Source organism: Rufibacter soli (genome assembly GCF_054781795.1).
In genome coordinates, this window is the sequence record NZ_BAAGTS010000002.1 from 173,014 (window position 1) to 230,684 (window position 57,671).

General features: G+C 49.0%; 41 protein-coding genes and 1 other annotated feature (2 of these 42 only partly in view). Of the genes, 27 read left to right on the forward strand and 14 right to left on the reverse strand.

The annotated features are described in order from the left end of the window. From ACYVJQ_RS02665 to ACYVJQ_RS02710, 10 genes are all read left to right on the forward strand, one after another. Positions 1–1,416 carry the 3' portion of a RagB/SusD family nutrient uptake outer membrane protein gene (locus tag ACYVJQ_RS02665; RefSeq protein ID WP_460891527.1) on the forward strand. 180 nt of this gene lie to the left of the window's left edge, so the window shows 1,416 of its 1,596 coding nt (coding positions 181–1,596); its start codon lies beyond the left edge, outside the window; the stop codon is at positions 1,414–1,416. 642 nt (positions 1,417–2,058) lie between these two features. Then, on the forward strand, positions 2,059–5,319 hold the full coding sequence (locus ACYVJQ_RS02670) for a SusC/RagA family TonB-linked outer membrane protein (protein WP_460891528.1): 3,261 nt from the start codon (positions 2,059–2,061) through the stop codon (positions 5,317–5,319). An 11-nt stretch (positions 5,320–5,330) separates the two neighbouring features. After that, positions 5,331–6,920: a RagB/SusD family nutrient uptake outer membrane protein gene (locus tag ACYVJQ_RS02675; RefSeq protein ID WP_460891529.1), complete on the forward strand. Its 1,590-nt coding sequence runs from the start codon at positions 5,331–5,333 to the stop codon at positions 6,918–6,920. Between the two features lie 23 nt (positions 6,921–6,943). Continuing rightward, positions 6,944–7,033: a sequence feature (Phe leader region), on the reverse strand. A gap of 717 nt (positions 7,034–7,750) precedes the next feature. Beyond that, positions 7,751–10,762 carry a SusC/RagA family TonB-linked outer membrane protein gene (locus tag ACYVJQ_RS02680; protein ID WP_460891530.1) on the forward strand — a complete coding sequence of 1,004 codons (3,012 nt, stop codon included), beginning with the start codon at positions 7,751–7,753 and terminating at the stop codon, positions 10,760–10,762. 13 nt (positions 10,763–10,775) lie between these two features. Further along, positions 10,776–12,281, forward strand: a complete 1,506-nt coding sequence (locus tag ACYVJQ_RS02685) for a RagB/SusD family nutrient uptake outer membrane protein (protein WP_460891531.1) — start codon at positions 10,776–10,778, stop codon at positions 12,279–12,281. Between the two features lie 13 nt (positions 12,282–12,294). Then, positions 12,295–12,867 carry a hypothetical protein gene (locus ACYVJQ_RS02690; RefSeq protein ID WP_460891532.1) on the forward strand — a complete coding sequence of 191 codons (573 nt, stop codon included), beginning with the start codon at positions 12,295–12,297 and terminating at the stop codon, positions 12,865–12,867. 368 nt (positions 12,868–13,235) lie between these two features. Continuing rightward, a complete protein-coding gene (locus ACYVJQ_RS02695) occupies positions 13,236–16,265 on the forward strand; it encodes a SusC/RagA family TonB-linked outer membrane protein (RefSeq protein WP_460891533.1) in 3,030 nt (1,009 codons plus the stop codon). Positions 16,266–16,275: 10 nt separating this feature from the next. Next, positions 16,276–17,793 (forward strand): RagB/SusD family nutrient uptake outer membrane protein, encoded by a 1,518-nt coding sequence (locus ACYVJQ_RS02700; RefSeq protein WP_460891534.1) that lies wholly within the window; start codon positions 16,276–16,278, stop codon positions 17,791–17,793. A gap of 17 nt (positions 17,794–17,810) precedes the next feature. After that, positions 17,811–18,332, forward strand: coding sequence for a DUF4843 domain-containing protein (locus tag ACYVJQ_RS02705; protein ID WP_460891535.1), 522 nt, complete (start codon positions 17,811–17,813; stop codon positions 18,330–18,332). Positions 18,333–18,600: 268 nt separating this feature from the next. Beyond that, positions 18,601–20,898 carry a S9 family peptidase gene (locus ACYVJQ_RS02710; RefSeq protein WP_460891536.1) on the forward strand — a complete coding sequence of 766 codons (2,298 nt, stop codon included), beginning with the start codon at positions 18,601–18,603 and terminating at the stop codon, positions 20,896–20,898. Between the two features lie 184 nt (positions 20,899–21,082). On the opposite strand, the gene ACYVJQ_RS02715 is transcribed toward ACYVJQ_RS02710, so the two are convergent. After that, complete coding sequence (locus tag ACYVJQ_RS02715) at positions 21,083–21,913, reverse strand: phosphatase PAP2 family protein (RefSeq protein ID WP_460891537.1); 831 nt, start codon at positions 21,911–21,913, stop codon at positions 21,083–21,085. Between the two features lie 10 nt (positions 21,914–21,923). Next, positions 21,924–22,745 (reverse strand): phosphatase PAP2 family protein, encoded by an 822-nt coding sequence (locus tag ACYVJQ_RS02720; protein WP_460891538.1) that lies wholly within the window; start codon positions 22,743–22,745, stop codon positions 21,924–21,926. Positions 22,746–23,043: 298 nt separating this feature from the next. Between ACYVJQ_RS02720 and metK the strand changes: the two genes are divergently transcribed. After that, on the forward strand, positions 23,044–24,348 hold the full coding sequence (metK, locus tag ACYVJQ_RS02725) for a methionine adenosyltransferase (protein ID WP_460891539.1): 1,305 nt from the start codon (positions 23,044–23,046) through the stop codon (positions 24,346–24,348). A 72-nt stretch (positions 24,349–24,420) separates the two neighbouring features. On the opposite strand, the gene hpf is transcribed toward metK, so the two are convergent. From hpf to ACYVJQ_RS02745, 4 genes are all read right to left on the reverse strand, one after another. Beyond that, complete coding sequence (gene hpf, locus ACYVJQ_RS02730; RefSeq protein WP_460891540.1) at positions 24,421–24,720, reverse strand: ribosome hibernation-promoting factor, HPF/YfiA family; 300 nt, start codon at positions 24,718–24,720, stop codon at positions 24,421–24,423. Between the two features lie 25 nt (positions 24,721–24,745). Next, a complete protein-coding gene (locus tag ACYVJQ_RS02735) occupies positions 24,746–25,624 on the reverse strand; it encodes a tyrosine-type recombinase/integrase (RefSeq protein ID WP_460891541.1) in 879 nt (292 codons plus the stop codon). 75 nt (positions 25,625–25,699) lie between these two features. Then, positions 25,700–25,894 (reverse strand): 30S ribosomal protein S21, encoded by a 195-nt coding sequence (gene rpsU, locus ACYVJQ_RS02740; RefSeq protein ID WP_460893580.1) that lies wholly within the window; start codon positions 25,892–25,894, stop codon positions 25,700–25,702. Between the two features lie 85 nt (positions 25,895–25,979). Continuing rightward, complete coding sequence (locus ACYVJQ_RS02745; RefSeq protein WP_460891542.1) at positions 25,980–27,119, reverse strand: acyl-CoA dehydrogenase; 1,140 nt, start codon at positions 27,117–27,119, stop codon at positions 25,980–25,982. 353 nt (positions 27,120–27,472) lie between these two features. Here ACYVJQ_RS02745 and ACYVJQ_RS02750 point away from each other — a divergent pair, with 353 nt between their 5' ends. From ACYVJQ_RS02750 to ACYVJQ_RS02810, 13 genes are all read left to right on the forward strand, one after another. Beyond that, complete coding sequence (locus ACYVJQ_RS02750; RefSeq protein WP_460891543.1) at positions 27,473–28,213, forward strand: polysaccharide biosynthesis/export family protein; 741 nt, start codon at positions 27,473–27,475, stop codon at positions 28,211–28,213. Between the two features lie 14 nt (positions 28,214–28,227). Beyond that, positions 28,228–30,669 carry a GumC family protein gene (locus ACYVJQ_RS02755; protein WP_460891544.1) on the forward strand — a complete coding sequence of 814 codons (2,442 nt, stop codon included), beginning with the start codon at positions 28,228–28,230 and terminating at the stop codon, positions 30,667–30,669. Between the two features lie 6 nt (positions 30,670–30,675). Then, positions 30,676–31,428: a tyrosine-protein phosphatase gene (locus ACYVJQ_RS02760; RefSeq protein ID WP_460891545.1), complete on the forward strand. Its 753-nt coding sequence runs from the start codon at positions 30,676–30,678 to the stop codon at positions 31,426–31,428. A gap of 10 nt (positions 31,429–31,438) precedes the next feature. Next, positions 31,439–32,413: an NAD-dependent epimerase/dehydratase family protein gene (locus ACYVJQ_RS02765; protein WP_460891546.1), complete on the forward strand. Its 975-nt coding sequence runs from the start codon at positions 31,439–31,441 to the stop codon at positions 32,411–32,413. A 59-nt stretch (positions 32,414–32,472) separates the two neighbouring features. Further along, positions 32,473–33,873: a tetratricopeptide repeat protein gene (locus ACYVJQ_RS02770; protein WP_460891547.1), complete on the forward strand. Its 1,401-nt coding sequence runs from the start codon at positions 32,473–32,475 to the stop codon at positions 33,871–33,873. 10 nt (positions 33,874–33,883) lie between these two features. Then, positions 33,884–34,666 carry a phosphosulfolactate synthase gene (locus tag ACYVJQ_RS02775; protein WP_460891548.1) on the forward strand — a complete coding sequence of 261 codons (783 nt, stop codon included), beginning with the start codon at positions 33,884–33,886 and terminating at the stop codon, positions 34,664–34,666. 18 nt (positions 34,667–34,684) lie between these two features. Then, a complete protein-coding gene (locus ACYVJQ_RS02780) occupies positions 34,685–35,329 on the forward strand; it encodes a DedA family protein (RefSeq protein WP_460891549.1) in 645 nt (214 codons plus the stop codon). A 29-nt stretch (positions 35,330–35,358) separates the two neighbouring features. Next, the gene (locus ACYVJQ_RS02785) at positions 35,359–36,096 is read left to right on the forward strand and encodes a shikimate dehydrogenase family protein (RefSeq protein WP_460891550.1); all 738 of its coding nucleotides are present in this window, start codon (positions 35,359–35,361) and stop codon (positions 36,094–36,096) included. Between the two features lie 199 nt (positions 36,097–36,295). After that, positions 36,296–36,871, forward strand: coding sequence for an RNA polymerase sigma factor (locus ACYVJQ_RS02790; protein WP_460891551.1), 576 nt, complete (start codon positions 36,296–36,298; stop codon positions 36,869–36,871). Beyond that, entirely contained in the window at positions 36,852–38,420 is a 1,569-nt protein-coding gene (locus tag ACYVJQ_RS02795; protein WP_460891552.1) for an outer membrane beta-barrel protein, read from the forward strand. The genes ACYVJQ_RS02790 and ACYVJQ_RS02795 overlap by 20 nt, the downstream gene beginning before the upstream one ends. Positions 38,421–38,522: 102 nt before the next feature. Next, positions 38,523–38,738 (forward strand): hypothetical protein, encoded by a 216-nt coding sequence (locus ACYVJQ_RS02800; protein ID WP_460891553.1) that lies wholly within the window; start codon positions 38,523–38,525, stop codon positions 38,736–38,738. 129 nt (positions 38,739–38,867) lie between these two features. Beyond that, complete coding sequence (uvrB, locus tag ACYVJQ_RS02805; RefSeq protein WP_460891554.1) at positions 38,868–40,901, forward strand: excinuclease ABC subunit UvrB; 2,034 nt, start codon at positions 38,868–38,870, stop codon at positions 40,899–40,901. Positions 40,902–41,125: 224 nt separating this feature from the next. Continuing rightward, a complete protein-coding gene (locus ACYVJQ_RS02810; RefSeq protein WP_460891555.1) occupies positions 41,126–42,118 on the forward strand; it encodes a hypothetical protein in 993 nt (330 codons plus the stop codon). 105 nt (positions 42,119–42,223) lie between these two features. On the opposite strand, the gene ACYVJQ_RS02815 is transcribed toward ACYVJQ_RS02810, so the two are convergent. Genes ACYVJQ_RS02815 through ACYVJQ_RS02825 form a run of 3 tightly spaced genes read right to left on the reverse strand, consistent with a single transcriptional unit; the run spans position 42,224 to position 46,120 of the window. Next, positions 42,224–44,473 (reverse strand): xanthine dehydrogenase family protein molybdopterin-binding subunit, encoded by a 2,250-nt coding sequence (locus tag ACYVJQ_RS02815; protein WP_460891556.1) that lies wholly within the window; start codon positions 44,471–44,473, stop codon positions 42,224–42,226. Positions 44,474–44,486: 13 nt separating this feature from the next. Further along, positions 44,487–45,470, reverse strand: a complete 984-nt coding sequence (locus tag ACYVJQ_RS02820; RefSeq protein ID WP_460891557.1) for an FAD binding domain-containing protein — start codon at positions 45,468–45,470, stop codon at positions 44,487–44,489. Then, entirely contained in the window at positions 45,467–46,120 is a 654-nt protein-coding gene (locus tag ACYVJQ_RS02825; RefSeq protein WP_460891558.1) for a (2Fe-2S)-binding protein, read from the reverse strand. The genes ACYVJQ_RS02820 and ACYVJQ_RS02825 overlap by 4 nt, the downstream gene beginning before the upstream one ends. 172 nt (positions 46,121–46,292) lie before the next feature. Between ACYVJQ_RS02825 and ACYVJQ_RS02830 the strand changes: the two genes are divergently transcribed. Beyond that, positions 46,293–46,868, forward strand: coding sequence for a GNAT family N-acetyltransferase (locus ACYVJQ_RS02830; RefSeq protein WP_460891559.1), 576 nt, complete (start codon positions 46,293–46,295; stop codon positions 46,866–46,868). 97 nt (positions 46,869–46,965) lie between these two features. Here ACYVJQ_RS02830 and ACYVJQ_RS02835 read toward each other — a convergent pair whose 3' ends face one another. Both ACYVJQ_RS02835 and ACYVJQ_RS02840 read right to left on the reverse strand, forming a co-directional pair. Next, a complete protein-coding gene (locus ACYVJQ_RS02835; RefSeq protein ID WP_460891560.1) occupies positions 46,966–49,173 on the reverse strand; it encodes a B12-binding domain-containing radical SAM protein in 2,208 nt (735 codons plus the stop codon). Between the two features lie 570 nt (positions 49,174–49,743). Continuing rightward, a complete protein-coding gene (locus ACYVJQ_RS02840; RefSeq protein ID WP_460891561.1) occupies positions 49,744–51,516 on the reverse strand; it encodes a hypothetical protein in 1,773 nt (590 codons plus the stop codon). A gap of 215 nt (positions 51,517–51,731) precedes the next feature. Between ACYVJQ_RS02840 and ACYVJQ_RS02845 the strand changes: the two genes are divergently transcribed. Continuing rightward, a complete protein-coding gene (locus ACYVJQ_RS02845; protein WP_460891562.1) occupies positions 51,732–52,022 on the forward strand; it encodes a YciI family protein in 291 nt (96 codons plus the stop codon). 219 nt (positions 52,023–52,241) lie between these two features. Next, positions 52,242–54,896 (forward strand): cation-translocating P-type ATPase, encoded by a 2,655-nt coding sequence (locus tag ACYVJQ_RS02850; protein ID WP_460891563.1) that lies wholly within the window; start codon positions 52,242–52,244, stop codon positions 54,894–54,896. A gap of 32 nt (positions 54,897–54,928) precedes the next feature. Here the strand turns inward: ACYVJQ_RS02850 and ACYVJQ_RS02855 are convergent, their stop codons facing one another. The 3 genes from ACYVJQ_RS02855 to ACYVJQ_RS02865 all read right to left on the reverse strand — a co-directional run. Next, complete coding sequence (locus tag ACYVJQ_RS02855; protein WP_460891564.1) at positions 54,929–55,468, reverse strand: hypothetical protein; 540 nt, start codon at positions 55,466–55,468, stop codon at positions 54,929–54,931. Positions 55,469–55,610: 142 nt separating this feature from the next. Beyond that, on the reverse strand, positions 55,611–55,823 hold the full coding sequence (locus ACYVJQ_RS02860; RefSeq protein WP_460891565.1) for a heavy-metal-associated domain-containing protein: 213 nt from the start codon (positions 55,821–55,823) through the stop codon (positions 55,611–55,613). A gap of 74 nt (positions 55,824–55,897) precedes the next feature. Next, positions 55,898–57,671 carry the 3' portion of a heavy metal translocating P-type ATPase gene (locus ACYVJQ_RS02865; protein ID WP_460891566.1) on the reverse strand. The gene runs 464 nt beyond the window's last position, so the window shows 1,774 of its 2,238 coding nt (coding positions 465–2,238); the start codon falls outside the window, past its right edge; its stop codon occupies positions 55,898–55,900.

Genomic DNA, 57,671 nt, shown 5'->3' on the forward strand with positions numbered 1-57,671 from the left:
TATGATGCTGCGCAAAGTGGATTTTACGCTGGTGGAGCCGTAAGGGGGTATCCTTTTGGGGCGGCCAGTATTGCACAGGGTGATGCCAGAGGGGAAGACATGCTGAACATGGAAGCCTTCTATCAGATCACGTATGAGAACCTGTACAATGCGGCTTCGGCCAACAACCAGTACATGTGGGAAACCCTGTACGCGCTCATTAACAAAGCAAACGTGACCATTGAAGGTGTGCAGGCCGCAGCTACGGCCGGCGTTATCACCAAGCAGGTGGCAGATGAGTATGTGGCAGAATGCCTTTTCCTGAGAGCACTGGCACATCATGAACTGGTTACTAACTTTGCGCGGCCCTACAACCATACAGCAGACGCATCGCACCTGGGAGTTCCGGTAAGAACTTTGGCGGTGAACACGCCCGCCCGAGTAGATGAGGCAAAAAGCCAGGGCCGTAATACGGTAAAACAGGTGTATGACCAAATCATAGCAGATTTGAATACGGCAGAAACCTCTTTGCCTGCTACCAGAAGCACTTTCCAGACTACCAGAGCCACCAAAGGCGCAGCTATTGCTTTTAAAACAAGGGTTCTACTGCACAAATTTGACTACGCCGGTGTCATCACCGAAGCAACCAAAATTGTGTCAGGAGATGTAGCACCTTTCACCAGCCCTATTGGAGGTTATAAATTAACCGCTGACCCAACAGGACCATTTGGCGCCAACAACAAAAACAACACAGAGTCTATTTTCTCTATGCTGAACTCAGCCACAGACAACGCAGGAACCAACGGTGCCTTGCCGCAGATGTACGGTTCAGCGCCAAACCGGGCTCTGGTTGCCATTAGCCCCGTTATCTGGAACCAGACTTTCTGGCCAGTAGCTGACAAGAGAAGAACTTTGTTGACAGACGTTAGCTCCAATAATTTCAGGTACACCACTAAATACAACGGTGACAAGGTAACCTGGGCAGATAACACGCCTATCATCAGATACGCTGAGGTGTTATTGAATATGTCTGAGGCCATTGCCCGCACCGCCGGTGTGACCCCTAAAGCCCTGGCGCTGTTAAATGCTGTGAGAGGGAGATCTACCACAGAGCTTATAGTGGCTGTTACACCCCAGCAGTTGATTCAGGCCATTGTAAACGAGCGCAGAATAGAGTTCCTGGCCGAAGGCCTGAGATGGAAAGATATTCATCGCTTAGCTGTAGAAGGATTGTATGTGTACAAAGGCATTCCGGCTAAAGTAACCAAAGGGAACACTCTGCCATCTGACTATGTGGCGGCTAGCGGAACTGTAAGGGCTGGAGCCTTTGCCGTACCGGCGCTGCCTTATGATGATTACAGATTTGTCTGGCCACTGCCAGCCACTGAGACTTCTGCCAACCCAGTGTTAGCTAAACAACAGAATCCGCAGTACTAATGAAGTACTAATGAATTAAAGCATAAAAAAAGCCTGCCAGTGATGGTAGGTTTTTTTTATGCCCTTTTAAAAGGCGGGCAATCTAACTTTCTGTTTCAAGCCTGCTTTTTTAAAAACAGGGCCAAAGTAGCTTTTTAACTAGTTACGGTAAAAATGGGGAAAGTTCTTCTCTTAAAGTTGGTGGCCTTTTCTTAAACGATTACAAACTCTGATGCTGTACTCTATAATAAATAAGATGAAGATGTAAAAGCTGCCGCCATCAAATGGAACACAGGCTTAAGAATAAGAACGAACCGATTTGCTACCAAAGGATAGGGAACACTGCGTGGATGGGATTGAAACAGCTATACTTAAAGAAAAACCAAGCAGGGAGTGAATAAAAATTTAAAATTATTTTACCGCTCAGAAATGCTTTGTAGCCAGAAAAGATGCTTTTAGATTTTAATAAAGGCAGAGAAGTAGAAAGGGTAATACGTTCGGTTTTTATTAACCAAAGCGGGGCTTCTTTGCATAGTTATCAATGGGCATCCAGTAATAGAAGGCTGAGTGATGGGTCTAGGCAAAGCTAGAGTGGCCTAAACAGGGTAGCTTCCGTGGCATTTAAGTGTTAATAATTTGTTAATGTGTTTGTATTACCTAAATTTGGTTATCAAGAATACTCATCTCTATAAACAAACAAACCACATGAAGAAAGCTTTACTTTTCAGTTTCGCTTTGATGTTGACGCTTCTAACCCAGGCGTACGCACAAAACCGAACTGTAACAGGACGAGTGACTGACACTGCCACAGGAGAAGGAATGCCTGGTGTGACAGTGCAACTCAAGGGCAGCACGACTGCTGTTCCCACAGATGCAAACGGTTCCTATTCGATCAATGTCCCCAGCGCGGGCGGTACGTTAGTATTCTCTTTTATTGGATACAGCAACCAGGAAGTGGCCATTGGCAGCCAATCAACAGTAAATATTCGTCTAGCCTCAGACGCAGAAGCCCTCAAGGAAATTGTGGTAGTTGGATATGGTACCACTACTAAGGAGTCTTTTACCGGTACCGCGAAAGTGGTGAGCGGGGAGGCGTTAGATAGAAAGAATGTTTCTAACGTGACCCAAGCGCTAGCCGGTGAAGTTGCAGGTGTGAGAGTGGTGAATACCAGCGGTCAGCCGGGTACGGTGGCCACCGTGCGTATTAGGGGTATAGGCTCTGTTAATGGTAGCCGTGACCCACTTTACGTAGTAGACGGTGTTCCTTTCTCAGGTAGCCTTAACTCCATCAATCCTGCTGATATTGAGTCCACTACAGTGTTGAAAGATGCTGCTGCCACCTCTATCTATGGTTCAAGAGGAGCTAACGGTGTAGTTTTGATTACCACTACTACCGGCCGTGGCAAGAAAGCCTATATTGAGGCTGATGCTAACTTTGGTACTAACCTGGCCTTGTTGCCACGTTACAATACCATCAAATCACCAGAGCAATACATTGGCTTGAGCTGGGAGGCTTTGTACAACAACGGTGTTGGCTTGAACAATGCTAACCCTACTGCTTTTGCCAACGCCAGATTATTCTCTAACAGTGGTATCAGACCAGGTTATAACCTGTGGAATGTGGCTACTGCCGCAGAATTGATTGACCCTAACACCAAAATGGTAAGAGAAGGTGTTACCAGAAAGTACACACCAGAAAGCTGGGAAGATGAAGCTTTCCAAAGCTCTGCCCGTAAAGAAGTGAACCTTAAATTTGGTGGTTCTAACGGTGGTACCAGCTACTATTCTTCCTTCGGTTACTTGGATGACAAAGGATATTCTGTGAATTCTGATTTTGAGCGTCTTTCTGCTCGTTTGAATGTAAGACAGGAAATCAAATCTTGGTTGACTGGTGGTTTGAATTTTAACTACGCCAGAACTGAAACCAACAACAATGGTCAGACATCAGACTCAGGAAGTATTTTCTGGTTTGTAGACAACATGCCTGCCATTTACCCTGTGTATTTAAGAGATAAGAACGGCGCAATTGTGCAGGATCCTGTCTTTGGCGGTAACCAATTTGACTACGGCGTAGTTACGCCACGTGGTTTTGCTGGTTTAACTAACTCTATTGCAGACGCTACTTTTGATACCAACAGAACCAAACGTAATGAACTGAACGGTAACGCTAACTTGGATTTCACTATCCTGAATGGCTTAACCTTAGAGAACAGAATTGGTGCTCAGTATTACAATAGCAGATATCTAAACAGAGGTAACAAATTCTACGGTGGTTCTGCCTCACAAGGGGGTAGCCTTTTCCACCAAGGAACTGAGTTGCAGTCTTATAACCTGTTGAACCTGTTAAGATACAGCAAGACTTTTGGTGACCACAGCTTAGAGGCCTTAGCTGCCCACGAAGCCACCAACTGGAGCCAAAATGTTCTAACTGCTTCTGGTTATGGTTTAGTAGATAACTACGAAGAAGATTTGAGTAATGCGGTTGTTTTCAACCCTTCTAACTCTTACACTAACTCTTATGCCCTGGAAAGCTACTTTGGTCAATTGAATTATGACTTTAATAAGAAGTATTTCCTGTCAGCTACCTTAAGAAGAGATGGAACCTCTAGATTCCGTGAAGACAAATGGGGTACTTTCGGATCAGTAGGTACTGCCTGGGTGATCTCTAACGAGGATTTCATGAGCTCACAGACAATCTTGAGCAACCTGAAACTGAAAGCCAGCTACGGCTTAATTGGTGATCAGGCTGGGGTAGGCTTCTATCCTGGGTTTGACTTGTTCAACATTGATCCTTTGAATGATAGACCAGCCTTCTCCTTTAACTCAAAAGGAAACGCTGACCTGACTTGGGAGACTTCTAAAATGTTCCAGACAGGTATTGAGTTCGGTATTGGCAAGTATTTGACTGGTACTTTTGACTACTATGTTAAAAACACTGACGACCTGATCTTTGACGTAAGAGTAGCCCCTTCACAAGGATATGCTACTATTAAATCAAATGCTGGATCATTGAGAAACAAAGGTTTTGAGTTTGATTTGACAGGACACCTTCTGCAAACCAAAGATTATTACCTGAACCTGAGCCTGAATGGTGAGATGTTTGATAACGAAATCACCAGAATGCCTATCAACCCTGCTACCGGTAGACAAAAAGCGATTGACCCACAATCACCTTATGGTTGGGCAAAAGGACACTCTATCTTTGATTTCTACATGAGAGAGTGGGCTGGAGTAGATCCTAAAGACGGTAAGGCTCAGTGGAACAGGATATACAATGACCTTAACAACAACAATGTAGTTGATGCTGGCGAAGGTATCTTGGATCTTGCTGACTACCTGGACAAAAACCCAGATGTAAAAGAAAGCTCCTTGAAAACAGTTACTACTAAAACCTACACGCTGGCTACGCAGAAATTTGTTGGAAAATCTGCTATTCCAGATGTAAGAGGTGCTATTAACTTGGCTGGTGGTTTCAAAGGCTTTGAACTGAACGTTCAAATGATCTATAGCTTAGGTGGTTATTCTTATGACGGTGCTTATGCCACTTTAATGCATAACGGCCTGATTGGTAGCAATAACTGGCACCAGGACATTACCAAGAGATGGCAAAAAGAAGGTGACATCACTGATGTTCCTCGTTTGAGCCATAACCAAGATGTAAGCGTGAACGCTACTTCTACCCGTTTCTTGACCAAAGCCAATTACCTGGCCTTGAACAACGTGCGGTTGGGCTATACAGTGCCGTCAAACTTCACTAGCAAATTTGGTGTAGGCGGTCTTTCTGTATGGGTGTCTGGTGATAACTTATGGCTTAAAACCGCACGTGAAGGATTCAACCCTTCTGCCGCAGAAACTGGAGCTTCAAGTATGTATCAATACTCTCCATTATCCACTGTTACAGCTGGCTTAAGAGTTAAATTTTAATTTTAATCAACATGAAAAAAGGTTTATATATAATAGCGGCAGCGGCTCTTTCCTTTACGGTGAGCAGTTGCGGAGATGACTTCCTGGAGAAAGAGCCTAATCAGCAGATTTCTCCAGAGCAAATTGCTGAGGCTTCTAAACAAGATCCAACACTGTTGAACTCTTTTGTATCTGGTTTATACTCAACCCAGTACAATACTTTCACAGGTGGTACTACCGGGCATGATGACTTTGGTCAGAAAGGAATGGATATCTTCAGTGATATGCTAGCTTCTGACATGGTGCTGGCTGGTATTAACTATGGCTGGTATTCTACTGTAGCCAGATATCAGGCTCCTACAGACTTTACGCTAAACCCGAACTACGTTCCCTGGAGGTATTATTACAGAATCATTTTCGCGGCCAATACCTTGATTGGTATTTTAGGAGGTGAAGATGCTGTAAAGCCAGGTGATTCTCGTAGTGCTATCATGGGTCAGGCGAAAGCCATGCGTGCGTATGCCTATTTTTACTTAGCCCAATACTACGCACAAAGCGGTTATGGTACGGGTGCAGAGAAAATTTTGCCTATCTACACCATTGGTACCACCCAAGACGTAGCACAGCCAAAATCTACTTCTGCAGAGGTTTACAACCTCATCATCAGCGACCTGACCCAGGCTATTCCTTTACTTCAAAACTTTAACAGAACCGCTAAAAACGAGATCAACAAAGATGTAGCTAAAGGTTTGCTGGCATATGCCTATGCGGCCAGAGGCTCTCAGTCTGATCTTCAGCAGGTAATTACCTTGACTAATGAGGTATTGGCTGCTGGTTTCCGGGTGTTAAATGCGAATGAAGTAGTTGGTCAGGTTGGGCCTACTGGCGCGTTGTTGAATGCTTCAGCAAACCCAGGCTTCAATAGCGTGCAAAGCCCAAGCTGGATTTGGGGTATTGACCTTACAGTAGCAAACGGTCTTGACCTGGTTTCTTATTGGGGCCAAATGGATGTGTTCACCTACAGCTATGCCTGGGCAGGTGACCCTAAAACCATTGACCTTGGGCTTTACAACTCTATTCGTGCAGATGATGTAAGAAAAGGACAGTTTGACCCAATCAACGGCGGTATTGAGTCGTTCTACGCTGCTGATGGCTACGGCCCTGGTGACATGGACTTAATGCCGGTAAACAAATTCTTTGACCCAGCCAGAAAAATTGCTGGTCAACGTGTGGTTACCACAGACTACGTGTACATGCGGGCAGAAGAAATGGTTCTTTTGAACGCAGAAGCCAAAGCTAGATTAGGCCAGGATGTGGCTGCCAGAGATATGCTGAAAACCCTTATGTCAAAGCGAATCTCAGCCGCAACGTACCCTGCGTATGAGCTGACCTTAAACACGCTTTCCGGCCAGGCTTTGATCAATGAGATCTACCTGCAGACTCGTATTGAGCTATGGGGTGAAGGAAAGACTTATCTGGCTATGAAGAGACTGAAGAAAAATGTTACCAGAGGAACAAACCATTTGTTCTTCCCTGGTGAGACCTTTGCTTGGGACTCTGACCAATTGACCTTCAACATTCCTCAGAATGAAGTGATTAACAACCCAGTTCTTAATCAATAATCATTCAGTAGTTGAATTTTATTCTAAAAAGGGCCTCCCAAATGGGAGGCCCTTTTTGCGTTTTAGGCCTGTTTTTTGAAAAACAGGCCTAAAACGCAAAAAGGGTATAAAGGCAGATTCTAACGTTTGGCAAAAATTGGTTTCAGCCGGAAATTATTAGACGAATCATTTTTCGCAGAAGCTGCAGGTAAATCTTTGCTGGATTTATTAGGAAATAGGTAGCTCACCTTGGGTTTATTCCAGCTGCTTATACAAGAGTGAAGGCTCAAGGTGGTTTTACTATATCTATTACAATCAATATTCCTAGCTATCTTTCTAAATAGTATGATTTGAGTTTAGGCTGCAGTGAAATGAGATTTAATAATTTTTGAAGAAACTATTGCCATAAAGGGCCAAAGAGGTGATCCTATTACATTGACTGTGAAAGCTAGGTAAGATGTTTTTCTATTTCTTCTATTCAATAACCAAATGAAAGGGAAAGTGTAATGTGAAATATTAAACAAACATGATATAAGTAGAATATGCAAAGGAAAAAATTCGCCCCAAAGGTCTGTAAAACGTTTCGCCTATTATTTTAATAAAAGAAAAGGTGTCTGGGCAGATTTATAAGAGACTATGGTTGAGTTTTTTATGCAGTTCTATGGGCAATCCTTTTATCAGACCCAACCTAACAATACAATAGCTTATCTAATTCTGGATTTTTGTTCCATTATCACTATTAGTAGGTAGTAAAAATATCTGATTTCTTGTTAATTATTTGTTAATGTCCTGTATTTGATTAAATTTGGTAATCAAGAAAAATCACCTCTACAAACAAAATCCAAAAACAGATGAAGAAAGCTTTACTTTTCAGCTTCGTGCTGATGTTGACACTTGTTGGGCAAGTGTGGGCGCAGACACGAACTGTAACAGGACGAGTGACTGATGCGTCAACAGGCGAGGGAATGCCTGGTGTGACAGTCCAACTCAAAGGAAGCACTACAGCCGCTCCAACGGACGTAAATGGCTCCTATTCGATCAATGTCCCCAACGCGGGCGGTACTTTGGTTTATTCCTTTATTGGGTATACCAACCAGGAAGTGGCTATTGGAAATCAGTCAACCATAAACGTGCGTTTAAGCACAGATGCACGTCAGCTTTCTGAGGTGGTGGTGACAGGTTACGGTGCTGTGCAAGACAAACGAGAAATCACTGGTGCCATTGCCACTGTAAAAGGCGCTGAAATTGAAAATCTGCCTATGCAGACGTTTGATAAAGCATTGCAGGGCCGTGCTGCCGGGGTACAGGTAGTGTCTAACGGTGGTCAGCCAGGTGGTGGTATCACAGTTAACATTAGAGGTACAGCCACTATCAATGGTACAACTCAACCTCTTTATATCATTGATGGGGTTCAGGTTAGCCCTGGCGGATTGTCTGGACAGACTTCTGCTAACGTGCTTTCCTCTATCAACCCATCTGATATTGAGTCTATTGAGATTTTAAAAGACGCTGCCGCTGCTTCTATTTATGGAGCACAGGCCGGGAATGGAGTAGTAATTGTTACTACTAAGCGGGGTAAGGCTGGTGCAACTAAAGTAAAAGTATCTGCACAGTTTGGTGTTTCAGAAGCTTATAACCCTTATGAAATCCTGAATGCAGAAGAGTGGTACACCCTTCGTTCAGAGGCATTGGGTAATCAATACCAAAGAACAGGTACTGCTGGAGGGTATGCCGCTGGCGTAGCTAGAGCCGGAACTCTGTATTATCCAAATGGAGTGCCTGCCAATGGACAGTTTCCTACCTATAACTGGGTTGAAGCCATTCAGCAGAAAGGAAAAGTTCAGGAATACGGGCTTTCTCTAAACGGAGGAGATGAAAAAACCAGATTCTTTGTTTCTGGATCTTTTAACAACACTGAGGGCACTGTGCTTAACTCTTCTTTCAAGAGAGGTACTGTAAGAGCTAACTTAGACCATAAGTTAAATAATAAGTTCTCTGTTGAGTCTACTATTGGTTTAACGGCTTCTCAAGCATTAGGGCCATCTACCAACGCTGGTTTCTTCACCAATGGTGCTTTTACCGGTGGTTTGTTTACTGCGCCAATTAACCCTATCTATAAAGAAGACGGAACGTTCAACACTTCTTTAGTGGGTACTTCTTTGAACATTGTACAAAATATTGTGCGTGAAGACCGCCAGGGGGATATTGTGCAGACGGTGAGTAACATGGCCTTCAATTATGACATCATCCCAGGTCTGCGCGCCAGATTACTGGCAGGTATTGACTTCTCTGACGTGAAAGACCGCAACTATCGCCCAGGGGACATTCCAGTAGGAGCAAGTGTGGGAGGAAGCGCTTTGGAAACTGACAGAAGAAATACCAACTGGACTGGCCAAGCTACTTTAAACTATAACAAGCGTATTGCCGAGGTTCACAATATTGGTGCTTTGGTAGGTTTTGAATATAGAAGCGTTGACCAAACCACCATTAGTGCCGGTGGACAAGGCTTTGCAAGCCCCTTGCTCAAATTAGTTGGTAGCGCTGCTACTCCAACCACAGCCTCTTCTTCTTTTGGAGGGTATAAGCAGGCTGGTTTCTTCGGTAACTTTAAGTACGACTATAAAACTAAATACTTAGCAAGTGTAACTGTTCGCTATGATGGTTCTTCAAGATTTGGTTCAGACAACAAATATGGCTTGTTCTATGGTTTGTCAGGCGGATGGAGAGTTACTGGCGAGGAGTTCATGCAAGGCGTTACCTTCCTGAATGATTTGAAATTGAGAGCTAGTTACGGTGTAGTGGGTGTTCAACCTACTTCAGACTTTGGCGCGCTTGGCTTGTTTGGCGGCGGAGGGCAATATGCCAACGACCCAGGCCTAAGACCTACACAATTGGAAAACCCTAACTTAAAGTGGGAAGAGTCTGCACAGACTAACTTAGGTCTTGATTTCTCTATGTTCCGTAACAGATTCTCTGGAGCAATTGATGTTTTCCGTAAGAAAAACACCAACCTTATTCTGGGCAGACAGTTGCCAACCGATTCAGGTTTCGGAACTATTCTTGAAAACGCAGGCGCCGCTCAATCTGAAGGCATAGAAGTTCAGTTAAACACTGTGAACATTGATAAGGGTGGTTTTACCTGGTCTACCGGGTTCAACATCAGCTTCATGAGAAATGAGCTTTTGGCTTTGAATGAAGGCCGTACAACGTTGAACAGCAACCAGTATGAAGTAGGTAGAGCACTCAACCTTATTTACACCTACAAATGGGCCGGGGTAAACCCAGCAGACGGAAGACCAATGTGGTATGATGTAAATGGAAACATTACCTATTCTCCTAAAACGGCTGATTTGAGAGTTGTTGGTGATCAGAACCCTGCTTACTACGGCGGTTTCTCCAATAATTTTGCCTACAAAGGCTTGTCTTTAGACATGTTGCTCCAGTATCAGTACGGAAACGAATCTTATCTACAGGCAGGGCAGGTTCTTGAGTGGGCTGGATCTGGAACAGATAACCAGGTTAGATCACAGTTACAGAGATGGACTACTCCTGGCCAGGTAACTAGCGTTCCTCGTCCTTATGAAGGTGGTTCAGAGCCAGGTGGTTATGATCACACTAACTTGTCTTCCAGGTTTGTGGAAACAGCTTCTTATGTCCGTTTAAAGCAAATTTCTTTGAACTATAAGCTTCCTTCCAGTCTAACAGACAATATCAAAGTAGGAACTGCAAGTGTGTTTGTTCAGGCACTTAACCTGGCCACCTTCACTAATTACAGAGGAGATGATCCAGAAAACGCTGGAAACAACCTGAATGCATATCCAAACCCAAGAACTATCACGGGTGGTATTACATTGGAGTTTTAATTAAGAATTTACCATGAAGAAGAAAATAATAGCACTTTCTATATTGGCAGGCTTGTCATTGCAAGCATGTGAAAATATAGTAGAGGTAGAGCCAAAGACTTCTCTGGCTGCTGGTACAGCTTTGTCTACCATTGGCAGTTATAAAGCGGTTTTAACCTCTGCCTATGACAGAATTCAAAGCTTTACCTACTGGGGTAGAGACATGGCCCTGTTGGGTGATGCGTTGGCAGATAATATTTATACAGAAACCTCACAGGCTTCGGGGCGTTATACCGGCGCAAACCGGAACACCAGAGGGTCGCATTATAGCATTTATGGAACCGCCTATGGTACTATCAATGATTTAAACACCATCATTGCCAATATAGACCAACTTACTGTTGCCTCTAGTGAAGAGACCACAAAAGCACAGGTGAAAGCGCAGGCTTTGGCATTGCGAGCGATGGTTTATTTTGATTTGGCCCGTATTTATGGATATGAGCCTAATAAGATTCCTACTGCAGGGCTGGGTGCCGGCTTTGATAAAAGTGTTGTTTTAAGATTAGTGCCTACTGCTACTCCGCAGGAAGCCAGTTTAAAAGAGCGCGCTACCATCACAGAGGTATATACCCAGATTGAAGCAGATCTTAAAGCGGCCATTCCTGTTTTAGAGGCTGCTACAAGTACTGCTGCAAGGTATAAAATGAACAAAGGGGCTGCCTATGCCTTACTTGGTAAGGTATATCTGTATTGGGAAAAATACGCAGATGCAGAAGCGCAGTTTAAGCTAGCATTAAGCAATACCAATGCAACGCTTTCCTCAAACATTGTATCTGCCTTTAATACGGTGCCTAACCCAGAGTCTTTGTTTGAGCTTCAATTCGTTCAATCAACGGAAATGGCAGGTGTATTAGGCGTAAATGACTCTCCTTATACTTACACCACTCCAAATGGAATAAATTCTCCTTTGTCAGGAAGTGCCAACGTGGCTACTTATGGCGGTCAGCTTCCTTCTGTAGAGTTATTGGCTTTGTTTGGTCTAGATGCCACGCTTTCTAACCAGGCAACTGTAACCGATACTAGAAAAGGATTCTTCTATAGAAGTGGTTCTACCACTTCTGGTTCTGTTCAGTATACTTGGGCCAAGAAATACAGTGCTGCCAATGGTGCTTATACTGATAATATTAAAATCATCAGGTATGCAGATGTACTTTTGATGCAAGCAGAGGCTCAAGTGATGCAAAACAAGTTAGTGGATGCTATTGCTTTGCTTACAACTTTGAAAACCAGCAGAAACTCAGCTGCCATTATTCCGGCGACAAAAGCTGAGCTCTTCCAATACATCAAAGATGAGAGAAGACGTGAGCTTTTCTTTGAAGGCCACAGATGGTTCGATTTAAAGCGTTGGGGCGAAGGAATTACCAAGCCTGCACTAACAGCTGTAGGTACAATATCCAATACTGATTATAGGATTCTGGCTGCAATTCCAACCGCTGAGGTAACGCTTAATCCAAAACTTCCTCAAAACCCTGGTTATTAATTCAATTGAAATAATGATGAAAAAGATATTAAACTACGCCTTTATATTATTGGCAGGCACTTTTTCCCTGGCAAGTTGCCTTCCAGAGGATAATGAAGAAGCCTTAAAGTACCAGGGGCCTACCTACGTGGAGTTTAAAAACCAAACTCTAGGAGTACTTGCTTCAACGCTTAGAGCAAGAGGAGTTGTAACCTCAACTGCACAGACAGATTCTTCAAGAGTAATAGCAGCCAAGCAGTATAGCACAACTTCTGGTACCACTACCACCACTACTGCAGCGCGTACAGTTGACAGTGTTTTGGTGCAATTGGTTGGGCCGCAGAAAAGCACGCCAACTGAAGTGAAATTTGAAGTAATTGCAGGTGCTACAGCTATTCAAGGCACAGATTATACTTTAGATGCGTCTAACACGGGAAATAAAGTAATCATTCCTGCTAACTCTTCTTTTGGTTATATACTTCTTAAACCAATTGTTGGAGGAAGCGCTGCCGGAACAACTAAACGGGTTGGCTTCAAGCTGCTCGACGGCGAGGTGAAAGCATCTCCTAACTATGATACATTCTACGTGTCAATTTTTCAGCCGTAACAAAATGCTGCATTAAGCAGTCTTGCCTTAAAACAAAAAGAGCTACCACATTGGTAGCTTTTTTTGTTTTAAGGCAAGATTTTAAAGTCTAAGGTCTAAGCTTCCTGCTTAAAGTGCTTGAAACAATACTTACAGGTATGAATAAGGGCCAAGCCATGCAATTTAAGGATTGGCCTACCTCATAATATAGGTCCTCATATTGATGCAGTTATGGTGTGCAAAGGGCAGGGAGGATGCCTTATACGGGTCTGGGAAAAAATCGGATGAAATATTTAAGTCTTTCTTCGCTTTAAGTTTGTTAATGTTCTGTTGTTGAGTAATTTTGGTTATCAAGAAAAATTATCTCTACAAACAAAATCCAAAACCACATGAAGAAAGCTTTACTTTTCAGTTTCGCTTTGATGTTGACGCTTCTAACCCAAGCGTGGGCTCAAACCCGAACTGTAACAGGACGAGTGACTGACACTACCACAGGAGAGGGAATGCCTGGTGTGACAGTTCTACTCAAAGGAAGCACTACAGCCGCTCCAACGGATGTAAATGGCTCCTATTCCATTAGCGTTCCAGCCTCGGGTGGAACATTAGTGTTTTCCTTTATTGGCTATTCTAACCAAGAGATTGCCATTGGAAACCAATCAACCGTGAATGTGCGTCTGGCAACAGATGCGCGTCAGATCTCTGAGATTGTAGTAACGGGCTATGGTGTGCAGGAAAAGCGCGAAGTAGCAGGTTCTATTGCCCAAGTTTCTGGAGCTTCCTTTGAAAACCAACCAGTAGCCTCCCTTGATAAAGCTTTACAAGGTAGAGCCGCAGGTGTGGTGGTACAATCGGCTAATGGTTTGCCAGGTGGTGCCATTAACGTACAAATTCGTGGTGTTGGCTCAATTAACACCAGCACTACTCCTTTGTATATTGTAGATGGTGTGCAATTAAACGTTACTGACCGTGCTTCTTTCACTCAGTCTAACCCATTGTCTTCTATCAATACCAATGATATTGAGTCTATTGAGGTAATTAAAGATGCGGCTACAGCAGCAGTTTATGGATCACAGGCGGCTAACGGTGTAGTAATCATTACTACCAAGAGAGGTAAGGCTGGAAGAACTAAGTTTACTGCCAACGTATACGGCGGTGTTTCTGAGCCCTTGAAATATTTTGATGTACTAAACAGTCAACAGCTGTACCAGCAGAAACTGGAAGCCTACCAGAATTATGGTTACACCATTGGAGACGCCAGAATCTTAGCCCGCAGAGACTTTGGTTTAGCAGACGCAGCCCCAGAAACTCAGGTTTCTACCCTGCCTTCCTATGACTGGCAAAAAGAAGTTTTCAAAACTGGTAAAGTGCAGAACTATGAGCTGTCTGCCAGCGGTGGAAATGAGAAGACTTTGTTTTTCATCTCAGGTGGTTACAATTATCAGCAGGCTATTGCTACCAAAGCAGACTTTGAAAGAGCCACGTTGCGCATGAACCTTAACCACTCTGCCAGTGATAACCTTTCTTTTGAAACTAACCTGAACCTGAGCACTGTGGGTCAAAATGCCCCTTTCACAACCGCCGGTACTTCTATTGGTGGTGGACCTTTCGCAGCCAGCTTAATTTTGCCATCTAACCCTTTCAGAAATGAAAACGGTACTTACTATGGTATGCCAGGAACAACCCCATCTTTTAGAGGGGTGTTGAACCAGAACGTTTTAGCGGTAAACGAATACAATGAAATTACCCAACGCACCAATGGGGTAATTGGGACTTTTGCGGTGAATTATAAAATTCTCCCAACCCTTAATTTCCGGTCTTCTTACAGCTTAGACTATAACCTTACCCAAGGTTTTAGCTACCGTGACCCACGTACTTCTGATGGTTTTGCCAGAAGAGGTTTAGCCCAGCAGCAGTCAGACTGGAACACTAACTTCCAGACCGTTCAGTTGTTGACCTACGGTGCCAAGTTTGCTGAAGTACACAAAGTAGATGTACAGGCTGGTTTTGAATACAGAACCGACCAGAACCAAGGTTTCTCTGCCTCTGCAGACAACTTCCCATCTTTTGAGTTCCATAACATTAACTCTGCTGCTAACCCTGTAAGTACTGGCGGTTTCCAGACAGGTTATAAGCGTACTGCCGTTTTCTCAACCTTAGGGTATGTTTACAACGGAAAGTACTCTGTAAAAGGAACCTTGCGGTATGACGGTTCATCCCGTTTTGGAGCAAATAACCGTTTTGGTTTATTCTCAGGGATTGCAGCAGCCTGGAACATCTCAGAAGAAAGCTTCCTAAAGTCTGTTGACTGGGTGAATAACCTAAAAGTGAGAGCAAGCTGGGGCCAGAACGGTCGTGATGGTATTGGCAACTTTGATGCCCGTTACTTGTATAGCGGCGCTGGTGTATATGGTGGTGCAGCCGGTATTGGACCAAGCAGCTTACCTAACCCAGACCTGAAGTGGGAAGTTCGTGAAATGATTGACCTTGGGGTTGACTTTGCGTTTTTCTCTAACAGAGTATCAGGTACTATTGGTGGTTTCTTAGAGAAAAACAAAGACCTGTTGTTCTCTCAACCGCTTCCTACTACCTCTGGCTATTCCAGCATTAGAGTAAACGTTGGTGAACTTGAGCAAAAAGGATTGGAGTTTGAATTGAACACTGTAAACCTAGACTTAGGTGGCTTCCAGTGGAAAACCAATTTCAACTACACTTATATTCACAATGAGGTTACTAAATTGTACGGTGGTGCAAAAGTCTTGCCTTCTGATCCTTCTTTAAGAGTAGGGGAAGATGTAGGAACCATCTGGTCTTATGCCTATGCCGGTGTAAACCCTGCAACTGGTAGACCAATGTGGTATGATAAAGACAACAATATCACCTACTTGCCAAGTGCTGCTAATGATAGAAGAGTTATCGGTTCTACCCGTCCTAAATACACTGGTGGTTTAACCAACAACTTCAGCTACAAAGGTTTTGATTTAGACTTCTTATTCCAGTACCAATATGGAAGAAGACAGTCTGATGGTCAGGTAGTATTCTTAATGGAAAATGGTAACAGAAACCTGAACGCCTTCACTTCCATTTATGAAAGAAGATGGACTGCCCCTGGTCAAATCACAGACGTACCAAGACCTAATTACACTGGAGCTGAATATCAAGGTTCTAACCACGTGCTTGGGTCTACCAGAACATTCTTGAAAACCGACTATATCAGATTGAAGACTATTCAGTTAGGCTATACTTTGTCTGAAAGCTTATTGTCAAGAGTGAAAATGAGATCTGCCCGGGTATATGTACAGGGAAGCAACTTGTTCACCTATGCTGACTACCCTGGATATGATCCAGAGTTCTACGGTGACGCCACTGGTATTGTGCCTAATGCCAAAAACATGACAGTAGGTCTTCAACTTGGTTTCTAATTCAACAGAAATGAAAAATAATTTTTTAAATAAGCTGGGATTGTTTTTCCTGGCCGCAAGTATTTCCTTCTCCACGCTTTCCTGCGAAGACCTTATCGAACAGGATCCAGCTCAATCTATTGATGCAGAAGGAGCATTAACCTCTTCTAAAGAGAACCTTTCAGCAGCTATTGTTGGTATCTACGCTCCCTTGAAGTCTACCACCAACTACGGTAACCGTCTAATCACGCTACCTGAGGCTTTGTCTGATAACGGAAGAGCTACTAACCACTCTGGTCGTTTGGTAAATGAGGCTAGAAACCTTAGAGGAGCCCACTTTACGCACTATTCCAATAACTACAGCGCTATCAACAGAGCTAACCTGGTATTGGCAGCAATTCCTAACATGAAAGATCCTTCTGTTACGGACGCCAATAAAGCAGCATGGACTGGTGAGGTTAAGTTTTTGCGGGCACTGTATTACTTTGACCTAGTAAGAGCCTACGCTTATATACCAGGAGCCATTGTAGATGCGAAAAACAAAGGGGGAGTTCCTCTTATTCTGGAGCCAATCAAATCAACTGAAGAAGTATTGGTATATAAGCCAAAAAGAGCTTCTATTGATGAGGTGTATGACCAAATCTATACTGACTTAAACGATGCTATTGCCAAGTTGGGGTCTATGACTTCTACCAGCCGTCCTAATGTGGCGTCTAAGCAAGCGGCTCAGGCATTGTTGTCCAGAGTAGCCTTGTACAGAAAAGACTGGGCGAAAGTGATTGAAATGTCAAGTGCTGTGATTACTGCCAGAGGCACTACGCTATTGAACAAAGACAACTATCTGAACGGTTGGAGCACTGCCATTAACCCAGAGTCTTTGTTTGAGGTGGAGTTCAGAAACACCAATGAAAACATTGGGGTGAATGAGTCTCTTCAAACCACTTTTACTACCATGACTATTAGAGGAACACGTACCACAGCCGTTGGTTTTGGTGACTTGGTACCTACTGATCCTTTGATTGCTGCCTTGGGTGTGACTCCAGTAAGAAACACCTCAGGAACCTTAACGGGCGCAACTTATGGTGCTGACGTACGCGGACGTTTATTTGAGGCAGGTGGTACTGGCCGTTCAAGTGTGAATATTGAGACGACCAAGTTCTTAGGAAAGAATGGTTCTGTTAACTTAGATAATGTTCCGGTTTTACGTATTGCCGAAATGTACCTGAACAGAGCAGAGGCATATTCAGAATCTGGACAAGATGCCCTTGCGTTGGCAGATGTTAACACGCTTAGAGTAAGCAGAGGATTGACGGCTTCAGTGGGTGTAACCGGAGACGCGTTGAAAACTGAGATTATGTTGCAGCGCAGATTAGAGTTTGCCTTTGAAGGACATAGGTTCTTTGACCTGAAAAGAAAAGGACTTGATATTCTTAAGCCAGCTCAGCCAGGTGCACCAACTATCCTTTTTACAGCCGATGTAATTCTTCCTGCCATCCCTACTTCTGAAACAGATGGCAACCCTGACTTCCTGCAAAACTTTGGCTATTAATCTATTATTCTAAGAAAATGAATAAGTTTAAAATATATTTCTTTGCTCTAATAACCCTTCTATTATCTTCCTGTATTGAGCAAGATGAACTGTTATTTGAGGATTCAGTAGTGGAATTTGATGCCTCTACCTGGGAAGCTAAATCTGTAGTTGGAGGCGTTGCTAAAAACTATTTACTGCTTACCCGTGTGCCTAAATATGGCTGGCCAACTACTACTGCAGATCCACTTATCGCTAGAACATCAGGAACTGTTAAACTAAGGGTAAATCTTGTAGGCGCACAACGCTCTACTGCTGAAGAAGTAACCTTTAAGGTAGTACCAGAAGAAACTACTGCCATTGAAGGTGTACACTACACCACTACTGGTAAGGTAACCATTCCGGCAAACTCCAGTTTTGGAGAATTAGAAGTTAAGATCCTGAATTCAGGAACTTCGTCTGCCACGCCAGTAAACTTGGTACTGCAATTAGACGGTAACGCTTCCCTGCCGGCAAGTGCCAATTACAGCCGTTTAGGTATTCAAATAAGACAAATTTAAATTTTGTCAGCTTAGAAAAAGCCCCAGAGTTATCTGGGGCTTTTTTTATGTCTTTTACCCAAAAGGATAACTACCTAGAGGCCTATATATGCCAGGTTTAATTGCCCGGAAGAAAATTATGGCCTACCTTGGTTTTGAGATATTTTACTGCCTTCAACTTATTTTTAATCCATTCCAATCTAATTACATGAGGTTAATTCCTTCTTTCTTAGGTGCCGCCATTTTTGTTTTGCTTTTCCAGGTCAATGGTTGGTGCCAAACAAAGCCTGTGCTTACGGTAGACATGATCATGCAAGATCCTGCCCAATGGATAGGTACGTCTCCCAGCAATGTCTACTGGTCAGATGACAGCAAGCAGGTCTTCTTCCTATGGAACCCAGAAAAAGCTAAGCGTGACTCACTTTACTCCGTGCAGGCCAATGGGTCACGCGCTAGAAAAGTCTCTTTGGGCGAGCGTAAAAAAAGTTCGGTCCCAGGCGGTACTTACAATCAGAAACGGACACAACGGGTCTATGAACGCGAAGGAGATATCTACCTGCTAGACGCGAAAACTGGCCAAATAAGACAAATCACGAGTACCGTGGAGCGGGAGTCCTCACCGTCCTTTACTTCCAGCGAGGGGGAAATCACTTATCTTAAAGATAATAATATGTTTGCCTGGAATATGACGAACGGGCAAACCCGTCAATTAACAGATTTCAGGAGGGGGCGCAAACCCCAGGATCCAGATCAGGCAAAGGACAAGCAGGAGCGCTTCTTGCGCGACCAACAACTGGAACTCTTGCAGATTATCCAGAAACGGGAAGAGGAGCGCCAACTACAACGGTCAGCCCAAAAGGAATCTGCTAAATCAAGGCCCAGAGAAATTTACCTGGAAGACAAGCTGGTAGATAACTTGCTGCTCAGCCCAGATGAGCGGTACATCACCTACAGGTTAGTGTCCAGACCAGCCGGCAGCAAAATTGCCCAAGTGCCTAACTATGTGACCGCTTCTGGGTACACAGAGGACATTCCCACCAGAACCAAGGTAGGAGCAGAACAGGCTTCCTATGAAATGGGAGTGTATGACAGGAAAGCAGATACCACCTATCTGGTTTCTTTCAAAACGATAACGGGCGGTTCCAACAGCACTATTAATTCCACTCCTGGGCAACGTGAAGCCAAAGGCAATGCTGCAGGTGCTAACCTTAGCGGTAGAAAGGTAATACCCTTTGGGCCTTTCTTTTCTACAGACGGCAAGAAGGCCGTGTTGGTAGCCAGGTCTCAGGACAACAAAGACCGCTGGATCATGAATTTTGATCCGGCCACGGGAAGCGTGAAAGTGATTGACCACCTGCATGACGAGGCCTGGGTCAATGGTTACGGGCCTGGGTTGATAGGCTGGATGCCTGATAATGAGCGTGTCTGGTTTGTGTCTGAAGAAAGCGGGTACGCCCAGCTTTACACGGTGCAGGCCACTACGGGCCAAAAGACCGCATTGACTTCCGGAAAGTTTGAAGTGCAGGGTGTGCAATTGTCAAAGGATAAGAAATATTGGTACCTCACTACCAACCAGGTGCACCCCGGCGAGCAGCATTTTTACCGGATGCCGCTGGCCGGCGGGAAGATGGAGCAGATCACCAAAATGACAGGAGCTCATGAGGTGACCATGTCCCCGGATGAAAAGACACTGGCCATCCGGTATTCTTATTCCAACAAACCCTGGGAGCTGTACGTGATGGAGAATAGGCCAGGGGCTAAACCAGTGCAGGTAACCAAATCCACAACCTCAGAATTCAACGCTTACCCTTGGCGGGACCCAGAGGTAAGCACCTACCAAGCTTCAGACGGGGCCCAGGTACACGCCCGCCTTTACAAACCAGAAAATGCCGCCGCGCAAGGGCCCGCTGTCATTTTTGTGCATGGCGCCGGATACCTGCAGAATGCCCACAAATGGTGGAGTACCTATTTTAGGGAGTATATGTTCCATAATCTGCTGGTAGACAAAGGATACACGGTGCTGGACATAGATTACCGTGGCAGTGCCGGTTATGGACGTGACTGGCGTACTGGCATTTACCGGTACATGGGCGGCAAGGATCTCAGTGACCACCTAGACGGTGCCAAAATGTTGGTTGAGAAACATGGCGTGGACCCTAAGCGCATTGGTATCTATGGGGGCTCTTATGGTGGCTTTATTACGCTTATGGCTATGTTCACCCAGCCAGAGGTGTTTGCGGCAGGAGCCGCCTTGCGGTCAGTGACAGACTGGTCCCATTATAACCATGGCTATACCTCTAACATCTTAAATGAGCCCCAGTCTGATAGTCTGGCGTATGCCCGCAGTTCACCTATCTATTACGCGGACGGCCTGAAAGGGGCGCTTCTAATGTGCCACGGAATGGTAGATACCAACGTGCACTTCCAGGATATTGTGCGGTTATCGCAACGCTTAATTGAATTGAAGAAAGAGAACTGGGAACTGGCAGTGTACCCGGTAGAAGACCACGGGTTTGTAGAGCCTACCAGCTGGACCGATGAGTATAAACGGATTCTCAAACTCTTTGAAACCAATCTGAAGAAGTAGAACCGTTCCTACCCCTTGGAAGGTGGATTCTGTTTTGAGCCTGTTTTTTCAAAAACAGGCTCAAAACAGAATCCCTCCCTAAATGAAGAATCTGCCCCCATCAAGGGGCAATAACCTCGAAACGCAAAAGCCCCACCGACGAGATGGGGCTTTTGCGTTTCGAGGCCGTTTTTCTGAAAAGTGGTTAAAAACATCTGGAAAGGGCAATGCCCTGGGTGAATTCGCCAGCCAGGCTTTCGGTGACCGGAACCAGGTTCCAGCCTAGTTGGTCTTTACGCTTATGTAATTCAGGAACCAAGATTCCAATACCAGCCCCAACGGCAAATCCTATGAGATTATCACTTAGGAAGTGCTTTCCGGCTTTCAGCCTTAAATAACCTACCGTGGCAGGTACGGCTGCCGCTGCTCCCCACACCACAGGCCTCCAGGGAGAATCTGGGTGGAGGTCATGGAAAACCTTCGCAGCGAAAAAGGTGCTACTGGCCGTAGCGGCCGTATGCCCGGCAAAAAAGGAGTTGGTGGCGTACTTATGTAGGCGTTCCTCCAAGGGGGCCTGGGTGGCATAAACATTGGGCCGCTTTCTATTGGTAAGGCCCGCCGTTAAAGCGTAGAGGCCTCCTGCCAGGGATACGGTCTCGGCATACAGAAAGTAAATATCGCCTGCCTGCGGCAAGGCTTTCTTATCTGCCAGTAACAGGAGAGGCAGGCCAAAGGAAGTATAAAAAGGAATGTTACTCAGTTTCTGGGCGCTCTTGCTATAGTAACCTGCTGAAAAGCGGTCAAATCCATTTACTTGGCTTTTATCCAATCCATTTAGGTCTTCCTGGGTTAACTTAGGCTTATTCACTAAGATAAGTGAGCCTGTAACCGCCATAGCAATTCCTCCTGCCGTGATGGCCCCGTCTCTAATCACACTGGTATGGTACAAACGGGTTTCGCTTTGGCTCAGACCTAGCGAAGGGTTTGCCCAATAAAGAAGCACCTGTAAATAGAGAAAGGCTTGAAGGTGGCGCATACAGGGCTAATTAAAACTTATACTGCAGGGTTACTCCGTCCAGGTTTTCGCCAAGTACCGGGATCACGCTAGGCGACAGGGAAAGACCTCCGCCATCGGCTTTTTTATGCAGTTGGGGTACCACAATGCCCACCACGGCGCCCACGCCATAGCCTATTAGGTTGTCGCTCAGGAAGTGCTTGCCCGCTTCCAGCCGCAGATATCCCACCGCGGCGGGCACCAGGGCAGCACCGGCCCAGACAAAGGGGCGCGCCGGCGAGTCTGGGTTGAAGTCATGGAAAACCTTAGCGGTGAAGAAAGAGATGGTGGACACCGCCGCGGTATGCCCCGCGTAGAATGAGTTCTGGGAATTGGCCCTGGTTTTCTTATTGATGGGCACTGCCCCTGATTTGTCATAGACCAATGGCCTAACCCTTGGGTTGGCCGCGGAAGCCATGGTGAAAAGCGTTCCCGTAATGGCCATGGTTTCTACATAAAGCGTCAGCACCTGCCCCGTGTTGTCTTTTATTTCTGGGTCAAAAAGAAGAAGCGCCGGTGCCGCCAGCGAGCTGTATAGCATTATGTCGCTCACATTTCTGGCGCTTTCGCTGTGGTTGCCGGCAGCAAAGCGGTCAAAGGAATTTACGTCGCTTTTCCGCACGGCCTCAGCCTGTTCAGGGGTGAAGGCAGATTTCTGCTGCATGAGGTAGAGACCCAATCCACTTAACCCCATGCCTGCGGCAGTGATGGGAGCATCTACTTTGAAAGAAGTCTTATAGGGAGAGGAGGACTGAGCAACCACCTGCAAAGAAGCGGCCAGGGAAATAACTAAGGAATAGAAGTATTTCTTCATAAAAGGGTAAGTGTCTGAATAGGGATTAAATTTTTTTGTGAAACGGCCCAAGTGCCAAAAAGTTTCTGAGCCCCTGTTAAGTATAAGAACGGGGGCCCTTCAGCCGTTTTAAGGCCGTTTTCCTAAAAACAGGCTCAAAACAGCCAGACAACCTGGTCTATCAAATTTTTTTTAGGCTGGTAACTTCCTGACCGCCTTGGGCGTGTTTTGCAAGTAAACTTTTGCATCTCGGTCAATTACGTTAATTTTGTCCCTTGCGGCCAAGACCGCCAATAACACTGTACCTAACTTTTAGATAATGCCTTATCTTTTTACGTCTGAGTCGGTATCCGAGGGGCACCCGGATAAAGTAGCCGACCAAATCTCTGATGCCCTCCTAGACGAGTTCCTTAAGCAGGACCCCCAGTCCAAAGTGGCGTGTGAAACCTTGGTTACCACCGGGTTGGTGGTTTTAAGCGGTGAGGTGAAAACGCAAGCCTATGTAGATGTGCAGAAGGTGGCCCGTGAAGTAATTGCCCGAATTGGCTATACTAAGTCTGAATATAAGTTTGATGCCGAAGCCTGCGGCATTATCTCTGCCATTCATGAGCAGTCAGGTGACATTAACCAGGGAGTAGAACGGGACAAGCCAGAAGACCAGGGAGCTGGTGACCAAGGCATGATGTTCGGTTATGCCACCAACGAGACGGATAGCTATATGCCGTTGGCTTTGGAGATCTCACACCTCCTTCTTAAAGAACTGGCGTCTATCCGGAAGGAAGGAAAAGAAATGACCTACCTCCGTCCTGATGCCAAGTCACAGGTGACCATCAGATACTCAGATACGCATGTTCCTGAGAAAATTGACACCATTGTAATCTCTACCCAGCATGATGAGTTTGAAAGCTCAGATGCCAATGACAGCGCTGCCTCACGGCAGGCCGAAGCGAAGATGGTAGCCAAGATCAAGGAGGATGTATTGAACATTCTGCTTCCGCGTGTGAAAAGCAAACTGCCCCAACGCACCGCAGATCTGTTTGCCAATGATATCACCTACCATATAAACCCCACCGGTAAGTTCGTGATTGGCGGGCCTCACGGTGACACTGGGTTAACGGGCCGTAAGATCATTGTGGACACTTACGGTGGTAAAGGCGCCCATGGGGGAGGGGCTTTCTCTGGAAAAGACTCTTCTAAAGTGGACCGTTCAGCAGCCTATGCTGCGCGGCACATTGCCAAAAACCTGGTGGCGGCCGGAGTAGCTGACCAAGTACTGGTGCAGGTGGCTTACGCTATTGGCGTAGCTGAGCCAGTAGGCCTATACGTTACCACTTACGGAACCACTAAAGTAACTGGTGCTAACGGGGAAACCATGACAGACGGCGAGATTGCTGATAAAGTAAACGAACTGTTTGAAATGCGGCCCTATGATATTGTGAAGCGCTTTGGGCTGCAGAACCCTATCTTCTCTGAAACGGCAGCTTACGGGCATATGGGCCGCGAGGCAGGCGTGAAAAAAGTACAATACAAAGTAGACGGTAAGGTAGAGGAACGCGAGTTTGAGACCTTCACCTGGGAAAAATTAGATTACGTAGACAAGATCAAGGCTTCCTTCAAGCTTTAATCTTTTACTTCACCATATAAAAAAAGGGCCTCAAAAGAGGCCCTTTTTTTATATGGTGAAGTGATTGGGGGATTAATAGGTGGCCAATTTTTCTTTGTGCTTGATCAATTGTTTTTTCATGTCTTCTACCGCCTTGTCTGTGGCCGTCTCAAATGAGTTGGCTTCCTCTTTACAGAATAGGGTGGCACCTGGCACGAATAGCTTAATCTCCACTAATTTATTGTCATGCGCTTCTGGTTTCTGCAACCGCAGGATGACCTCGCCGCTGATGATCCGGTCAAAAAAGGTGTCTAACTTGTCTATCTTTCTTTGCAGGAAATCTAACAGGCTCTGGTCTGCGGTGAAATGTACAGCTTGGATTTGCAGTTTCATAGGTTACTTCTTTAGGTGATACGAATTACGCTTTGGGATGAGCTTTCTCAAAGACAGCTTTGAGTTTCTCAATAGAATTATGGGTATAGACTTGGGTAGCGGCCAGGCTAGCGTGGCCTAACAGGTCTTTGATGGCTCCCAGATCAGCCCCTCGGTTTAGTAAGTGGGTAGCAAAGGAATGCCGGAACACGTGCGGACTATTCTTTTGGGCGGTTGACACTGTGCTCATATACTTCTTTACCACGCGGTATACGTACTTTGGGTAGAGGGGAGCCTCTTTATCCGTAACGAAGAGGAATGAAGAATTGTTATCTGGGAACGTGGCTAGTCGCTTCTGGAGATAGGCAGCCAAGGTGGTTGCCAAGGAAGGGTTCAAAGGTAAAATACGCTCTTTGTTGCCTTTCCCCAAGACCTTTAAGGTGCTGGATGAAAGGTTGATGTCTGCCAGTTTTAGGTTGGTGAGTTCGGCCAAGCGCATACCTGTACCGTATAGCAGTTCCAGGATTAATTTTTCCCGGTGACCTTTGAAATCATCTGAGAAAACGCCTTGGTCCAGCACTTGGGTAAAGGCATCTTCAGGAATAAAGGAGGGAAGCTTCTTTGCTAACTTTGGGGCTTTAATGCGCACCGTAGGATTAAACTCTACCTCGCCCCGGCGGATTAAAAATTTGAAATAAGAGCGGAGGGAAGCGATTTTGCGGTGAATGGTACGGCTGTCCAGATCTTTTTGAACTAGTGCCACCACCCAGGATCGGATAATGGCATGGTTCGCCAATTTCAGGTCCTCTACCTCATACACCTCCATCAGATATTCTTTGAACTGCTGAAGGTCCGTTTGGTAAGAGATGATGGTGTGCGGGCTGAACCGCTTTTCGTACTGAAGGTATTTAAAAAATAATTCCATAAATTAAGGAAGCCGACCTGAGTAAGACCGTTGCCCTAATTTATGGAATTACCACGTAGGTTGTATCAGTAAAGCCTAGTAGTTATCAGTCGCGAACAATTGTTGCTTGTACACGGCTCTCTCCTTTTGCTTCCTCTTGGTGATAGAAGGTTTCTGGAAGAACGTTCTGGCGCGCAATTGCTTCAAGACACCGGTTCTTTCAAATTTCTTTTTGAATCGCTTTAAGGCTTTGTCTACTGACTCGTTATCCTTTACGTTAATGATGATCATATAATAGATTGATTTTAAAGTCAATTGTTTTTAAGGATTGCAAAGATATTCACAAATCCACTGACAGTCAAGCCCTGTTGCCCAATTATTTTAATACTGCCCTTGAAATAACTAATTTCTGTATCTCTGAGGTTCCCTCCCCTATGGTGCAGAGCTTAGAATCACGGTAATATTTCTCTGCCGGATAGTCTTTGGTATAGCCATAGCCGCCAAAAATCTGCACTCCTTCATTGGCAGCCCTAACGCATACCTCAGAGGCATAGAGCTTCGCCATGGCAGACTCTTTGTTGACGTTCTCGCCCCGGTTTTTCATGGCAGCAGCTCTATACGTTAAAAGTGCCGCGGCCTCAATCTCAGTAGCCATATCTGCCAGTTTAAAGGCAATTCCCTGGAACTCAGAGATGGGCTTGTTGAATTGATGGCGTTCTTTTGAATAAGCAAGCGCTGCTTCATAGGCTCCTTGTGCTATCCCTAAGCTAAGGGCTGCAATGGAGATGCGGCCGCCGTCCAGTACTTTCATAGACTGTATAAAGCCTTCGCCTACTTCCCCCAGCACGTTAGCATGAGGCACGCGGCAGTCTTCAAAGATCAGTTCTGTGGTTTCTGAAGCCCGCATACCTAGTTTATCCTCTTTTCGCCCCGCCGTGAAACCTGCCGTTGGTTTTTCTATGACAAATGCCGTCATGCCTCTAGAATCCCCTACTTCACCTGTTCTGGCAATTACCACCGATATATTGCTGGATTTACCGTGGGTGATGAAATTCTTGGCTCCATTCAGGACCCAGTCATCTCCATCTCTCACGGCCACGGTGCGCATGTTACCTGCATCTGACCCGGTGTTGGGCTCTGTCAGTCCCCAGGCACCAATCCATTCGGCAGTGGCCAGTTTTGGGAGCCATTTCTTTTTTTGCTCTTCACTGCCAAATTGCAGGATGTGTCCTGTGCACAAAGAGTTATGGGCTGCCATAGATAGGCCAATTGAGCCATCAATCTTAGACAATTCTGCAATAGCAGTCACATACTCTAAATACCCAAAGCCTGAACCGCCATATTCTTGCGGCACTAATACCCCCATTAAGCCTAATTCTCCCAGCTGTTTGAAAACGTGGACAGGGAATTCCTGAGACTCATCCCATTTCATCATGTCAGGTTTAATGGCTTTTGCGCCAAAATCACGGATCATGTCAGCAATCATCTGCTGGTTTTCATTGTAGCTAAGCTGCATATAGGAGTTTGATTTGAGATCAATGAAGTTTTAAAGTTAAGAAAAATAACCGCACCAACCTAACGTAAGTTAGGTTGGTGCGGTTATTGGCTTTCATTTGAAAATTTTATCATAAAGGATAGGTGTCTAAAATACGGGGCGATGTCTTAACAGGATTCAGCCATTTGGCGTACCCATTACTTTTAGCTTACTTTGTGATTGGCTCTAACTGTTCAGCGGTTAGTAAATTTCACTGTATATCTACAGACTATTGACCTTATATGCCCTTTAACAGCCCAACTTTCCTGAAAAAGTACCTTCCCTATGTTTTGTTGTTTTGGCTGAGTTCCTGTAATGTATATAGGCAGAACATCATGTTCAGGACGGAGGGTGATGTAAATGCCGACCTATTGCGTGGTTCTATAGCAGAAGCCGGAAGAAATTATAAGATCCAGGCGAATGATGTATTACGGATCAGGATCTATACTAATAAAGGTGAAATCTTAGTGGACCCCAATAACTTTTTGAGATTGGAATTGTCCCAAAGTGGTAGCGGAAGGAATGGTGGGGTACAACAGCAGGGAGGGCCACAGCAGCAGGAACCGCAGGAGTATACCGTATTGCCAAACGGCGAAGTTAAGGTTCCAATGATTGGTTTTGTGCCTGTGCAGGGTTTTACGCTTGCTCAGGCAGATAGTGCATTCCAAAGCAAGTTCGAAACTTATTATAGAGATACGTATGTTTACTCTGAGGTTGTGAGCAGAAGAGTGATTGTTTTGGGGGCCACAGGAGGGAAAGTGGTGCCTTTGGCCCATGAAAACATTAATGTGGTGGAAGTACTGGCTTTGGCAGGTGGAATGCCTGATAACGCCAAAGCACAGAATATTCGCCTGATAAGAGATATTGCCTCCCCGAAGCCTATCGTGCAAGTTATAGATTTAACCACCATTGCCGGTTTGCAGAAAGCTAGCCTTAGGGTACAACCTAATGATGTAGTGTATGTAGAGCCGGTAAGAAGGGTTTTCAATGAATCATTGCGGGATGTTTTAACTGTTTTAGGGGCAGTTACCAATGTGCTTACCTCTTACTTCGTTATTAAGAATTTAGTTAATTAGAATACAAAAAGTACATGAGTGTAAAGACAGTCAATGATCTGGATGAACTGGATCATCGTTTGGGAGGTGGTGAAGAGGAAGAGGATGACGGTGGAACAAGTATTGATTTTGTTACCCTTCTGCATGTTGTTCGGCGAAGCATTCCCTGGATAATACTTCTTGTGCTCTTAGGGGCCACAGGCTCCTATTTGTATTTAAGATATACCAAAAAAGTTTACGAGTCCTCTTCCACCATCAAGCTAGATGAACAGTCTGAGGCGGGCGTACTAGGCATGGACCAGGCAGCCGGCTTAAAGGTAGAGTCAGGGATTGGGAAACTACAGGGCGAGGTTGACCTTATCAAATCTAATATTGTCTATGAACGCCTAAAGGAAAGAATGCCTTTGAAGGTGAGCTACTTTGTAAAGGCCCGCGTGTTAGATGCTGAACTTTACAAAGAGAGCCCGTTCGTGGTTACGTATGATTCCACCAATTTTGATCTGTATGATCAGAAGATCTTTGTGGAATTCAGCTCCCCTAGCCAATTTAACATCTATGTGGGTGAGGAGGGATCGCCAGCCACGCATACGGTGGGCGCTCAGGTTAGCCTTTCTGGAAGTAAAGTGTCTGTTTCCAACTCCCCCAATTTTTCCAATACGCATATTGGGGAAACCTATTATTTTATCATCCACAGCAATCAAAGGTTAAAGGCCTATATTGATGAAAACCTGACTACGGCCATCCTTAACCCCGAGTCCAAGACCATCCAGATTTCCTTTAAGGATTTTAACAGATATAAGGCACGTGATATTGTTGAGAATATTGATGCCGTGTATTTGCAACAGAAACTGGAACGAAGCAACCAGGCCAGCAGACAGACACTTTCGTTTTTAAATGATCAGCTAAAAGAGACAGAAGATAGTCTTAGAAAAGCTGAAAATGAAATTGAGCGGTTTGTAAGGCAGAATAAGTCTTATGATATAAAGGGCAGCCTTCAGGAAGCTTTAACCCAAGTGCAGGAGTTAGAGAAGGAGAAAATGGAATTAAGCTTCCAATTATCTCTCTTGAATACCATTCAAGCTAAGGTAAGGAAAAATGAAGATTTAAGTCTGGTAGCTTCAAGTCTTCAGGGGCAAGAGAGCCAAGACCCGCAATTAGCTGAGCAATTAATGGAGCTTAGTGATCTACAAGCCAGCCAACGGACGCGGCAGATGACAAGTAGAGGGAATACCCTTGCTGATAAATCACTTGAAGAACGCATTGATTTTGCCCAGAATAAATTGAATGGGGTGATTAATGGAAGCAAAAGCTTGGCCCAAGCCAAGCTTGAAAACATCAATAGAAACCAATCTTTACTCACGGGTAAAATATTACAGGCCCCTGGACAAGAAACAGAACGGGCAAGGTTAGAGCGTATCTTCGGCTTATACGAAGGTTTCTTTACCCAAATCTTAAATAAGAGAGTGGAGTACGGCATTGCCATGGCTGGGACTACTCCAGATTTCCAGGTGCTGTCACCGGCAAGTTTGCCGGCAGAGTCCAGTCCTATTTCGCCAAACAGACTTTTGGTGTATGCTATTGGTATTGCCGGCGGGTTGTTCCTGGGCATAGGGTTAATTGCCACCCGCTATTTAATGCATGATACCGTAACCACTATTCGGGAGCTAGAGCGAAATATATCTGTCCCGGTTCTAGGGGTGGTGCCCTCTTATGACAAGCAGAAGATGCCCTTCTCCAAACTGGTAGTAAACCAGAATCCGAAGTCGGCTTTAAGTGAATCCATCAGGTCGATCAGGACTAATTTGGAGTTCATGAGTGCCTCCAAGAAGAAACGGATTATCTCTGTCACTTCCACCATAAGCGGGGAAGGAAAGACTTTTGTTGCCGTTAACTTAGGCGGTATTATAGCCATGTCTGGCATGAAAGTGGTTATCCTAGACCTGGATATGCGGAAACCAAAAGTACATATTGCCTTAGATGGGGACAACAGCAAAGGCATGAGTACTATCTTGATTGACAAACATTCCATTGAAGAGTGTGTGCAGCCCACCGCTATTGCAGACTTAGACTTTATTTCTGCGGGACCAACGCCTCCTAACCCTTCTGAGCTGATCATGTCTGGAAGGTTTGAGGAAGTATTGAATGGACTGCACCAAACCTATGATATGATCTTAGTGGATAGCCCACCTGTAGGGTTGGTGACTGATGGGGTACTGATCATGCGGAAAGCAGATATTCCTTTATATATTGTTAGGGCTGGTTATTCGAAAAAGACCTTTTTGAAAGGCATTGATAAGCTGGTAAGAACCAATCACCTAAGTAATATGGCGGTTATCTTAAATGATGCCAGCAGCATGAACGGCTATGGGTACGGTTATGGCTATGGGTACGGCTACGGCTACGGCTACGGGCAGGGTTATTATGATGAAGAGGTGAAACCAACGTTTGGGACAAAATTAAAGTCGATCTTTAAATAAGGCCTTATGTGGAGTGTACTTAAAGGGCTTTGGAAAGACAAGGACACGAAGAGTGCCTCTTACCTGGACCTCGTGGCGGATATGCACTCTCATTTACTACCTGGTTTAGATGACGGGGCCGCCACACTGGAGGATTCCATGCTCCTTTTGGAGGCTCTGCATTCCTTAGGATTCCGTAAGCTTTGTATGACTCCCCATATCATGGGGGACTTTTACAAAAACACCCCTGCTGCTATTAGGGCAAAGTTGGAAGAACTACAAGCGGCAGTTTCTGCTAAGGGCATAGAGATGGAGCTTTCTTGTGCTGCAGAATATTACTTAGATGAGTGGTTTCTGGAGAAAATAGAGAAAGGGGAGGAACTGCTCTCATTTGGCGGAGATAGGAAGTTTCTGCTGGTAGAAACCTCTTACATGAATGAGCCGGCCCATTTGCGGCAGATTATATTTGCCATACAAACTGCCGGGTATACACCGGTGCTGGCCCACCCAGAGCGGTATACTTATTTTTACGGAAGGCTGGAACGGCTTCTGGAGCTAAGGGAAACCGGAATACTGTTCCAGATTAATATCAATTCCATAGCGGGCTATTATTCCAAACCTGCAAAAGAGGTGGCCAAACAATTGATTCAGAAGAAAGCGGTTGAATTTTTGGGTACAGACACGCATTCTATGAAGCACCTTCAGGTGCTCCAGCGCACAGTGGCAGAGCCTTTGTTCCAGGAAGCCCTCAGATTGCCGCTCCTAAACGCGACCCTCTAAATTTTATCTATTGAAAAAGGTATTAGTAACCGGAGGGAGTGGGCTTCTGGGGCATTTTCTAGTGCAGCGGCTGTTAGAGGAGGGCCTGGAAGTAGTGGCGCTTCGTAGGCAGACACCTTCAAAACTGCAACATCCAAAGCTCACTTGGCTGGAGGGAGATATATTAGATCCATTCCTATTGCAGTCATTGGTGCAAGAGGTGACAGAGGTATACCACTGTGCCGGTTTTGTGTCATATTCCCCCCAGGATGAAAGCCTGCTTCAGCAAATAAATGTAGAGGGAACCGCTAACGTGGTGAATGCCTGCCTGCAAAACAAGCACGTACGGCTATGCCATGTTAGCTCTATTGCGGCCATTAATAGAAAGGCAAGTGAGAAAGTAATTCGGGAAGACGTGCAATGGGATCCTATGGCCGAAAGGTCTGCCTACGCCTTTTCAAAGTTTTATGGTGAGATGGAAGTGTGGCGGGGAATATCAGAAGGTTTGCAAGCCGTTATTGTGAACCCTTCCGTTATTTTGGGGCCAGGTGATATGGCCAGAAGCAGTACCCAACTGTTCAAATATGTGGCAGACCAACGGCCGTTCTACACGGTGGGGTATGTAAACTTTGTAGATGTACGTGATGTCGTGGAAGCCATGTTCAGGCTAATGGAAGGAGAACATTGGGGCCAGCGCTTCATAGTAAATGCACACCAGACTACTTACCATGCTTTTTTTCAGGAAGTAGCCAGGTTGATAGGGAAAACGCCTCCCCGGTTCAAGGTGCCGGGCTGGTTAGCTGAAATTGTATGGCGCGCTGAGGCAGTAAGAGGCAGCTTGGTGAATAGCAGGCCGCTAATCACCAAAGAGACAGCCCGTATTGCAAAGGAAGAACATTTCTTTGCAAATGATAAAGTGAAAGCGGCAACAGGCATGGTGTTTCGACCGTTGGAAGAAACCCTGCAGTGGAGTTGCGGGCAGCTTTTGCATAGTGAATCTTTATAAGATTCTTTTGTTGGTTAAGAGTGAAGGGTACTTTTACCCTTGTTGAGATTTACTTGTAGATGGACGATAATTTTGAAGAGTTCTCCAGTGAGGATTTAGACCTGATCCATAGGTTTGAAACCATGCAGGAAACGAATAATACCCAGTTCTTTGACCTCTCAGACTATGAGAGCATCATAGACTATTACGCCAATAGCTTTAATTACAGCCAGGCCCTTAAGGCGTGTGACGCCGGCATTGCCCAATATCCTTTCTCCACTGAACTTCTAATAGACAAAGCCCAGGTCCTGGCAATGCTAGGCGCCTTTGATGAGGCATTGGTGTTAGTGGAAGAGGTTTCCCAGATGGATCCCACCAATGAAGACATTCCGGTAACCAAAGGCATCATCTTCAATCAGAAAGGAGACTTTGCCATGGCTATTGATTTCTTTAAGCAGGCAGCTGAGCAGGCAGACGTGAAAGATGACATCTACTTCAACATTGGGCTCTCTTACCAGAGTTGGGGGAAATTCAAGGCTGCCATGAAGTATTATAAGCGCAGCTTGCGCTTGAATATGGAAAATGAGCTGGCCCTGCAGGAATTACTGTATTGCCTGGAGATCACCGGCGAGGGGGAGAGCGTGACCTCTTTCTTCCAGGAATTTGTGGATGCAGACCCATATTCGGCCGTAGCATGGTTTAACCTGGGGCTGGCGCAAAGTAGATTGGGTCTCTATGAAAAGGCGGTGGCTTCTTATGAGTACGCCACGTTAATTCAGCCAGATTTGGCCCCAGCCTTTGTGAACCTGGCCAATAACTATGTCTTTTTAGGAGAGTTTACTAAAGCCATAGAAGCTTTTCAAGGGGCCTTGGAGCAAACAGAGCCTAACGCAGATATTCTTTGTAACATTGGCGAGTGCTATGAAAAACTGTCACAGTGGGATCTGGCGCATAAGTATTACCTAAAGGCCATTGACCTTTCCCCTGAGATGGATGAGGCCTGGTTTGGTATTGGGGTCATTCTTGATTTACAGGGGAAATGGCTGGAAGCCGTACACTATTATCGCAAGGCAATTTCCTTTTACGCAGACAATGCGGACTACTGGTTGGCTTTGGCAGCTGCAGAGTACCAGCTGGGCAACATTATTTCTAGCGTAGAGGCCTATGAGCAAGCCAGCAACCTGTCTCCTGAAAACAAAGACATCTGGTTGAATTGGTCTATCATTCTTTATGAACAGGGCAATTATGAGGGAGCTATTGACCTATTGGTTAACGCCTTGGAGCTTCAGCCAGACGAGGCTGAACTGCAGTACCGGCTATGCGCCTATAGTTTAGCGGCAGGAAAGTATAAGCAGGCATACAATTATCTGGAAAATGCTTTAATTTTGGACTTCGATAAGCATAAGCTTCTTTTTGAGTTCTTCCCAGAGCTGGAATCGCAGCGGGCTCTGGCCCGGCTCATTGACCAGTATCGCAAATAAACCCCTATTCATGAATTACGAACTTTCCCACCTTCCAGCACGCACCTCTAAACCCAGAGAGAGCGGATTTACCATGGCCATGGACAAAGGCCTAAGTTTAAGAGAAGCCGAAAACTTTGCCGAGGTAGCCGGAGAGTACGTGGATATTGTGAAACTGGGCTGGGCAACTTCGTTTGTGACGCCTAACCTTGATAAGAAATTGGCGGTCTTCAGAGAGGCGGGACTGCCTTTCTATTTTGGGGGCACTTTGTTTGAAGCCTTTATCGTCAGAGGCCAGTTTGATGACTACCGCCGTCTGCTGGATAAATACAAGCTGGAGTTTGCCGAAGTGTCTGACGGGTCTATTGAAATGGACCATGACCTGAAGTGCCAATACATCCGGACTTTGTCTGAGCAGGTAACGGTTTTGTCTGAGGTTGGGTCTAAAGACGCAGAGAAAATAATCCCGCCTTACAAATGGATTAGCCTGATGCAGGCTGAGCTGGATGCCGGCGCCTGGAAGGTGATTGGTGAGTCCAGAGAGGCAGGAAACGTAGGCCTGTTCCGTTCTACCGGTGAGGTAAGAAGCGGCCTGGTTGAGGAGATCCTTACCAAGATTCCGTTTGAGAAAATTATCTGGGAGGCCCCACAAAAAGCACAGCAGGTTTTCTTTATTAAATTACTGGGAGCCAACGTGAACTTGGGCAATATTTCTCCTAATGAGATCATCCCGCTAGAGACCATCCGGTTGGGTTTGAGAGGCGATACGTTCACCCACTTCCTGGACAAGGAAATGTTAGATAAACTGGTTTAACCCAATAGCTTTTAGATAATGGAGTTACTCCGGCAGTTCATTGATTTGTTTTTACACCTAGACCAGCACCTCAGCCAGATCATCACAGAGTATGGCACCTGGACCTATGTGATTCTCTTCCTGATCATCTTTGTGGAAACCGGGGTAGTGGTGATGCCATTTCTTCCCGGAGATTCGCTTCTCTTCGCTGCCGGCGCCTTTGCCGCTACCGGTGTGCTGAACGTGTGGTGGCTGATCATTCTGCTGTTCATAGCTGCCTTTCTGGGAGATACCCTCAATTATCTGATCGGGGACTACTTTGGGCCAAAGGTGTTCAAGCGGGATTACCGGTTCTTAAAGAGGGAATACCTGTACAAGACCCAGGCTTTTTATGAGAAGCATGGCGGTAAAACCATCATCTTCGCCCGGTTTATCCCCATCATCCGTACTTTCGCGCCATTTGTGGCAGGGGTAGGCACCATGAAATACGGGAAGTTCCTTTCTTACAATGTTATTGGGGGTTTCCTGTGGGTGGCCGGCTTTGTGTTGGCGGGCTTTGTATTCGGTAATATACCGGCGGTAAAGGAAAACTTCACACTGGTGATTTTCGGGATTATCCTAGTCTCCATAATCCCACCGGTGATTGAATTGGTAAAACAAAGATTCAGCGCTAAACAGCAATAGGCGGCCCTTGGCTCCTCTTTGATCCAGCTATGGAAAATGACTACGGGCTGGTTGGCTATAAGCTGACCCATTCTTTCTCCCAGAAATATTTTACAGATAAATTCATCTCTGAGGGGATCAAGGATAGCCAGTACCATTTATTTGAGCTGGACACAATTGCAGATTTTCCAGCGCTTCTTAAAAAGTACCCTACTTTAAAAGGGTTGAACGTTACCATTCCTTACAAAGAGGCCATCATTCCCTACCTGGATGAGTTGGAGCCCACCGCGGCCAAAATAGGGGCCATAAACGTGGTGAAGTTTGAGAACGGCAGACTCATTGGCCACAACTCAGACTACCAGGGGTTTATGCAGTCCCTCCAGAACTTCTACCCCTGCTACTCCCAGTCGCAGGCGTTGGTGCTGGGCACAGGAGGCGCGGCCAAGGCCGTAATGGCCGCCCTGGATTACCTGAACATTGGCTACAAAGTAGTGTCCAGGGAGAAAAGGCCCGGCATGCTCACCTACCAGGAGCTTACGCCCAGCGTGATGTCAGTAGTGTCTCTCATTGTGAATGCCTCGCCGGTAGGCACCTACCCAAGGGTAGATGAGTGCCCCGCCATTCCCTTTGAGTTATTGTCTGGGCACCACTATCTCTATGACCTGGTATATAACCCGGCAGAGACGCTGTTTCTAAAGCGTGGTCAGCAGATGGGTGCCAAAACCATCAATGGCTATGAAATGCTTTGCCTGCAGGCCGAGGTGGCCTGGCAGATCTGGCATAGCTAAGCGCGTTTAAAGCCCGTTTTTGGCAAAACAGGCCCAAACTAGGCAGACCTATTCCATGGGCTTAGGTACCCACATTTGAGTAATCTTCCGGTAAGGCCATAAAAAATGAGGGAAAATATTCCTTCTGCAGAATTGGCGTGCAACCTTTGGTGCTCCGCCGGGCTCTTACCAGTGGAAGACACCTTTACCAGAACCTCCGTTGAAGATTTTCAAATCCAGAGATACCTCTGAGGCAGACCTCATTCAAGAGGCTGTGGCCGGAAAGCGGAACGCCCAGCAGCAGCTGTACCAACGGTACGCAGGCAAGATGCTGGCGGTAAGCAAGAGGTATGCCCGCACGGATTTTGAGGCCGAAGACATTCTCCAGGACGCATTTGTAAAGGTGTTTCTGTACCTGAAGAACTTTAAAGGCGAGTGCCCTTTGGAATTCTGGATCAAGCGCATTGTCATCAACACCTCCCTTAAACACCAGCGCAGCAACCGGCACCTCATGGTCACAGACCAGGAAGGGGAGTGGGATGTCGTTTCAGAGCATGATTCCCTGGACGGCCAATTCGCCTATGAGGAGTTGTTGCAATTGGTACGGGAGCTTCCGCCGCGCTACCAGGCGGTCTTCAACCTGTATGCCATAGAAGGATTCTCCCATAAGGAAATAGGGGAGATGCTGGAAATAACGGAAAGTACTTCCAAATCACAATATTCCCGGGCCCGCGCCAGTTTACGGCTGGCCCTGCTACGGTTAAAAGAGCAGTACCATGAAAAAATCACCGGCTGAGCAGAAGCAAGGTCAGTCCGTGGAAGAGGTATTCCGGAACGGATTGGCAGACGCGGAGGCTACCCCGCCCCCGCGCATCTGGGAGAACCTGGACACCCTCCTGGAGAACCAGGAGTTGCACCATTACCGCAAGCAGGCGAAATGGTACCGGTCCATTGCCGCCGCCGCGGTGCTGCTGTTTATCTCGTTTGCCGTATTCTTCTGGAGGAGCAGCAACCAAACACAACAACCCCAGAACGGCCTGGCCTCAGTTTCAAGCCTGCATGGTCCCTCTACCCAAGAGAAAGCCAAACGCGCAAACCCAAGCCCGGAAAAACCTGATGAAAAGCTGGCCGCTGTTTCAGAGCCGTTTTCAGAAAAACAGGCCCAAAAAAGGAATTCCAAGGATCAGCCTTTAGCCGCCGCCGGCAGTTACAGACCAACCCCGGGAGAGCAACTTAAGGCTATGGGGAATAATAGTTTGAACCAACGGCATACCACACCAGCAAGAATGGAACGGGAACCGGAAACAGGAAACAGCAATGCCTCCCTCACTGGCCCTTCCCTGGCCACTTCCTTTCCCTTGGCGCAAGATTCAATGCTTGGGTTGACTACTTCCGCTTTGGCCGCAAAAGGACCTGTTTCCCTGCCTGTGGGTGGTTTGGTAGATTCAGTGCAGTATGCCCAGGCAAATACTATTTTAAGGCAGAAGCAGGTGGAAGAGGTAGCGGTGGCCGTAGCGGCGCCGGCAGAAAAGGACGAAATGGGAAATACCCAAGCCGGCCAGAGATGGAGCCTGGCCGTGGCCTATAGCCCACAGTATGCGTATTCTCCCGTAAAAATAGGGCAAGCCAACAGTGCTCCTTTGGCGTCTTTCTCTCAACCCCAAATGGCCAATGACTACCAGGAGGCGGTAGAAGAGTACAATAATAGTTACAGCCCGGCTTATTCTTACAGTACATTGGTGGGGGCTACTTATCAGATTAATGAGAAATGGCAGCTGGAAAGTGGCATGCTGTATACCCAGAGTGAGGCTACTACCACCTCTTCGTTTCTTGTTTCTGGCTATGCAGAATTCCAGGGGTTTCAAGGGGCGTCCTTAACCGGCAGTACTAAAAATGTGCCGCTGGTGGCAAACGCGCTGCACACAGACGGGGCTGCGGGGGGCATGTCGGTGAGCCGCACGGGTCAGTACACCACCAAATACAAATACCAGCAAGTGGGGCTACCGTTGCGGGTGGCATATAAACACGCTTTTAACAGGTTTTTTGGCTATCTGGCCGGCGGCGTACACGTAAACCTATTATTGCAGAACAGCATCACCCCAGAAAGCAGGCAGGTAGAGGCTTTGCGGTTTAGTTTCAATGACCAGAATTCACCGTATAAAGCCTGGCAGTTGGCCACTTCTACCGCGGTGGGGGTGGGGTATGAACTGTCAAAGAATATGAGCCTTTTGGTGGCGCCAGAGCTCAACTACTCCCTTACGCCATTGCTGAAAGAAGGGCAAAAGCAGCCCGATGCCTTTCAGGTAGGCGTAAGTGTTGGCGGCAGATGGCGTCTGGGGAAATGATTTTGGCATGCAACCTTTGTGCTGCGGTAGGGGTCTAACCAACATTCTTGGTCTCCTATAGGCAGCAGGAGTTAATAATATAGTTCTTATCAGCTTACCAGTATGAATACCACTTACTCTTTCCACAAAGTTGCCCGTACCTGGGCTTTGATTTTCTCGGTGCCCTTGTACATAGGCGGAACTTCCCTCTGGCTGAAAGAAGAAATCAAAGATGTGGTAAATGAGAAAGAGGCCCATATGCTTTCTTCCCTCAAAGAGGAAATGAAGAAGTCTCTGGCCCAGAAGAGACAAAAGCCTAAAACGGTGGTCCTGCCGTAAATGGCTTGGGCGTTCTGAGCCTGTTTTTGGTAAAACAGCCCTAAAACGCTACCTAATTTAGCGCAATGCTAAACTCTATTGCTTTTACTGGTGTTATAATACGTTATCTTTGATTGTATTTCGCACCACATGAAATTTCAACTAACCTCAGAATTCCAACCCACCGGAGACCAGCCCCGGGCCATAAAACAACTCACCCAGGGCGTACGCAGCGGCGAGCAAGCGCAGGTGTTGCTTGGGGCCACCGGTACCGGTAAAACCTTTACCGTGGCTAACCTCATCCAGGAGGTACAGAAGCCCACGCTGGTGCTCTGTCACAACAAGACCTTGGCCGCCCAGCTCTACGGCGAGTTCAAGCAGTTCTTCCCCAACAACGCGGTGGAGTACTTCATCTCCTACTATGACTACTACCAGCCGGAGGCCTACATCGCCTCCTCTGACGTGTTCATTGAAAAAGACCTGGCCATCAACGAAGAGATTGAGAAGCTCCGGCTCCACGCCACCTCGGCGTTGCTCTCGGGCCGCCGCGATGTGATTGTGGTCGCCTCCGTGTCCTGTATCTACGGTATCGGTAACCCCGAGGAGTTCGGGAAGAACGTGATCCCGCTGGCCCCGGGCATGAAAGTGAGCCGCAACAACCTGTTGTACCAGTTCGTGTCCATTCTCTACAGCCGTACCGAGGTGGAGTTCACACGTGGAACGTTCCGGGTGAAGGGCGATACCGTGGACATCTATCCGGCGTACGCTGATTTTGCTTACCGCATCTATTTCTGGGGCGATGAGATTGAGTCCATTCAGCGCATTGACCCAGAGAGTGGCCGCAAGCTGGCCGACGAGGAAAGCGTGTCGCTGTTCCCGGCCAACCTCTTCGTGACGGGCAAGGATACTTTGAACCAGGCCATCAATGAGATTCAGTTTGACATGGTGGCCCAGCACGACTACTTCCTCAAGGAAGGCCGTGACAACGAGGCCAAACGCATCAAGGAGCGTACCGAGTTTGACCTGGAGATGATCCGGGAGCTGGGCTATTGCTCCGGTATTGAGAACTACTCCCGCTACTTTGACCGCCGTGCCCCCGGCGCCAGGCCATTCTGCCTGCTGGACTATTTCCCGGATGATTTCCTGATGGTGATTGACGAGAGCCACGCCACGCTGCCTCAGGTGCGGGCTATGTGGGGCGGTGACCGCTCGCGCAAGACCGCGCTGGTGGAATACGGCTTCCGGCTTCCCGCCGCCATGGACAACCGCCCGCTTACCTTCAATGAGTTTGAGAGCGTCATGCACCAGGTCATTTTCGTGAGCGCCACGCCCGGCGACTACGAGATCCAGAAATCTGAAGGCGTGGTGGTGGAGCAGATCATCCGCCCAACGGGCCTCTTGGATCCGGAGATTGAGATTAGGCCCAGCCAGAACCAGATTGACGACCTGCTGGATGAGGTGGACAACCGCATCAAGCGCGGCGACCGTGTGCTGGTGACTACCCTTACCAAGCGCATGGCCGAGGAACTGACCAAGTACATGGAGCGCCTCAACATCAAGGTGAAATACATCCACTCTGAGGTGAAGACCCTGGACCGTGTGGAGATTCTCCGGGAGCTGCGCTTGGGTGAGATTGACGTCTTGATTGGGGTGAACCTGCTGCGCGAAGGGCTGGACTTACCCGAGGTAAGTTTGGTGGCTATTCTGGACACCGACAAAGAAGGTTTCCTGCGTGACCAGCGCTCTCTGATCCAGACCATCGGCCGGGCCGCGCGTAACGAGAACGGAAAAGTGCTTATGTACGCTGACAGGATCACGGGTTCTATGCAACGCGCCATTGACGAGACCAACCGGCGCCGGGCCACCCAAATGGAATACAACCTGGAACACGGCATCACGCCTAAAACGGTGTACAAGTCCAAAGAGGCCATCATGGAGCAAACCTCGGTGGCAGACTCCAACAAGCGCGAGGCCAAGGCCTACGCCGGCCCAGATGAAAGCCTCATGTCCATTGCCGCAGATCCGGTGGTGCAGTACATGAAGCGCGATGAACTGGAGAAAGTCATCAAGAAAACCGAGAAGCAGATGGAGGCCGCCGCCAAAGAACTGGACTTCCTGCAGGCCGCCAAATACCGTGATGAACTAGCTGAGCTGCGTAAGCTGCTCAAGGCCAAACGGGACTAATATTTCTTATTTAAGCAAATTCCCGTTTTGGGCCCGTTTTCCAAAAAACGGGCCCAAAACGGGAATTTCTTTTTTAGAAAAAGCACGAAAGACCCGTAGGGGAGAAAAGACTTGGCGTGGTCTTTGTTGACAGAGAAAAGGTTCACCAGTACGCGCAGTTGAAGGTTTTAGGCCACAGGAAGAAAAACGGTGAAACGCCAGTTCCACGTATACCACCTAAACCCATGCGTACCCTTCTCCACCTTTTGTGGCTCCTGCTAGCCCCGTTCTTAATGGTCTCCTGCTCAGACGACGAGGAGCCAACCCCGGCCCCACATTCTGAGCTCTCCTCGGTGGTGGTGTATTCCAAGTTCTCCAATGCAGGCTATATCCCGTTAGGCCGCACCGCGGAGATGAAGGTCTACTCCGGAGACACCATCCGGTACTTTTTCAGGTTCACTTCCAACAGGGGCATAAAGGATTTCAAGGTCTATGACAACATCCGGGGCCGCGAATTCCCGCTAGTAGTGCAGACCAAAGCCACTTCCACCGCCAACGGAGAGACGGCCAATGAATATGAGTTAGAATATGTGGTAGATAATTATGTGCAACGGGTGCAGCCGGGCCAAGAAGTGGTGTTATCAGTAGAGCCAGTCCACGAAGACGGCACCATTTACAACGACCCCACCACCGGGAAACCCCTTGAAATCAAATTTACCTTGGCGGACCCTTTGGTATACACCGGGGCAAGGCTCTATAACTACTGGGGCCCTAAAAGCAATTCACTGGTGATCTTTGATGTGGGCATTGCCAACCATCCGGCCCAGTCTTTGGTAGACGAACGGTTCCTGAGCCCCTATGCCTTCCTGACCAACAAAATGCCGCCCAGGTCCTGGACCGATAACAGATTTGAAGCCTCGTTTACGTCTGGACCGGAAATGGGCGTCAGTCGGGTCTCCTATGTAAAGGTGCCTGCCGTGGGCAAGAACTGGTACCAGCCCAACCAGATTGCTCTGGCCATGAAACAGTACGGACCTGAAATAACCACAGTGGTGAATGCGCAAGTAGGGGATGTCTATGCTTTTAGAGTGAAGTACCCGCTCATGAATTCCTGGGTAATCTATGGCGTGATGGAAGTGAAGAACATAGTGGATGACCATGACACCGCCGCCGGCAATGGCCATGATGAAGACTACCTGGAGTTTGATATCAAGTACTTCCCGGGCTATCGTTACTAACCCTATTTAGCAATCTGTTTTAGGCCTGTTTTGGCCAAAACACCCTTAAAACAGAAAAGCGGCTCTATAAAGAAGTAGAGCCACTTTTCTGTTTTCTAAGAGTACTTAAATCAGCTTATCTGGCGTAATGGGCAGTTCTCGTATGCGTTTGCCGGTGGCGTTGAAGATGGCGTTGGCAATGGCCGGGGCTACGCCGATGGTGGCAATCTCCCCGATGCCTTTGGTGCCGTTGGGGTTATTGATCAGATCGGGCTTGTTCACAAAGAGTGCTTCTATGGGAGGCGCATCAGTGTGTACGGGCAAGTGGTAATCCGCAAAGTCTTTGGTCACGTAACGCCCGAAGCGGTGGTCCATGACGGTGCCTTCCGTTAGGGCCATGCCGATGCCGCCCACTGCGCCGCCAATCATCTGGTTGCCGGCAGTCTTGGGGTTGATGACGGTGCCGGCATCGGCGCAGGAAACCAGCTTGGTCACCCGTATCTGCCCGGTCAGGGGGTGCACCTGCACCTCGGCAAAGTGCACCGAGAACGAGTACATGGAATACTTCTGGCGCGCGTCAGGGTCGGGCTTGGATTCTTCGGTTACCTCCAGTTCCGGTAGGTTCTGCTGCTTTAGAATATCTGCGTAGCTCAACCGGGAAGCAGGAGCGCTTTTAAGGGAAACATAGCCGTCTTTGAACGCGAGGCTCTCCAGCGTAGCCCCTTTGAAGACCGTGTCCTTATTGCCAGAGGCCATGCCCGCCAGTTTCTGCTTAAGGGCCATGCAGGCCGCGTGCACCGCCGAGCCCACACTAGCCACCGTCGCCGAGCCGCCCTGGCTGGGCGATGGCGGATACAGGGAACTACCCAACTCAAACACAATCTTCTCCGGCGCAATGCCCAGATTCTGGGCGGCAATCTGCACCATGGCCGTGCCCGTTCCCGGACCGATATCGGTGGTGGCGCTTTGCAGCACCAGGTTGCCGTCTGCGTATAGCGTGGCCTTCACCTTGGCCCGGCCGCGGTTGGCGCCAAACGTACCCACGCCCATGCCGTAGCCTACCAGCCATTCGCCGTTTTTCAAAGAGCCTGGTTTTAATTGCCGTTTGTTCCAGCCAATTCGCTCGGCACCCATCTGCATGGCCTCCGTGAGGTATTTGGTGGACCAAGGCAGATTTTTCTCGGGGTCCTTGTCGGTGTGGTTTTTGAGGCGGAACTCCAGCGGATCCATACCAATGGCGTGGGCCATCTCATCAATCGCCGATTCCAGCGCGAAGGCCCCGGTTGCCTCACCAGGACCGCGCATCCAGATGGGGGTAGAAATATCGAGGGGCAGGATGCGGTAGCGCGTGGTGACGTTGGGGCTGGTGTACATCATGCGCGTCTGCTGTAAGGTGCTCTCGGTGAATTCCTCATAGGAAGAGGTCTGCCCGATGGCTTCGTGCGTGATGGCGGTGATTTTGCCGTCTTTGGTGGCGCTCATGCCCACTTTCTGCCAGGCGTGCGGCCGGTAACCCACCATGGTGAACATCTGCTCGCGGGTGAGCATCAGTTTGACGGGGCGGTTCACTTTCCTGGCGGCCATGATGGCGGCGGTCTCGTGGGGCCAGGTGTGCAACCCGTTCCCGAAGGCGCCGCCCACAAACGTGGCAATCACCTTCACGTTCTCCACCGGGATGCCCCAGTCTTTGGCAAATGCATTTTGGGTACCCACTACCGCTTGCGTCTTGTCATAGACGGTGAGTTGGTTGTCGGCTTCCCAGTGCGCGATGATGGCCTGCAGTTCCATGGGGTGATGCACCTCCGTGGGAATCACGTACTCGCTTTCTACTTTGAGCGCCTCGGTTTTATAGGCGTCTTCCTTGCCCCGGGTGTAGTCGCCTAACGGGTGCTTGGGGTTGCGCTGGGCCGCCGTGGGCAGTACAGCTTTGCCGATGTTTTTATTAAAATCCGTGGCGTGTTGCTCTACGGTGTACTGGGCTTTCACCAGTTTGGCCGCGTAGCGGGCCCGCTCCAGGGTATCTGCTACCACTACGGCAATGGGTTGGTCGTTGAAGTCTACCTCGTCATTGAAAAACACGCGGTGCGGCTGGCCTACCGGCTTGGGCTCAGAAGGGTGCGCGGCCTGCACGTAGCCGGGTACTTTGGGTGCGTTCTGGTAATGCAGCACGGCCAGCACGCCCGGCGCATTCTCGGCGCGTTTGGTGTCAATGCTTTTAATGCGGCCTTTGGCGATGGTGCTGCCCACCAGCACGGCGTGCGCCATGTTGGGCAAGGCATATTCGGCAGAGTATTTGGCGGCCCCGGTTACTTTCAGGCGGCCATCTACCCGGTCCATGGGCTTGCCCACGTTATCTTGGAAGAAATAATCTTTCATATAGGTAGTGGGGTTAAACGGCGGCCGCCGCATTTTTAAGGGCCTGCACCAGGGTGTTAGGCCCCAGTTTGAGTTTGAATTGGTTGTGCTCAAAGGCCTTCGCGCCGCGCATGGCCAGCTCGGCGGCTTGCCGAAAAGTAGCTTCGGTAGCCGGTTTGCCCGCCAGAAACTGCTCGGCCTCTACTAAACGCCAGGGCTTGTGCGCCACCCCGCCCATCGCTAGCCTAGCGGATTTAATAGTACCGCCGTCCAGGTCCAGGGCCGCAGCCACCGAGACCAGCGCGAAGGCGTAGGAGTTGCGGTCGCGCACCTTCAGGTAATGCACGTGCTTCTGGTAGGGGTTCTCCGGAATGTCCACGGCCGTAATCAGCTCGCCTTTCTGCAGGTTGGTGTCTATATGCGGGGTATCGCCGGGCAGACGGTGGAACTCCGCGAACGGGATTTTGCGGTCGCCTTTGGGCCCGGAGACCAGCACTGTGGCATCCAAGACCACCAGCGCAATGTTCATGTCAGAGGGGTTCACGGCAATGCAGCTGGCACTGTGCCCGAAGATGGCGTGCATGCGGTTGTAGCCCTCCAGGGCGCTGCAGCCCGAGCCGGGCTCGCGTTTATTGCAGGGTGTGGCCAAATCATAGAAGTAGGGGCAGCGGGTGCGTTGCAGCAGGTTTCCGCCTACGGTAGCCATGTTCCGGAGCTGCGCCGAGGCCCCCGCGTTCAAGGCCTGGGCCAGTAGCGGATGTTTTTCTTTTACCAATTTGTCTTCGGCCACGGTACTGTTCAGGGCCAGGGCGCCAATGCGCAGCATCCCGTTCTCCTTCTCTATTTTGCGCAGCGGAAGCTTGTTGATGTCCACCAGTTTCTCGGGGTTTAGGACGCCGCGTTTCATGAGGTCCAGCAGGTTGGTGCCTCCGGCAATGAACATGGCAGTCTGGTCTTTGGCCACGGTGTCAATGGCGGCCTTCGGCTTGCCGGGCTTTACGTATTGGAACGGAATCATACCTTCTGCCCTCCGTTTTTAACTTCCTTGATGGCGCTCACAATATTAGGGTAAGCCCCGCACCGGCAGATGTTGCCGCTCATGTACTCACGGATTTCCTCGTCTGAACCGGCGTGGCCTTCCTTGATGCAGGCCACCGCGCTCATGATTTGGCCCGGGGTGCAGTAGCCGCACTGGAACCCGTCATGTTTGATAAAGGCCTCCTGCATGGGGTGCAGTTTTTCGCCGTTGGCCAGGCCTTCAATGGTGGTAATCTCCTTGCCGTCCTGCATCACGGCCAGCGTGAGGCAGGAGTTTACCCGCTGCCCGTCTATGTGCACGGTGCAAGCGCCGCACTGGCCGTAGTCGCAGCCTTTCTTGGTGCCGGTAAGGTGCAGTTGCTCGCGCAGCAAATCCAGCAGGGTGGTGCGGGGTTCTATGGACAGCTTCTGTTTCTTGCCGTTGATCTGCAGGGTCACGTTCACCTTCTCAAAGGCATCGGCTAGTTTTTCCTCCAGCTTCAGGTCGGCGGCTTTCACGGCAATGCCCGGGGTCAGGGCGAAGGCCGTAAGCACGCTGCTTTGCTTTAAGAAGGACCGCCGGGCCTCTGACATGCGCTGTCCGCCCGCTGCCGAAGGCTGTTGAGGTTCAAGGTCTTGGTCTTGGGGCATATATAAAAAAATGAGGCTAAATGAAGATGTAGTATACGCAGGGGGCTGCTAAGAAACCATCTAAATAAGCCACTACGACGGTGTCTGCCGGCAAAAATCTTGTTTTGAGCCTGTTTTTCCAAAAACAGGCTCAAAACGCAAAATCCGATGGGGGACAGCGGGTAGCAAAGCAGTGAAGGCCGTATCTTTGCCCCGTACCACTTGTGCTTTCTCCATGGCCCTGCCTTCCGCTTCCATTTTCACTTTCCGGCTTGCCACCCCGGCAGATGCCCACCTGCTCGCCGACCTGGGCTGGCGCACCTTTGACGAGACCTTTGCCGCCTACAATACCCCCGAGGACATGGAAGCCTTTCACCCCACCATGTACGCCCCCGAACTTCAGGCCGCCGAGCTGGCCGAGGCTGAGACGCAGTTTCTATTGGTAGAGGTAGAAGGCGAAGCCGTGGCCTACGTGAAATGGAACACCGCCCCGGCTCCTGCTGAAATACCTGGCCAGCGTCCTTTCCAGATTAGCCGCCTCTATTTACTGCAGGCCTGGACCGGCCGTGGGCTAGGGGATAAACTAATGCAGTTGAGTTTAGAGAAAGCAAAAGAAAACGGACACGACGTAGTCTGGCTCACCGTCTGGGAAAGTAACGAGCGCGCCATCCGGTTCTACCAGAAATATGGGTTCAAAGAAGCTGGGGAACTGACCTTTGTGCTGGGCCAGGATGTGCAACGGGATTTGTATATGGTAAGAGAGTTCTGAGTCTTGAGTCCAGAGTCCTGAGTTGGAAATGAGAACCATAGAATTAGAGAAATCCTGCTAACTCAGAACTCAAGACTCTGGACTCAAGACTCTTTTCTTATACCACCAGCAAACCCCGTTCCCGCAAGTCCAGCCACGTATCGGTGATCAGGAACTCCTGGAACGTGAACATCTGCCCTTCAGGATAGTCAGCGGCCATGTCTCTGAGCAGGTACTTGGTACCGTAGTTTTCTGCCAGGCGTGTGAGCCAGTCGTGCAGCCATTGCCCTACTTCCGGCGAGGTTTTGATGATATATTCCTCGGTTTTCTCAGTGAAGGTGAGCACGGCGTTGTGGAAGGTGCGGCCTTTCTTGGTTTTCATCTCTATCTCTAGCTCGGGTGCATTCCCTAGCCACAGTACGCGCAGGTTCTGCTTTTCAGAATCCGGCTTGCCCAGGGCTTCCACGGCCTGGGTAATCATATTTTTAGGCAGCGACACGCGGGGCACCTTAAAATCAAACCAGAAGGAAAGCGGCTCTTCCAGCCCAATGCCGTGCATGAAATTATACAGTGCCTTGGCCAGCCCCGCCCCGAAAAGCTCATGGTCAGTTCCTTGCGGGTCATCATGCCAGAGGTCATTCTCCGCAAACAAACCGGGCTCAGGACCTACTTTCACCACACCGTATTTTTCAGGATTCTTGCCTACGGGGCTATGCGCCGTCATAGAGAAGCGGTGCCAGTAGCCGCTCTGGATTACGTTCTGGGCAAACAGCTGGCGTACCACCTCCAGTGAGTCAATGGTTTCCTGGGCCGTCTGGGTAGGGAAGCCGTACATGAGGTAGGCGTGCACCATGATGCCGGCGGTGGTAAAGTCGCGGGTTACGCGGGCCACCTGGGCAATGCTCACGCCTTTCTCCATTTTGGCCAGCAACCGGTCAGAAGCTACTTCCAACCCGCCAGATACGGCAATGCAGCCACTGGCAGCCAGCAACCGGCACAAATCTGCGCTAAAGGTTTTCTCAAACCTAATGTTTCCCCACCAGGTAATCTTCACACCCCGGCGCAGCAATTCAATAGCCAGATCCCGTAGGGCCAGCGGCGGGGCGGCCTCATCCACAAAGTGGAAGCCGGTCTGCCCGGTTTGCGCAATGATCTGCTCAATGCGGTCTACCAATAAAGTAGCCGGCGCGGTCTCGTATCTGGAGATATAATCCAGGGTGATGTCACAGAAAGAGCAGCGTTTCCAGTAGCAGCCGTGCGCGATGGTGAGTTTGTTCCAGCGTCCGTCACTCCAGAGGCGGTGCATGGGGTTGAGCACCTCCACCACGCTCAGGTACTCATGTATCTTCAGATCGCTGTAATCAGGAGTGCCTACCTCGGTGTGCGGAATATCAGCATCCTGGGCCCCGTTGATGAATTGTACCTCACCGTCCTGCAGGAGGAACGTGCGCTGCAGTTGCTCTACAGAGCGCTGTCCCTGGAAATGTTCCAGCAGCTTCAGCCACGGGCCTTCGCCGTCATCTAGGGTAATGTAATCTATGTATTTGAAAACCCGCGGCTCGCGCAGGGTCCTAAGTTCAGTGTTGGGGTAACCGCCGCCCATGAGCGTTTTTATGTGCGGGTACTTTTGCTTGATAAGCTGGGCCAGGCGTAAGGCGCCATAGAGGTTACCGGGGAACGGCACGGAAAATCCCACCACATCAGGCTGCACCTCTTGCAAGCGCTCGTCCAGGAGATCCAGCAGCAGTTGGTCTACTAGATTAGGTGCCGTCAGCAGCTCATTCTCCAGCGGGTCAAAAGAGGTGGCGCTCATGGCCAGTTTATCGGCGTAGCGGCTAAAGCCGAAGTGCGGGCAGACGGTTTCCTTGATGAGGTCGCCCAGGTCTTCCAGGTAGAGCGTGGCCAGGTACTGGGCCCGGTCCGTGATACCCATGGTCCCAAAGGCCTCTTCCAAGTCTGCCAGTTGCAAAAACCGGCTGGCCTCGGGCAGGAAGGAGCCCATGGCAATAGGGTGGGCCAACGTGCTGTCGCGGCCCTGCAGAAATTTGATGACCGGCTCAATAGTATCCAGATAGGACTTGCGTAGCCGCAGCATACGCTGACTGTTGTCTGACAGTTCATAGCTGCCGTCCAGAATAGCTTGGAATACTTGGTTCAACCCTTTCCGGGAGAATAGCCGCAGCACCAGTTCCAACCCAAAATCTGCCTGTGTCACATCATACCCTCGGCCACGCAAAAAGCCTTTGATATAGGCCGTGGCCGGGTAAGGCGTATTGAGCTGCGTGAGCGGCGGCGTAATGAGCAGGATGTTGGGCGAAGTGGTCAAGAAATTCAATTTTTGGCAAAGATACTATAAAGAGTGCTGAGTCCAGTGTTCTGCGTCTTTCAAGGAGAAACCCCGTTTTAAGCCCGTTTTTCAGAAAACAAGGCAAAAACGCAACGCACGGTTCAAAGAGGAGAAACAGCGGTAGGGTAGTTTAGGTTCGATGGGGAAAGGCGGCAGGAAATCTACAGGCGTAGATTTATTTCATGGCGCTGGCGTCCGCTAGTGTCAGCACTCATTTTAGATTCTGCTTTTCTACTTTCTCCCTCTTTCTTCTCTTTCTCACTCTTTGTCATCCTGAAAGGATCTTGGTAGCGAGCGGTAATGGCATGGCTTGCCCGCTTCTGCCATTCGCCCACAAGGTCCTTTCAGGATGACAAAAGATTTAATGCTGAGAAGTAACGCAATTTGTAAAAATGTGTGCTGGCATTAGTGGATACTTGCAAATCACCAGAAGATGCTTGCACCATGAGGCTAGATGTTTACTCAACGCTCATAAAAGTAAAACCCGTTTCGGGCCTGTTTTTCTTAAAACAGGCCCGAAACGGGTTTCCAACCAATAACGGCATTCCTTTAATGCTGATGCTGCATACTGCCGGAAGTAGATTTAGAGCCGTCTCCACCCATCATCAGGCCGGGGTTCAGGCGCAGGTAAATTTCCCCGGAGACCGGCGTTTTGCCATACAGGGGTTTCAGTTTCTCATCTGGCGCGAAAACGGTAGCCTGCACGCCAAGGGTTAAATACGTATTGGCAAAATGGGCCACGCGTTGGTTGGTGCCTACCGTAAGGGCGTGCACATCAAAGACGTCGTGGTGGTCAAACTGGTCAGATAAGTCTAGCTCACCGGGTGTCTTTTGCACGTACTCATAGCGGCCATAGACGGCAGTTTTATCCAGCTGCAGGTTACCTTCGGCAATGGCCGAGTGCTCCTGATGGTGGCTACCGCCGTTATAGCCCCAGATAAAGGCCGAAGTGAAGAAACGGTCCCCGCCACCGCTTAAGGGGCGGCTATACAAAGCCGAAGCAGTGGTTCTGGTCACGTCTTCCCCGGGCTCTACCGCCTCCGGGCTTTTGAGCCATCCCCTGGACACCTGCAGGGCCCAATTTTCTGAAGGGTTAAAAGACAGGCGGGTAGCCCAGGAGTCAAAGCGGGGCTTGTCAAAGTCATAGCGGTTCTCATCTGGCTCACGCCCTGTAAACCGGGAGCCTTCTACCTTGAACTGCTTATACCTCAACCCCAGCGTGGCCATCCCAAAAGTAATGTGCGTGGCGTCCTGCCAGTGGTGGCCCAGCGGCGACTCTGGATTATTGAACGCCGAAATACGGTGCATGAACACAGGCGGACCTACCACCGGCTCCCCGGGCATTCCCAGGAACCCGTACACGTCTACATCTTCGTTGACCATGTGCGTGTAGCCCACACTCACCTCAGAGAACAGGTCATGCGGATGCTGGCGGTCCACCAGGCGCTTGCCGCCGTCGTAGGTTTCGCCGCTCTGGAACAGGAGGGGATACCCGCGCTCCCCCATAGAAAGGGCGTCCAGACTCATCATCACGCTGAAGCGTAACAAGCCGCGGTTGCCCACGTTGCGCTGGGCCATGCCCATAAACCAGTTAGGCGCATCCAACTGGCTGTCGCCGCGAGACCCTTTGTTTAATAGGTCCTGTTTGTTGTAGCGGAGCCATAGCTGGCCATGGAACATAAGCATCCAGGGACCAGCGTGTTTCATGTAGCCGTACATGGGCGTGGCGTCTGGGTGCCAGCTGGTGCCGGAGCCGTTTCTATTCATGGGCAGGTTACGCGAGAAGGTATGGCTCATGCCGCCGGTGCCGTGGTCCATGCCCGCGTGCTGGGTGCTGTCCTGCATTTTGGACCCTTGGTCCATCATCATGCTCGGGTGGTGCTGGTGCTTTTTAACAGTGTCTTGGGGCATCATTTCGTGCCCTGCATGTGCGTCCGTTTTGGTTCGGTTAAGGCTGTCACCGGGTGCTTGGTGGCCCTGGTGCATGCGCGCAGAATCAGTTGGCATTTGGTGCTGCGTATGGTCTTGGGTTACAACGCGGGCCGGAGTCGGTTTTTTAGTGGGCATTTTCTTTCCCGGGATGGACGTGGCCGCTGGCTTTTTCTGTGCAGGCGGGGGCGCAGGTTTGTCTTTTTTAGGCTGACCCTTAGACGGTTTGGCTGTTGTTTTGGGTACCGGGGTTACCTTCTTTTTAGCCGCTGGGGCAGGAGTGGTTTGCTGTTTGGTTTCTTTTGTAGGCGGTGGCGTATGGTGCTCGTGCTGGGCCTCCGCGGTCAATAAACCAAAGGTGAAGGCAATAAATACGATAAAAAGTCTTTTCATTAGAGTATAGTCAATTCTGTATAACAGAGAAATTCACTGTTACAAAGAAAACGGATGTCACCCGCTGGGGTTTAATGCCATTCGGTAAGACTTGTACATAATTCAGGGAAGCCAAGTGCCAGGCTTATGAGGAAAACCGTTTTACGCCCGTTTTTCAGAAAACGGGCGTAAAACGGAAGAAGTCTTTTGTCTGGCACGCGCATAACCAGTTTTTTATGTTTTTGATAGAACTAACCTATAAAGGGCCTTTTGAGGAAGTAGAACCATTCATGGCCGAGCATTTGGCATTTGTGGAGAAAGGCTACACCAGTGGCCATTTTCTGGCCTCCGGTAGAAAGGTGCCCCGCACCGGCGGGCTTATCTTTTGCAAAGCCGCCAGCCAAGCCGAAGTAGAAGAACTCATGCAGGACGATCCATTTGTGTACCAGGATCTGGTAGACCTCCGGATCATAGAGTTTGTGGCCTCACGCGCGGGCCAGGGAATGGAAGCCATGCTGCAGGCCTGATCTCTGTTTTAGGGCCTTTTTCCTGAAAACGGCTTAGAAACGCAAAGGGATAATCATGTAAAGGTGCCCTGTTACCAACCTGCTGGTTTTAAACAAGTAAAAGGAAAAGCCTGTCTTATAAAAGGGAAGGAGGCCAGGGAAAAGCAGAGCCCAAAAGGTGAAGGCCACTCCCCCAATAAGTTCACTCAACGAAAGAACAAAGATAACCAACATAAACCCATGGAATCTTACCAGCACCCCATAGAAGAAGTCTTGCAGGAGGTAAACGCTACTCCCCAAGGGCTTACGACTGCAGAGGCGCAACAGCGTCTGCAGACAGCAGGGTACAATGAACTGAAAGAAGCTGATCGTGACCCCATCTGGAAACTGATTCTGGAAACGTTCAAAGACCCCATGGTGATTGTGCTGCTCCTGGCCGCCGTAGTGCAGTTGGCCCTGGGCGAGGTGATAGAGGCCGTCATCATCTTTGCCGTGCTGGTACTTAATGCCGTGGTAGGCGTGGTGCAAACCAAGAAAGCCGAAGGCGCCTTAGACGCGCTCCGGCAAATGTCAGCGCCCTCTGCCAAGGTGCTGCGCGATGGAGTGAAACAGACCCTGGCCGCCCGGGAACTGGTGCCCGGGGACGTAGTTGCCCTGGAGGCCGGGGACTACGTGGCCGCCGACGGACGCGTGCTGGAAAGCAGTTCTTTGCGGGTAAATGAAGGCATGCTTACCGGCGAGTCTGAACCCGTGGAAAAACATACTGAGCCTATTCCGGGGGAAGCCGCCCTGGGTGACCGCAAGAACATGGTCTACAGCGGGGCGCTGGTAGTCTATGGCCGGGGCAGTTTTGTTGTAACCGCTACCGCTGAAAAAACCGAGATAGGCAAAATTGCTGGTTTGCTGGCTTCAGCGGAGGCTAAGCAAACCCCGTTGCAACGCAAGTTGGCTACCTTCAGCAAAAAGCTGGGCTGGGCCATTCTGGCGCTGTGTATTCTTATTTTTGGGGTAGAAGCCTTCAGGGTCTGGACCGGGGTAGAGTCTCAGGACATGACCGGGGCGCTGCTTAAGGCCTTTATGTTTGCCGTTGCCGTGGCCGTGGCTGCCATTCCAGAGGCGCTGTCTTCTATTGTCACCATTGTGCTGGCCGTGGGCACCCACCAAATGGCCCGCCGGCACGCCATTATTCGTAAGCTGCCTGCCGTGGAGACCCTGGGTTCTACCAGCGTTATCTGCACTGATAAAACCGGCACGCTCACCCAGAACAAAATGACCGTGGTAGATTCTTACGTGCCAGGCCACGCCGCGGAAAATTTTGTAGAGGACCCTGCGCAATGGTCGGGGGCAGAACGGTGGCTCATGCAGGTAGCCGTGCTATGTAATGACGCTCATATTAACCAGGACGGTGCCGAATTAGGTGACCCCACAGAGGTAGCGCTTATTGCCTACAGCAACGAGAAAAAGCAACCCTACGCCAAATTAAGAAGAGAATTCCCCCGTGAGGCCGAGCTTCCTTTTGACTCAGACCGCAAGCTTATGTCTACGGTCCATACCATTGACGGGCAACGCATGCTCCTCACCAAAGGTGGGCCAGACGTAGTATTGGCCCGGTGCAGCCACGTGCTGGTAGACGGCCAGGAACAGCCCGCCAATCCCGTCCTGATGGAAGGGATCAGAAACCAGATTGAAGAATTTTCTGACCGGGCGCTGCGCGTACTGGCTTTCGGCTACAAACCTCTTGCTACGGCCGGGGCTATCTCTTTTGAAGATGAGAAAGACCTGGTGCTGGTGGGCCTCAAAGCCATGATAGACCCACCCCGCGAAGCCGTTTTCGCCTCTATTGAGGAATCCAGGAAAGCGGGGATAAAGGCAGTAATGATCACCGGCGACCATAAAACCACCGCCCAGGCCATTGCCCGCCAGATTGGCCTCATGGAGGAGCAGGACATTGCCCTTACCGGTCAGGAACTGGATGATCTGTCTGAGGAAGAACTGGACCAGAAGCTGGAACATATTTCGGTGTACGCCCGGGTTTCACCGGAAAACAAGATACGCATTGTGCGCGCCTGGCAACGCAAAGGCAAAGTGACGGCCATGACCGGCGACGGCGTGAACGATGCCCCCGCCCTGAAGCAGGCCGATATTGGCGTGGCCATGGGTAGTGGTACCGATGTAGCCAAAGACGCCTCGGCCATGATTTTGACCGACGATAACTTTGTGTCTATTGTAAGCGCCGTGGCGGTGGGCCGAACTGTGTTTGACAACATCAAGAAAGCCATTGCCTACCTGTTCGCCGGGAACCTGGGCGCTATTATTGCCATTCTCTTCGCGCTGGCCCTGGACTGGGTGAACCCCTTCAACCCCATTCAGTTGCTGTTCATCAACCTGCTCAATGACTCTCTGCCGGCCATTGCCCTGGGCATGGAGAAAGCGGAGCCTAACGTTATGCGCCGCAAACCCCGTGATATCAATGAAGGAATCTTTGCCGGCGGTATGATGAAGTCTGTGATTGCCAGGGGTGTCTTGATTGGCGCGGCCGTGATTGTCTCCCAGTGGCTGGGCTTACAGCAGTCCCCTGAGATGAGTATTGCCATGGCCTTCACTACCTTGATTCTGGCCCGTACGCTGCAGACGTTTGCCGCCCGCTCCAATACCCAGACTGCCATTGGCGCCGGGTTCTTTGAGAATAAATACGTGTTGGGGGCAGTGCTGCTTTGCTTCGGGTTGTATGGTTTAACAGTGTTGCCGGGCGTGCGTGAGATCTTCTCTATTCCGGCAGATTTTGGGTGGGAAGAATGGCAGAAAGCTGCCGGACTGGCCGTAGCCGCTGTTACCCTCATGGAGGTCTGGAAACTTACGCCCTGGGCCTCTGAGAAAAGGCAACGGGTGGACTAATGGTTTGTACCGGTATAGGCCAGGCAATGGTGCTAGTACATCTCCATGATCTTGAGTTGCCACTTGCCATTAAGGGTGTAGGTGCCTTTTCTTAGCGCGTGCAAGCCAATACCCGCACCGTATAAAGTAATAGCCGCGCCCATGGTCTGTAAGCCGTCTTTGCGGTCATCAGCATTGGCAAAGAAATTAATGGCGCCCACCAGGGTGAAGACTGCGCCTGCCGTTTTGAGAAAACTGCCCCCAAAGCTGGCTACTTTGCGCCCGCCGGTGTGGTTTCTGAGCCTGACTTTCTCTACCGTTTTCAAAGGCACCTCTATGCCCTGCACAAAAAACGAATTACCCCGGAAGCCCTGCACCACGCCAGACCGCATCTGTTTTTCGCCTACCAGTTGAAAGGTGATGTTCTCTCCCGTGTAAATTCTGAACCGGGCCGCCGACCCCACTTTGGTGAGCAACAGATACCGGTGACTAGGTTGTTGGGTAGAAACGGATACCGAATCGGTGGTTTGGGCCTGGCCAGTGCCAACGATCCCAAGAATCAAGAAAAGAAGAATCAGAAAAAAACGGGTCATGCCAGAGACTAAGGGTTGGCGGCAATTGCTGCGCCCGTAAACTTATGGATAAAATTGGAAGCACGCAGAAACCTGAAGCACTGGAAAAACAAAAAGGCCACCTATTATAAAGGTGGCCTTTTTGTTTTCAGGAAAGAAGCAGTTAGTCTTTAAGCTCAGTGGCGGTGTAACCGGCTGCTTCTACCGCTTTGATCACGGTGTCAGAAGAAGCATCTCCTTCAATGGTGAGCACTTTGTCTGGGCTATTGGTATCAACTTCCCATTTATAGATGCCGGGCGTTTTGTCCAGGGCAGGCGTCACGGCACTAATACAGCCGCCACACTTGATATTGGTTTTGAATTTCTGAGTACTCATATCAATTAGAAATTAAGAATTAAAAAGGATTGTAAAAAAGCAATTGAACAATCAACAATAGGACAATTAAATAATTAAAGCTTCAACGTGCGCAGGCGCAAACTGTTGGTGACCACAGACACCGAGCTAAGGGCCATGGCGGCACCGGCAATCATAGGGTCCAGCAGGAAGCCCCAGATGGGGTAGAGCAACCCAGCGGCCACCGGAATGCCAATAACGTTGTAAATGAACGCCCAGAACAGGTTCTGGTGAATGGTGCGCACAGTGGCTTTACTCAATTTGATGGCCTTCGGAATAGCCCGTAGGTCTGAGTGCATGAGCGTGATCTTGGCCACGTCCATGGCAATATCAGTACCGCGGCCCATGGCAATCCCTACGTCAGCCAACGCCAGCGCCTGCGAGTCATTGATGCCGTCGCCTACCATGCCCACCACGTGACCCTGGCGCTGCAGCTCCTGCACAAAGTCGCCTTTGTCCTGGGGCATCACTTCGGCTTTGTAGTGTTGCAGGCCTACTTGTTGGGCCACCGCGGCAGCGGTTTGGGCATTGTCGCCGGTGAGCATGTACACCTGCAGGCCCAGATTCTGGAGGTCTTTGATGGCTTGCGCCGAGGTATCTTTAATGGCATCCGCGATAGCGATGAGCGCTACCACCTGGCCCTGCGTTCCGGCAAAAACCACCGTTTGGGCCTGAGCTTTGAGTTTCTGAGCCGTTTTTTCCAAATCTGCCCCAAACTGGAGGTTGTTCTCCTGCATGAGTTTTTCGTTGCCCAGCCAGAACGTGTGGCCCAGGTACTGCGCCTGCACACCGCGTCCCGTGATGCTCTCAAAATGTTCCAGTGCCGCTGGTTGCACGCCTTGCTCTTTTAGGTACTTAGATACGGCCTCGGCCAGTGGGTGCTCACTCTGGTTTTCCAGGGCCAGCAACACAGTAGCTAACTCCCCCTGGGCGGTCTGGGGAACGGTCCATTGCAGCTCAGTGACTTCGGGTTTGCCTTTGGTGATGGTGCCGGTTTTGTCCAGCACCACGGCCGTAAGTTTGTGGGCCAGTTCCAGGCTTTCGGCGTCTTTGATCAGAATCCCTTGCTCGGCGCCGCGGCCCACACCCACCATAATGGCTGTGGGTGTAGCCAGACCTAAGGCGCAGGGACAGGCAATGATGAGCACCGTAATAAGTGCCAGTAAGCCATGGGTCACGTTGTTGTCGCCGTCCAGGAAATACCAGCCCGCAAAGCTCAGCAAGGCAATCACAATCACTATAGGCACAAAGATGCCGGCAATTTTGTCGGTGAGTTTCTGCACAGGCGCCTTGGAGCCCTGCGCCTCCTGCACCAGTTTAATGATCTGGGCCAGAAGCGTCTCAGAACCTACTTTCTCCGCGGAGATCTGGAGGCTGCCTTTCTGGTTGATGGTGCCGGTAAAGACTTGGTCGTTGGCTGATTTTTGCACCGGAATCGGCTCGCCGCTGATCATGCTTTCATCCAGATAAGAAGATCCGCTCAGGACGCGACCGTCTACGGGAATTTTTTCGCCGGGCCTTATGAGCAGGACATCGCCTACCAGCACCTGTTCAATGGGTAGTTCCATTTCCTGGCCGTTGCGCAACGCCTTCACCGACTTTGGTTGCAGGCCCATCAGTTTTTTAATGGCCCCCGAGGTTCTGGACTTGGCCCTTTCCTCCAGCAACTTGCCTAACAAGATAAAGGCAATGATGACCGTGGCGGCCTCAAAATAGACGTGCGGCTCCAGCCCCCGTGATAGGAAGAACCCAGGATAGACAGTATTGAAAACACTAAAGAGAAAAGCAATGCCGGTACTCAGAGCCACCAGCGTGTCCATGTTGGCTTTG

Bases quoted from the DNA above. Each gene is read 5' to 3' on its own strand.
- ACYVJQ_RS02735 (WP_460891541.1), bottom strand. From the start codon at position 25,624: ATGGAATTATTTTTTAAATACCTTCAGTACGAAAAGCGGTTCAGCCCG.
- ACYVJQ_RS02800 (WP_460891553.1), top strand. From the start codon at position 38,523: ATGAATACCACTTACTCTTTCCACAAAGTTGCCCGTACCTGGGCTTTG.
- metK (WP_460891539.1), top strand. From the start codon at position 23,044: ATGCCTTATCTTTTTACGTCTGAGTCGGTATCCGAGGGGCACCCGGAT.
- ACYVJQ_RS02820 (WP_460891557.1), bottom strand. From the start codon at position 45,470: ATGATTCCGTTCCAATACGTAAAGCCCGGCAAGCCGAAGGCCGCCATT.
- ACYVJQ_RS02780 (WP_460891549.1), top strand. From the start codon at position 34,685: ATGGAGTTACTCCGGCAGTTCATTGATTTGTTTTTACACCTAGACCAG.
- ACYVJQ_RS02695 (WP_460891533.1), top strand. From the start codon at position 13,236: ATGAAGAAAGCTTTACTTTTCAGTTTCGCTTTGATGTTGACGCTTCTA.
- ACYVJQ_RS02720 (WP_460891538.1), bottom strand. From the start codon at position 22,745: ATGAAGAAATACTTCTATTCCTTAGTTATTTCCCTGGCCGCTTCTTTG.
- ACYVJQ_RS02775 (WP_460891548.1), top strand. From the start codon at position 33,884: ATGAATTACGAACTTTCCCACCTTCCAGCACGCACCTCTAAACCCAGA.
- ACYVJQ_RS02785 (WP_460891550.1), top strand. From the start codon at position 35,359: ATGGAAAATGACTACGGGCTGGTTGGCTATAAGCTGACCCATTCTTTC.
- ACYVJQ_RS02705 (WP_460891535.1), top strand. From the start codon at position 17,811: ATGAATAAGTTTAAAATATATTTCTTTGCTCTAATAACCCTTCTATTA.
- ACYVJQ_RS02680 (WP_460891530.1), top strand. From the start codon at position 7,751: ATGAAGAAAGCTTTACTTTTCAGCTTCGTGCTGATGTTGACACTTGTT.
- ACYVJQ_RS02855 (WP_460891564.1), bottom strand. From the start codon at position 55,468: ATGACCCGTTTTTTTCTGATTCTTCTTTTCTTGATTCTTGGGATCGTT.
- ACYVJQ_RS02700 (WP_460891534.1), top strand. From the start codon at position 16,276: ATGAAAAATAATTTTTTAAATAAGCTGGGATTGTTTTTCCTGGCCGCA.
- ACYVJQ_RS02825 (WP_460891558.1), bottom strand. From the start codon at position 46,120: ATGCCCCAAGACCAAGACCTTGAACCTCAACAGCCTTCGGCAGCGGGC.
- ACYVJQ_RS02760 (WP_460891545.1), top strand. From the start codon at position 30,676: ATGTGGAGTGTACTTAAAGGGCTTTGGAAAGACAAGGACACGAAGAGT.
- ACYVJQ_RS02815 (WP_460891556.1), bottom strand. From the start codon at position 44,473: ATGAAAGATTATTTCTTCCAAGATAACGTGGGCAAGCCCATGGACCGG.
- ACYVJQ_RS02690 (WP_460891532.1), top strand. From the start codon at position 12,295: ATGATGAAAAAGATATTAAACTACGCCTTTATATTATTGGCAGGCACT.
- uvrB (WP_460891554.1), top strand. From the start codon at position 38,868: ATGAAATTTCAACTAACCTCAGAATTCCAACCCACCGGAGACCAGCCC.
- ACYVJQ_RS02750 (WP_460891543.1), top strand. From the start codon at position 27,473: ATGTTCAGGACGGAGGGTGATGTAAATGCCGACCTATTGCGTGGTTCT.
- ACYVJQ_RS02840 (WP_460891561.1), bottom strand. From the start codon at position 51,516: ATGAAAAGACTTTTTATCGTATTTATTGCCTTCACCTTTGGTTTATTG.
- ACYVJQ_RS02795 (WP_460891552.1), top strand. From the start codon at position 36,852: ATGAAAAAATCACCGGCTGAGCAGAAGCAAGGTCAGTCCGTGGAAGAG.
- ACYVJQ_RS02755 (WP_460891544.1), top strand. From the start codon at position 28,228: ATGAGTGTAAAGACAGTCAATGATCTGGATGAACTGGATCATCGTTTG.
- hpf (WP_460891540.1), bottom strand. From the start codon at position 24,720: ATGAAACTGCAAATCCAAGCTGTACATTTCACCGCAGACCAGAGCCTG.
- ACYVJQ_RS02745 (WP_460891542.1), bottom strand. From the start codon at position 27,119: ATGCAGCTTAGCTACAATGAAAACCAGCAGATGATTGCTGACATGATC.
- ACYVJQ_RS02845 (WP_460891562.1), top strand. From the start codon at position 51,732: ATGTTTTTGATAGAACTAACCTATAAAGGGCCTTTTGAGGAAGTAGAA.
- ACYVJQ_RS02770 (WP_460891547.1), top strand. From the start codon at position 32,473: ATGGACGATAATTTTGAAGAGTTCTCCAGTGAGGATTTAGACCTGATC.
- ACYVJQ_RS02675 (WP_460891529.1), top strand. From the start codon at position 5,331: ATGAAAAAAGGTTTATATATAATAGCGGCAGCGGCTCTTTCCTTTACG.
- ACYVJQ_RS02860 (WP_460891565.1), bottom strand. From the start codon at position 55,823: ATGAGTACTCAGAAATTCAAAACCAATATCAAGTGTGGCGGCTGTATT.
- ACYVJQ_RS02715 (WP_460891537.1), bottom strand. From the start codon at position 21,913: ATGCGCCACCTTCAAGCCTTTCTCTATTTACAGGTGCTTCTTTATTGG.
- ACYVJQ_RS02810 (WP_460891555.1), top strand. From the start codon at position 41,126: ATGCGTACCCTTCTCCACCTTTTGTGGCTCCTGCTAGCCCCGTTCTTA.
- rpsU (WP_460893580.1), bottom strand. From the start codon at position 25,894: ATGATCATCATTAACGTAAAGGATAACGAGTCAGTAGACAAAGCCTTA.
- ACYVJQ_RS02685 (WP_460891531.1), top strand. From the start codon at position 10,776: ATGAAGAAGAAAATAATAGCACTTTCTATATTGGCAGGCTTGTCATTG.
- ACYVJQ_RS02850 (WP_460891563.1), top strand. From the start codon at position 52,242: ATGGAATCTTACCAGCACCCCATAGAAGAAGTCTTGCAGGAGGTAAAC.